The organism is Lelliottia jeotgali (genome assembly GCF_977070485.1).
In genome coordinates this window covers 384,651-440,438 of the sequence record NZ_CDRVFO010000003.1, presented here as the reverse complement: position 1 = coordinate 440,438, position 55,788 = coordinate 384,651, and the positions used below count along the sequence as shown (strand labels likewise).

Below are 55,788 nucleotides of genomic sequence, written 5' to 3'. Positions count from 1 at the left end.
GGCCGGCAGTGTCGTGATCCTTCAGGTACTTCTGCACCTTCTCGATCATCACGCCGTCGTGGGCGCGCGCCGGGTCCAGCCAGAACACTGCCGGGGTGTTGCTCAGGCGGGCGCGATTGACGGCCAGCTTGACCCAGTCCTGGATCGGGGCGTCTTTGGTCTGGCACATGCGGAAGATGTCACCGGCTTCGACGCTCTGCTCCAGAACGACCTTGCCCTTGCCATCGACCACGCGCACGACACCGTCGGCCTTGACCTGGAAAGTCTTGTCGTGGGAGCCGTACTCTTCGGCCTTCTGTGCCATCAGGCCTACGTTCGGTACGCTGCCCATGGTGGTCGGGTCGAACGCGCCGTTGGCCTTGCAGTCTTCAATGGTGGCTTGGTAGATGCCGGCGTAGCAGCGGTCCGGGATGATCGCCTTGGCATCCTGCAGCTCGCCAGCGGTGTTCCACATCTTGCCCGAGTCACGGATCATGGCCGGCATCGAGGCGTCGACGATCACGTCGCTCGGCACGTGCAGGTTGGTGATGCCTTTGTCGGAGTTGACCATGGCCAGGGCCGGGCGCTCGGCGTACAGGGCCTGGATGTCGGCTTCGATCTCGGCCTGCTTGTCGGCTGGCAGATCCTTGATGCGGGCATACAGGTCACCGATGCCGTTGTTGGCATTGAAGCCCACTTCGGCCAGCGCGGCAGCGTGCTTGGCCAGCACTTCGCCGTAGAAGGCTTCGACGATGACGCCGAACATGATCGGGTCCGAAACCTTCATCATGGTGGCTTTCAGGTGCACCGACAGCAGCACGCCCGAGGCCTTGGCATCGGCGATCTGCTCGGCGATGAAGGCTTTCAGTGCCTTGCGGCTCATGGTTGCGCAGTCGATGATTTCGGCGGCTTTGACGGCGGTCTTTTCTTTCAGCACGGTGGTGCTGCCGTCTTTGGCGACCAGCTCGATGCGCAGGCTGTCGTCAGCCTCGATCAGTGCGGCCTTTTCGCTGCCGTAGAAGTCGCCTTGGGTCATGTGGGCAACGTGCGACTTGGAGTCGGCGGCCCAGGCACCCATCTTGTGCGGGTGCTTGCGCGCGTAGTTCTTGACCGACAGCGGTGCGCGGCGGTCGGAGTTGCCTTCGCGCAGTACCGGGTTCACGGCGCTGCCCTTGATGCGGTCGTAACGCGCGCGGGATTCTTTTTCTTCCGCGGTGGCCGGTTCGTCGGCGTAGTCCGGGATGTTGAAGCCCTTGCCTTGCAGTTCCTTGATCGCGGCCTTGAGCTGCGGTACCGAGGCGCTGATGTTCGGCAGCTTGATGATGTTGGCTTCAGGTGTGGTAGCCAGCTGGCCCAGTTCCGCCAGGTGATCGCCTACCTGCTTCTCGGTGCCCAGTTGCTCCGGGAATGCCGCGAGGATGCGGCCAGCCAGGGAAATGTCGCGAGTTTCGACGGCGATGTCAGCCGAAGCGGTGAAAGCTTCGACGATCGGCAGCAGCGAGTAGGTGGCGAGGGCGGGGGCTTCGTCGGTGAAGGTATAGATGATCTTGGAACGGGTGGGCATGCGGGTTAACTCTCTATGTGCTGAGCGTACTCGAGTCTCGAGGTGCGCAGGGTAGGCGCTTCGCCCTGGCGACGCCATGAGCGGAAAGTCGAGAGGCTGCGAGCGGTGATGGTGGATGCATCAGTCGAGCGTCAAGTGCTGAACTGCGGTAACAGCTCAGGCTTTTTGGCCAGTTACTGGCCGAGGGCGAGCCGCATTTTCCTGGGATTCGCCCCGATGACCCTTCGGTCGCGGCGCAGTATATCAAACCAATCGGGCTATTCAGCAAGGCGAAGTGACATCGGCGCCATTTATAAGACCAAAGACGTAGCGGCAATGTGGTGTGATGTCGCAGCGCTTGCAGGTCGGCAGATGTGGTTTAGGCTCAGTGGGATCGCATGATGTCCAATCACACCCGAAAGCGGAGTAGTGCAAGCATGGGATACCAGAAAATCAAGGTTCCGACCGACGGCGCCAAGATCACCGTCAATGCAGACCATTCGCTCAATGTGCCCGACAACCCCATCATTCCCTATATCGAAGGCGACGGCATTGGTGTCGATGTCTCACCGGTAATGATCAAAGTGGTGGATGCTGCCGTGCAGAAAGCGTACGGCGGCAAGCGCAAGATCGCCTGGATGGAGGTGTATGCAGGGGAGAAGGCCACCCAGGTTTATGACCAGGACACTTGGTTGCCCCAGGAGACCCTGGATGCGGTGCGCGACTACGTCGTATCGATCAAGGGGCCGCTTACCACCCCGGTCGGCGGGGGCATCCGTTCATTGAACGTGGCACTGCGCCAGCAACTTGACCTCTATGTGTGTCTGCGGCCAGTGCTGTGGTTCGAGGGCGTGCCCAGCCCGGTCAAGAAGCCCGGCGATGTCGACATGGTGATTTTCCGCGAGAATTCCGAGGACATCTACGCCGGCATCGAATGGAAAGCCGGCTCGCCCGAGGCGAACAAGGTTATCAAGTTCCTCAAAGAGGAAATGGGCGTCACCAAGATCCGTTTCGACCAGGACTGCGGCATCGGCGTCAAGCCGGTTTCCCGAGAGGGAACCAAGCGCCTGGTACGCAAGGCCCTGCAATACGTGGTGGACAACGACCGTGAGTCGCTGACCCTGGTGCACAAGGGCAACATCATGAAGTTCACCGAAGGTGCCTTCAAGGACTGGGGTTACGAGGTGGCCAAGGATGAGTTTGGCGCCGAGCTGCTCGATGGTGGCCCATGGATGAAGTTCAAGAACCCTAAGACCGGCCGCGAGGTGATCGTCAAGGACGCCATTGCCGACGCCATGCTTCAGCAGATCCTGCTGCGCCCGGCTGAGTATGATGTGATTGCCACCCTCAACCTCAACGGCGACTACCTGTCCGATGCGCTGGCGGCGGAAGTGGGTGGGATCGGTATCGCGCCAGGCGCCAACCTGTCCGACACCGTGGCCATGTTCGAGGCCACCCACGGCACTGCGCCCAAGTATGCCGGCCAGGATAAGGTCAACCCGGGCTCGGTGATCCTCTCGGCAGAGATGATGCTGCGCCACATGGGCTGGACCGAAGCGGCCGACCTGATCATCAAAGGCACCAATGGCGCGATCGGGGCCAAAACGGTTACCTACGACTTCGAGCGGCTGATGGAAGGCGCGAAGCTGGTGGGTAGCTCAGGCTTCGGGGACGAAATGATCAAGCATATGTGAAACAATTGAAAACCGGCCGCCCCCTGTTAAGTGGGGTGGCCGGTTTTTTCGTATGCCGACGCAAAGCAGGGATCAGGCTTCAGCGGTCGATGATTGCGAGGCCCCCGTTGAGGTGCTGGCAATAGCGTTGGCGATTTCGGTCGCATGCAGGCCCTTGGGGCCCTGAACGATCTCGAAAGTCACGGCTTGTCCGGCCTTGAGGGTTTTGTAACCGTCCATCTTGATCGCCGAATAATGGGCGAACAGGTCGTCGGTTTTGCCGTCTTCATTGATGAATCCGTAGCCCTTGGCATTGTTGAACCACTTGACTTTACCGCTTGCCATCCCTATGTCCCTCTGCAAAGGACTCCATCACTGGAGTATCATCCACTTCATCCGCATACGAACCTTGCGAAAAATCTGGTTGACTGCGCGGATCTTTATCGACCACGGTGGGTTCTTATTGGTTGTAACACCGTTTTGCCGATAGTCAAGGTCGCCCCGTCTTTGCGCGGGCTGCGGCTTGAGCGGTCAACTCACAACCTTAACCTGTCGATCATGATGAAATTCTTTCCATGCATGCACGTAGCGAGATTCGACTAACATTCAATCAGGATCGCCCGCAATCGAATGAGGACGACGGCTCAGGGCTTGCGGTACAGGAAGCCAAGCCGATCCTGCAGGCGCCACCGATGTACAAGGTGGTTTTGTTCAACGATGACTACACGCCGATGGATTTCGTCGTCGAAGTGCTCGAAACGTTCTTCAGTCTGAACCGCGAGCTGGCGACCAAGATCATGCTGACCGTCCATACCGAAGGGCGGGCAGTGTGCGGATTGTTTACCCGGGACATCGCCGAAACAAAGGCCATGCAGGTCAACCAATACGCCAGGGAAAGCCAGCATCCGCTACTCTGTGAAATCGAGAAGGACGGTTAATCGCCGACCACTTGGGTATGAGGTGAAGCTATGTTAAACCGCGAGCTCGAAGTCACCCTCAATCTTGCCTTCAAGGAGGCTCGTTCGAAGCGTCATGAGTTCATGACCGTCGAGCATCTGCTGCTGGCACTCCTTGACAATGAGGCTGCTGCGACCGTTCTGCGCGCCTGTGGCGCCAATCTCGACAAACTCAAGCACGACCTGCAAGAGTTCATCGATTCCACCACTCCCCTGATTCCCGTCAACGACGAGGATCGCGAAACCCAGCCGACCCTGGGCTTCCAGCGTGTGCTGCAGCGTGCCGTGTTCCACGTGCAAAGCTCCGGCAAGCGCGAAGTCACCGGTGCCAATGTGCTGGTGGCGATCTTCAGCGAACAGGAAAGCCAGGCCGTGTTCCTGCTCAAGCAGCAGAGCGTGGCCCGTATCGACGTGGTCAACTACATTGCCCACGGCATTTCCAAGGTGCCGGGCCACGGCTCACACAGCGACAGCGACCAGGAAATGCAGGACGAGGAGGGCGGCGAGACGTCGTCCTCGAGCAACCCGCTGGATGCTTACGCCAGCAACCTGAATGAACTGGCCCGCGCTGGGCGGATCGACCCGCTGGTAGGTCGCGAGCAGGAAGTCGAGCGCGTGGCGCAGATCCTTGCCCGTCGACGCAAGAACAACCCGCTGCTGGTCGGTGAGGCAGGGGTGGGCAAGACTGCCATCGCCGAAGGCCTGGCCAAGCGCATCGTCGATGGTCAGGTGCCCGACCTGCTGTCGCAGAGCGTGGTGTATTCGCTCGACCTTGGCGCACTGCTGGCGGGTACCAAGTACCGCGGCGACTTCGAGAAGCGTTTCAAGGCGTTGCTCGGTGAGTTGCGCAAACGCCCACAGGCCATCCTGTTCATTGACGAAATCCACACCATCATTGGTGCCGGTGCTGCGTCGGGCGGCGTGATGGACGCGTCCAACCTGCTCAAGCCGCTGCTGTCTTCCGGCGAGATCCGCTGCATTGGTTCGACGACCTTCCAAGAGTTTCGCGGCATCTTCGAGAAGGACCGTGCCTTGGCACGGCGCTTCCAGAAGGTGGATGTCAGCGAGCCGTCCGTCGAGGACACTGTGGGCATTCTGCGCGGCCTCAAAGGGCGCTTTGAAAGCCATCACAACATCGAGTACAGCGACGAAGCCCTGCGCGCCGCCGCTGAGCTGGCATCACGCTACATCAACGACCGCCACATGCCGGACAAGGCGATCGACGTGATCGACGAGGCTGGTGCTTATCAGCGCCTGCAGCCTGAGGCGAATCGGGTCAAGCGTATCGATGTGCCGCAAGTCGAGGACATCGTGGCCAAGATCGCGCGGATTCCGCCGAAGCACGTCACCAGCTCCGACAAGGAGCTGCTGCGTAACCTGGAGCGTGACCTGAAACTGACCGTATTCGGTCAGGATCAGGCGATCGATTCGCTGGCCACCGCAATCAAGCTGTCCCGTGCAGGCCTCAAGGCACCCGACAAGCCGGTCGGTTCGTTCCTGTTCGCCGGCCCTACCGGGGTGGGCAAGACCGAAGCGGCGCGCCAGTTGGCCAAGGCGCTGGGCGTTGAGCTGGTGCGCTTCGACATGTCCGAGTACATGGAGCGGCACACTGTGTCGCGCCTGATCGGTGCTCCTCCAGGGTATGTCGGGTTCGACCAGGGTGGTCTGCTGACCGAGGCGATCACCAAGCAGCCGCATTGCGTATTGCTGCTCGATGAGATCGAGAAGGCTCACCCGGAAGTCTTCAACCTGCTGCTGCAGGTGATGGACCACGGTACCCTTACCGACAACAACGGGCGCAAAGCGGACTTCCGCAACGTGATCCTGATCATGACCACCAACGCCGGTGCTGAAACTGCGGCACGCGCTTCCATCGGGTTCACCCATCAGGACCATGCGTCCGATGCGATGGAGGTCATTCGCAAGAGCTTCACGCCAGAGTTCCGCAACCGTCTGGACACCATCATCCAGTTCGGCCGCCTGAGTCACGAGACGATCAAGAGCATCGTCGACAAGTTCCTCATCGAACTTCAGGCGCAGCTGGAAGACAAGCGTGTGCTGCTTGAAGTCAGCGATGCCGCCCGCGGCTGGCTGGCGGCCTCTGGCTACGACGTGCAGATGGGGGCGCGGCCAATGGCGCGGCTTATCCAGGACAAGATCAAGCGGCCGCTGGCCGAGGAGATCCTGTTTGGCGAGTTGGCCGAGCATGGCGGTGTGGTGCACATCGACCTGCGCGATGGCGAGTTGGTGTTCGACTTCGAGACCACGGCAGAAGTGGCGTGATGCAAGGGGCCGCTTTGCGGCCCCAAGCAATTTTGAAGGCACAAAAAAGCCCGGCACATGGCCGGGCTTTTTCATGGCTGGAGCTTAGCGCGCACGGTAGGTGATGCGGCCCTTGCTCAGGTCATAAGGCGTCAGCTCGACGCGGACCTTGTCGCCAGTGAGAATACGGATGTAGTTCTTGCGCATCTTTCCGGAGATGTGCGCGGTTACGACGTGCCCGTTTTCCAACTCCACGCGGAACATGGTGTTGGGCAGGGTGTCGACGACAGTACCTTCCATTTCGAAGCTGTCTTCTTTCGACATGCAGTTGAGCCCTCGGTGTCCAGTGTTGGCCCGACGCATAACCGCACCGGGCAAAAAAGTGGCGTGGATTATGCCGGAAAATAGTGTGTCAAGCCAATGCTTTCAGTTGAGAGTGACCCAACGCTGGTTGATCAGCAGTTCGATGGGACGATACTGGGTCTTGTAGTTCATCTTCTTGCAGTTCTTGATCCAGTAGCCGAGGTATACGGCTTCGAGGTCCTGGCGCAGGGCTTCGGTAATTTGCCAGAGGATGGCAAAGCGCCCCAGGCTGCGCCGTTCTTCGTCGGGCTCGTAGAACGTGTACACCGCCGACAGCCCGTTGGGCAGCAGGTCGCACACCGCCACCGCCAGCAACCGCCCGGCCAGGCGAAATTCGTAGAACCAGCAGAACGGCAAGTCGCGCACCAGAAAGGTGGAAAACTGATCGCGGCTTGGCGGGTACATGTCGCCATCGGCATGGCGGGTTTCGATGTAACGCCGGTACAGGTCGAAATATTCTTCCTTGAAGGCCGGCCGTGCAGCCGTTACGGTGAGGTCAGCATTGCGCTTGAGAATGCGCCGCTGCTGGCGGTTGGGAATGAAGCGCGCGGCCGGGATGCGGGCCGGTACGCAGGCATTGCAATTCTGGCAATGTGGGCGGTACAGGTGGTCGCCACTGCGCCGAAAGCCCATCTCCGAGAGGTCGGCATACACATGCACGTCCATCGGCTGGCTGGGGTCGAGGAACAGGGTGGTCGCCTGCTCGTCCGGCAGATAGCTGCAGGAGTGGGGCTGAGTGGCATAGAACTTCAACCGCGCCAACTCTGTCATGATTGACCCCTTCGGTGAGACTTTGCTTTAAGTGTAAGCCAGCTCTTGGAACTCGCCTAGCTGCGCCAGCTGGCACTGTTTGGCTGGTCGAGGTGGTGGGCCAGGTAGTCAGCGAAACTGGCGCGGCTGATGGCGCGGGCGCCCAGGCTGTGCAGATGGTCGGTCGGCATCTGGCAGTCGATCAGCACAAAGCCCGCCTCTTGCAGATGCTTGACCAGGGTCACGAAGCCGACCTTGGAAGCATTGTCGGCGCGGCTGAACATCGACTCGCCGAAAAACAACCGCCCCATGGCCAGGCCGTACAGGCCGCCCACCAGTTCGCCGTTGTGGCGCACCTCCACCGAGTGGGCGATACCGCGCCGGTGCAGCTCGCAGTAGGCGTTGCGCATGGTGTCGGTGATCCAGGTGCCGTCCGCGTAGTCGCGCGGTGCCGCGCAGGCGTCGATCACAGCTGGGAAGTCGGTGTCGAAGCTGACCTGATAGCGCCCCTGGCGTAACAGCTTGGCCAGCGAGCGCGAGACATGCAGCTCGTTCGGGAAAAGAACGGTGCGAGGGTCGGGCGACCACCAGAGGATGGGTTGGCCGTCCTGGTACCACGGGAAGCAGCCATGGCGATAGGCCTGCACCAGGCGCTCGGGGCTCAGGTCGCCACCAGCGGCGAGCAGGCCGTTAGGGTCTTGCAGGGCCTTTTCCAGGGGGGGGAAGGTCAGCGAGTCGCGAGTCAGCCAGGTGAGCATGGTCTATCGTGCGGTGGGGGAGGGGAGGGGCAGCATGGCAAGGAGGGCGCTTTGGGTCAATGCTGGCCCATGTGGGACCAGGCCTGCCTGCGTGTGCGTTCAGTCAGGCGATGTGGTCGGCAATTTCCTACACATTCGTGAGGCTGCAGGCACCATCTGGCACATTTGCTGTCACACCTGTGCAAAAACACAGCATAAGCCTTTGTCACAAAAGAAAATGCATGCTCAAATTGCAGCTATACGAAAGTCGCCCCCACCCAAACGCCATAGGGCGTGCCGCCATGGCGGCCGGCGGGCAGTAATGTTAAAAGTAGTGGTTCATTGGCCTGTCATCGGCCAATCACTACTGGACGCGCAGCACGCGCAGGAATAGACGCGTTTTGAAGAAATCCACCGCAACTCCAGCTCCTCTGCCTGTGCCCCTGTGGCGGCAGCAGCTGCATTACCGCCTCAAGGAAGGTGCGTTGATCGCTGTCGGCGCCCTGTGCCTGTACTTGTGGATGGCGCTGCTGACCTACGATACCTCCGACCCAGGCTTCAGCCACACCAGCAACGTCGACCAGGTGCAGAACGCTGCCGGGCGTGCCGGTGCGTACTTCGCCGACATCATGTTCATGGTGCTGGGCTACTTCGCCTACATCTTCCCGTTACTGCTGGCCATCAAAACCTGGCAGATATTCCGCGAGCGCCATCAACCCTGGCAGTGGAGCGGCTGGTTGTTCTCCTGGCGCCTCATCGGCCTGGTGTTCCTGGTGCTGTCGGGTGCCGCACTGGCGCATATCCATTTCCACCCACCGGCGAGCCTGCCGTTCTCCGCCGGTGGAGCCTTGGGCGAAAGCCTCGGCGACCTGGCGCGCAACCTGCTCAACGTGCAGGGCAGCACGCTGATGTTCATCGCCCTGTTCCTGTTCGGCCTGACCGTGTTCACCGACCTGTCGTGGTTCAAGGTGATGGACATGACCGGCAAGATCACCCTCGACCTGTTCGAGCTCGTGCAAGGCGCGGCCAATCGCTGGTGGGAGGCGCGCAACGAGCGCAAACGCCTGGAGGCGCAGCTGCGCGAGGTGGACGAACCAAGGTTCGATTCGGCGCCGGCGGCTACCGAGAAACGCGAGCCGGCCAAGGCGCAGCTGCGCGAGCGCATCGGTGAGCGCGATGAGCCGCCCGCGCGCGCTGTCGTAGCCCAGCGCGAACCTGTTGTACCACGCGAGACCGTGGTTCCACGTGAACCCTCGATTGCCCCTGTGATCATGCCGCCGGCAGCGCCGGCCAAGGCAGTGGAGCCGAGCAAGCGGGTGATGAAGGAAAAGCAGGCGCCACTGTTCGTCGACAGCGCCGTGGAAGGCACCTTGCCGTCCATCTCCATCCTCGACCCGGCCGAGCAGAAGAAGATCGAGTACTCGCCAGAATCCCTGGCCGGCGTCGGTCAGTTGCTGGAAATCAAACTCAAGGAATTCGGCGTCGAAGTCTCGGTGGACTCCATCCACCCGGGCCCGGTCATTACCCGCTACGAAATCCAGCCTGCGGCCGGGGTCAAGGTCAGCCGCATTGCCAACCTGGCCAAGGACCTTGCGCGGTCGCTGGCCGTGACCAGTGTGCGGGTGGTCGAGGTCATCCCCGGCAAGACCACCGTGGGTATCGAGATCCCCAACGAAAACCGGCAAATGGTGCGCTTCTCCGAGGTGCTGTCGACGCCGCAGTACGACGAGCAGAAGTCGCCCGTCACCCTGGCCCTGGGCCATGACATCGGCGGCAAGCCGGTGATCACCGACCTGGCCAAGATGCCTCACCTGCTGGTAGCCGGTACCACCGGCTCCGGTAAGTCGGTAGGTGTGAACGCGATGATCCTGTCGATCCTGTTCAAGTCCGGCCCTGAAGACGCGCGCCTGATCATGATCGATCCAAAGATGCTCGAGCTGTCGATCTACGAAGGCATCCCGCACCTGCTGTGCCCGGTGGTCACCGACATGAAGGACGCCGCCAACGCGCTGCGCTGGAGCGTGGCCGAGATGGAACGGCGCTACAAACTGATGGCGGCCATGGGCGTGCGTAACCTGGCCGGTTTCAACCGCAAGATCAAGGATGCCCAAGAGGCTGGCGAGATCATCCACGATCCGCTGTTCCGCCGCGAGAGCATGGACGACGAGCCGCCGGCCCTGAAGACCCTGCCGACCATCGTGGTGGTGGTCGACGAATTCGCCGACATGATGATGATCGTCGGCAAGAAGGTCGAAGAGCTGATCGCCCGTATTGCCCAGAAGGCTCGGGCCGCCGGTATTCACCTGATCCTCGCCACCCAGCGCCCATCGGTGGACGTGATCACCGGCCTGATCAAGGCCAACATTCCGACCCGTATGGCGTTCCAGGTGTCGAGCAAGATCGACTCGCGCACCATCATCGACCAGGGTGGCGCCGAGCAGCTGCTAGGCCACGGCGACATGCTCTACATGCCGCCAGGTACCAGCCTGCCGATCCGGGTACACGGCGCATTCGTCTCCGACGATGAAGTGCACCGCGTGGTGGAAGCCTGGAAGCTGCGTGGCGCTCCAGACTACAACGACGACATCCTCAACGGCGTCGAGGAGGCTGGCAGCGGCTTCGAAGGCGGTGGTGGCGGTGGCGGCGACGAGGATTCGGAAAGCGACGCTCTGTATGATGAGGCGGTGCAATTCGTCCTCGAAAGCCGTCGGGCGTCGATTTCGGCCGTGCAGCGCAAGCTCAAGATCGGCTACAACCGCGCCGCGCGCATGATCGAGGCGATGGAGATGGCCGGCGTGGTCACCCCCATGAACAGCAACGGCTCGCGGGAAGTGATTGCCCCGGGCGGCCCGCGCGACTGATGAACACCTTGCCGGGCGCCGACGGTGGCGCCCGGCATTCTTAAATGCTCAATGAGGATTAACATGCGCGCGATTCGCATGCTGTTGGTTTCTGCCCTGACCCTGGGTTCGTTATCGGCCACACTGTCGGCTCACGCTGGTGAGCAGGACGTGCAGCGCCTGACCCAGTTGCTGGAAAAGTCGCAGACCATCGAGGCCAATTTCTCCCAGCTGACCCTGGATGCCGGCGGCACCAGCCTGCAGGAGACAACCGGCAAGATGACGGTCAAGCGCCCGGGGCTGTTCTACTGGCACACCGATGCTCCCCAGGAGCAGGTGGTGGTGTCCGACGGCAAGAACGTCACCCTGTGGGACCCTGACCTGGAGCAGGCCACCATCAAGAAGCTCGATGTGCGCCTGAACCAGACCCCGGCGCTGCTGCTGTCCGGTGATGTGTCGAAGATCAGCCAGAGCTTCGACATCACCTCCAAGGAGCAGGGCGAAGTGATGGACTTCACCCTCAAGCCAACGACCAAGGACACCCTTTTCGATTCGCTGCGCGTGTCGTTCCGCCGTGGCCTGATCAACGACATGCAGCTGATCGACAGCGTCGGCCAGCGCACCAACATCCTGTTCAATGGCGTCAAGGCCAACCAGGCGGTGCCGGACAGCACGTTCAAGTTCGACATCCCGAAAGGCGCGGACGTCATCAAGGAGTAAGCAGAGCGCACCATGGACCTGTTTCGAAGCGAACCCGTTGCCCAGCCCCTGGCTGCCCGGCTACGCCCGTCCAACCTGGACGAGTATGTCGGCCAGGAGCATCTGCTGGCGCGCGGCAAACCGCTGCGTGAGGCGCTGGAGCAGGGTGCGCTGCACTCAATGATCTTCTGGGGGCCGCCAGGCGTGGGCAAGACCACGCTCGCCCGGCTGCTGGCACAGTTTTGCGATGCGCACTTCGAGACGGTTTCTGCGGTACTGGCGGGGGTCAAGGAAATCCGCCAGGCTGTCGAGGTGGCCAAGCAGCAGGCCGGCCAGTATGGCCGCCGGACCATCCTGTTCGTCGATGAGGTGCACCGCTTCAACAAGTCCCAGCAGGATGCCTTCCTGCCCTTTGTCGAAGACGGCACGCTGATCTTCATCGGCGCCACCACCGAGAACCCGTCCTTCGAACTGAACAATGCCTTGCTCTCGCGGGCCCGGGTGTATGTGCTCAAGAGCCTGGACGAGCCTGCCTTGCGCAAGCTGGTCGACCGCGCACTCAACGAAGAGCGCGGCCTGGGCAAGCGCAACCTGAGCGTGGGCGACGACGCCTTCAAGATGCTCATGGCCGCCGCCGATGGCGATGGCCGGCGCATGCTCAACTTCCTCGAAAACGCCTCGGACCTGGCCGAAGATGGCGGCGAGATTGGCGTAGACCTGCTGCAGAGCCTGCTCGGTGACAGCCGCCGGCGCTTTGACAAAGGCGGCGAGGCCTTCTACGACCAGATTTCCGCCCTGCACAAATCGGTGCGCGGCTCCAACCCGGACGCCGCGCTGTACTGGTTCGCGCGCATGCTCGATGGCGGCTGCGACCCGCTATACATCGCCCGTCGCGTGGTGCGCATGGCCAGCGAGGACATCGGCAACGCCGACCCCCGGGCCCTGAGCCTGTGCCTGGCGGCCTGGGACGTGCAGGAGCGTCTGGGCAGCCCTGAGGGCGAGCTGGCGGTGGCTCAGGCCATTACCTATATCGCCTGCGCGCCGAAGAGCAACGCCGTGTACATGGGCTTCAAGACTGCCCTGCGCGAGGCCGCCGAGCACGGCTCGCTGGAGGTGCCGCTGCACCTGCGCAATGCCCCGACCAAGCTGATGAAGCAGCTCGGCTACGGCGAGGAGTACCGCTATGCCCACGACGAGCCCGATGCCTATGCCGCGGGTGAAGATTACTTCCCCGATCAGCTCGAGCCACGCCAGTATTATCAGCCCGTGCCCCGAGGGCTTGAGCTGAAGATCGGCGAGAAACTGCGTCACTTGGCCGACCTTGATCGCAGTAGCCCGCGTCAACGGAGAAAGCCGTGAGCGCTCTGTTCCATGGGCTGTTCCTGCGCTTTGGCCTTATCGTCGGCTTCATCGGTGGGTTGACGACATTTTTTTCTTTTTCGCTCGATACCGTGCGCCTGATGGAAAGTGGGCAAGCGCCCCTGGCCGTGGGCTATACCGGTATTAGCGTGATGGGCGGGCTACTGGCCACCTCGGCCGGCCCGTTCCTGACCTGACTCTGAACCAACCTATACACATAACGAGAGAACGACATGCTCGATTCCAAACTGTTACGCGGCCAACTTCAGGAAGTGGCGGACCGCCTCGCCTCCCGTGGCTTCAGCCTGGATGTCGCGCGCATCGAATCGCTGGAAGAGCGCCGCAAGGCGGTGCAGACCCGCACCGAGCAGCTGCAGGCCGAGCGTAACGCCCGCTCCAAATCGATTGGCCAGGCCAAGGCCAAGGGCGAGGACATCGCGCCGCTGATGGCTGATGTCGAGCGCATGGCCAATGAGCTGGCCGCTGGCAAGGTCGAGCTGGACGGCATCCAGGCCGAACTGGATGGCATTGTCCTGACCATCCCCAACCTGCCAGACGCCAGCGTGCCGGTCGGTGCCAGTGAGGACGACAACGTCGAAGTGCGCCGTTGGGGCACCCCGAGGGCATTCGATTTTGCAATCAAGGACCACGTCGCCCTGGGCGAGATCAGCGGTGGCCTGGACTTCGAAGCAGCTGCCAAGCTGTCGGGCGCCCGCTTTGCCGTGCTGCGCGGCCCGATTGCCCGCCTGCACCGTGCCCTGGCGCAGTTCATGATCAACCTGCACACCGGTGAGCATGGCTACGAAGAACACTACACCCCGTACCTGGTCCAGGCTCCGGCCTTGCAGGGCACCGGCCAGTTGCCGAAATTCGAGGAAGACCTGTTCAAGATCACCCGCGAAGGCGAAGCCGACTTCTACCTGATCCCGACCGCTGAAGTGTCGCTGACCAACCTGGTGGCCGGCGAGATCATCGACGCCAAGCAGCTACCGCTCAAGCTGGTCGCCCACACCCCGTGCTTCCGCAGTGAAGCTGGCGCTTCGGGCCGTGACACGCGCGGCATGATCCGCCAGCACCAGTTCGACAAGGTCGAGATGGTGCAGGTGGTCGAGCCGTCCAAGTCCATGGAAGCCCTGGAAGGCCTCACCGCCAACGCCGAGCGCGTCTTGCAGCTGCTGGAACTGCCCTACCGCGTACTGGCCCTGTGCACCGGTGACATGGGCTTCGGCGCCGTGAAGACCTACGACCTGGAAGTGTGGGTGCCGAGCCAGGACAAGTACCGCGAGATCAGCTCCTGCTCCAACTGTGGTGACTTCCAGGCGCGCCGCATGCAGGCCCGCTGGCGCAACCCGGAAACCGGCAAGCCGGAGCTGGTGCATACCCTCAATGGCTCGGGCCTGGCTGTAGGCCGTACCCTGGTCGCTGTGCTGGAAAACTACCAGCAGGCTGATGGCTCCATTCGTGTGCCGGAAGTGCTCAAGCCCTACATGGGCGGTGTCGAGGTCATCCGCTAAATGGATTACCTGCCGCTGTTCCACAAGCTGCAGGGCGGCCGCGTGCTGGTCGTCGGCGGCGGCGAGATCGCCTTGCGCAAGGCGCGCCTGCTGGCCGATGCTGGCGCCGCGCTGCGGGTGGTGGCGCCCGAGGTCGACGGCCAACTGGCTGCGCTGGCCCGTGAAGGTGGCGGTGAGGTCCTGGTGCGTGGCTATCAGGCGGCCGACCTGGTCGGCTGCCGCCTGGTGATCGCAGCCACCGACGACCCTGGGCTCAATGCCCAGGTGTCGGCGGATGCGCAGGCGCTTTGCGTGCCGGTCAACGTGGTGGATGCACCGGCCCTGTGTACGGTGATCTTCCCGGCCATTGTCGACCGCTCGCCCCTGGTGGTTGCGGTATCCAGCGGCGGTGACGCCCCGGTGCTGGCGCGCCTGATTCGCGCCAAGCTGGAAACCTGGATCCCGTCCACCTACGGCGAACTGGCCGCCTTGGCGGCGCGCTTTCGGCATAAGGTCAAGTCGCTGTACCCGGATGTCAATCAGCGTCGCGGCTTCTGGGAAACGGTGTTCCAGGGCCCGATCGCCGAGCGTCAGCTGGCCGGGCAGGGTGCCGAGGCCGAGCGGCTGTTGCAGGCCATGGTCGACGGTGCGCCGGTGCAGCAGGGTGGTGAGGTGTATCTGGTGGGGGCTGGGCCGGGTGATCCTGACTTGCTCACCTTCCGCGCCTTGCGCCTGATGCAGCAGGCCGATGTGGTGTTGTATGACCGCCTGGTGGCACCGGCAATCATTGAAATGTGCCGCCGCGATGCCGAACGTATTTACGTCGGTAAACGCCGCGCCGAGCATGCCGTGCCGCAGGACCAGATCAACCGTCTGCTGGTCGACCTGGCCCGCGAGGGTAAGCGCGTGTTGCGCCTGAAGGGAGGCGACCCGTTCATTTTCGGTCGTGGTGGCGAAGAGATCGAAGAACTCGCCGAGCATGGCATCCCGTTCCAGGTGGTGCCCGGTATTACCGCGGCCAGTGGTTGCTCTGCCTATGGTGGCATTCCGCTGACCCACCGCGATTATGCCCAGTCGGTGCGTTTCGTGACCGGCCACCTCAAGGACGGTACCAGCAACCTGCCTTGGAATGACCTGGTGGCGCCGAACCAGACCTTGGTGTTCTACATGGGCCTGGTAGGGTTGCCGACCATTTGCGCCGAGCTGATTCGCCATGGGCGTGCATCGAGCACGCCTGCGGCGTTGGTGCAGCAGGGGACTACGCGCAATCAGCGGGTGTTCACTGGCACCTTGGCCGACCTGCCAGCATTGGTGGCCCAGCATGAAGTGCACGCGCCAACCCTGGTGATTGTCGGGGAAGTGGTGCAGTTGCGCGAAAAGCTGGCCTGGTTTGAAGGTTCGCAGCAAGACCAGTAATAGCGGGGGCTGCAACGCAGCCCCAACTTTCTCAGCCCCAGATCCCTTTGCCTGGCAACCGCTCCCGATCATGCGGCAGGTTGAAGTCCTGCAGCGGCCCCTTGGGCACGATCCCGTTCGGGTTGATGGTCTTGTGGCTCATGTAATAGTGCTTCTGGATGTGCTCCATGTTCACCGTCGGCGCCACACCCGGCCACTGGTACAGCTCACGCAGCCAGTTTGATAGGTTCGGGTAGTCGCTCAGGCGGCGCAGGTTGCACTTGAAGTGGCCGTGATACACCGCATCGAAGCGCACCAGCGTGGTAAACAGGCGCACATCGGCCTCGGTCAGGTACTCGCCTGCAAGGTAACGTTGGCGGTCCAGCAGCGCTTCCAGGTAGTCCAGCTCATTGAAAACCTCGTCGAACGCAGCCTCGTAGGCTTCTTGCGTAGTGGCGAAGCCTGCACGGTAAACACCATTGTTCACGGCTGGGTAGATACGTGCATTGAGCGCTTCGATGGTCGGGCGCAGCGGCTGCGGATAAAGGTCGAGGGTATTGCCTGTCAGTTCGTTGAAGGCACTGTTGAAGATACGGATGATCTCCGCCGACTCGTTATTGACGATGCGCTTTTCCTTTTTGTCCCACAGCACGGGTACGGTCACGCGGCCGGTGTAGTGCGGGTCATCCTGGGTATAGCGCTGGTGCATGAAGTCGAGGGCGTCGAGGTGATCGCCCGTGGAGCCCTGTTGCTGGTCGAAGGTCCAGCCGTTTTCCTGCATCAGCCAGCTGACCACCGACACATCGATCAGCGGCTCCAGGCCTTTGAGCGCACGCACGATCAGGGTGCGGTGAGCCCATGGGCAGGCCAGCGACACATACAGGTGGTAGCGACCGGCTTCAGGGGCGGGCAACTGATTGCGGCGTTGGGCGTTCTCGCGCTTGAAGGCGCCATCCTTGCCGTTTTCGTACCACTGGTCGTGCCAGCGGCCGTCGATCAAAAGGCCCATGGTGAGCTCCTCGGAACAAAGTTGTTTGTCGTTGGAGCCCAGTCTAGGGCAAAGCGTTCGAATAAATAGCGCAAAGACTGCGCAAAAATGATCTAGTTATTCGATTGGTTTCGAGCGCCCCAGTAGCCGCGTGCGGTCGCGAAGGCCTGCTCGCGGTTCTGCCCCAAGCCGCGCAACGCCAGTGCCATGGTCGCCACCACGGCCATTTCCCCATAGCTGTCCTCAGCCTCGCCACGCCATACCACCAGCAGTTGTTCTGGCTGCAGGCTTGCAGGTTTTACATGGCGCCGCTCACTCAGCGCCGGCCACTCTTCGTCCCAGTTTTCACCTGCGCTGGTGCCGTACAGGTGGCTGATGACATCCGGGTTGACTTCGATTTCGCCGCCATCGCCCTTGATGACCACCGCATGGTCACCCAGCAGCCGGCTGGCCTCGCGGTGTACGGCCTGGTAACCGGGGTGGAAGATGCTCTGCAGGCCGCAGCGGGCGCTCAGCGGGTTGAGCACGCGGGCCAGCGAATGGATGGGGGAGCGCAGGCCAAGTATGTTGCGCAGGTCGATCATGCGCTGCAGTTGCGGGGCCCAATCGTGCAGCGGGAAAAACGCCAGGCGTTGCTGATCCAGTGCTTGCTCGACAGCAGACCAATCGCGGCAAAGCGCAATGTCCAGCAGGGCCAACAATTGCTCGGTGTACATGCGCCCGGCGGTGTGGGCGCCACCACCGTGCATCAGGATGCGCACGCCGTTGGCGGCCAGGCATTTGGCGGCCAGCAGGAACCAGGGCAGGTGGCGCTTCTTGCCGGCATAGCTGGGCCAGTCCAGGTCGACAGCGATGCGTGGTGCCTGCAGTTGGGCGCGCAGGGCCTCGGTAAAGCCGGCCAGCTCCTCGGCGCTCTCTTCCTTGTGCCGCAGCAGCATGAGGAAGGCACCGAGCTGGGTGTCTTCAACCTTGCCTTCAAGCAGCAGGGCCATGGCGGCTCGGGCTTCCTCACGGGTGAGGCTGCGGGCACCGCGTTTGCCTTTGCCAAGGATGCGCACGAATTCGGCGAACGGGTGTTCGGCCGGGGTTTGAAGGGTGAGCGGGCGAGCGTCTGTCATATGCAATTGGTCGGCTTGGGCAGGCCCGCCAGCTTGGCGGCAAGTTTGGCGGGGGTGCCGTTGAACAGGCGGTTGAGGTGCGGGCTGTTACCCTTTTCAGGGCCCAGCTTCAGCGCTGTGTACTTGATCAGCGGGCGCGTGGCCGGAGACAGCTGGAATTCCTCATAGAACTGGCGTAGCAGTTCGAGCACTTCCCAGTGGTCGGCGGTCAGGGCAATGCTTTCGCGCGCGGCCAGTGCCTCGGCGACGGCGTGGGACCAGTCTTGCAGGTCGACCAGAAAGCCGTCCTTGTCCAGGGCGATTGCCTGGTTGTCTACGGTCAGGGTGTTCATAGCCAGCTGTTGACCTTGTCATAGTGCAGCGACAACGCGACGAACGCTGGGTAGTCCACGGCCTTGGCCAGCCCGCTGCTGACGCCGCGCGCCTGCAGGTCTTCGTCGAGGGCGAACAGGCGTTGTTCCAGCGCTGCCGCCTGCAGCAGGCGCTGTGGTTCGCTGCCGTCACGCAGGGCATAAACCGCATCGCCGCACAGCAGCAAGGCATCTTCGCCGCCGAGCAGGCGCAGGCAACTGCCCAGGCGATCATCGCCGAAGGGCGAGTGGGATATCACATGCAAAGTCGGCATCAGAGCGTCACCACTTGGTCGAAACGGGCAATCAGTGCCTTCAGGGCCGTGTCGTCCAGCACCTCAACGGGCAGGTCCAGGGTGTCGACAGCAAGCCCGCGAAGGGCCAGGCTGTGCTGGCAGGCGAACAGCTCCTCTACACCGAACATCGGCAGTGCCTGCAGGTTGGCGGCCAGATTCTTTTGTTGCACAGCCGCCGGTTGCTGATCAGGGGCAAGCTGGAACACGCCGTCATCGAGGAACAGCATGCCCAGTGGCAGATCGAAAGCGCCGCCGGCCAATGCGATGTCCAGCGCTTCGCGGGCAGATGGGCCGCTCCAGGGTGCCTGGCGGCTGATGATCAACAGGGATTTGGCCATTTCAATCGCCTCCAAAGCAGACCAGGCGGTCGGCCAGCTGTGCTGCTTCATGCAACTGGCCCAGGCCGGACAGCTCCCACGGTTTGGGCAGGTTCACCGCCGGGCGCTGGTAGCGGCTGGCTTCGGCCTCGTCGAGCACGCCGCGGCGCAAGGCAGCGGCGATACACACCACGGCGTCCAGCTGGTGCTGCTCGACAAAAGCGCGCCACTGGGCGGCGATGTCCTGTTCGTCCTGGGGCGCGACCACGTTGGCCGAGGCGCTGTGAACACCGTCCTGATAGAAGAACAACCGGGCAATCTCATGCCCGCCGGCCAGCACCGCCTCGGCGTAGCGCAAGGCGCGCCGCGAGGAGGGCGCATGGGCCGGGGAAAAAACCGCGATAGCGAATTTCATGGGCAACTCGTGTAAAGGAATACGGCCATGATAAAGCAAAAAGCCCGCGCGGGTGGGCGCGGGCTGGTTGGCCGGGGCGGGGCTATCAGGCGTGTTCCTTGCTCTCTGGCAGGAACCAGTTCAGCACCAGGGCGCAGATGCCACCGGTGGCAACGCCCGACTCCAGTACGTTACGAATGGCCGCCGGCATGTGCGCCAGGAACTCCGGCACCTGGGCCACGCCCAAGCCCAACGCCAACGACACGGCGATGATCAGCAGTGCACGGCGGTCCAGACGCGTGCTGGCCAGAATGTTGATGCCCGAAGCGGCCACGGCACCGAACATGACCATGGCCGCGCCGCCCAGCACAGGCTCAGGCACAGCCTGAATCACGCCGGCAACACTCGGGAACAAGCCCAGTACCACCAGCATCACGGCAATCCAGATACCGATGTGGCGGCTGGCGATGCCGGTCAGCTGAATGACCCCGTTGTTCTGCGCGAAGATCGAGCTGGGGAAGGTGTTGAACAGGCCTGCCAGCAGCGAGTTGGCGCCGTTGACCAGCACGCCGCCCTTGATGCGCTGCATCCACACCGGGCCTTCGACCGGTTGGCGCGAGACCTTGCTGGTGGCTGTAACGTCGCCGATGGCTTCGAGCGAGGTCACCAGGTAGATCACCAGCATCGGGATGAACAGCGCCCACGAGAAACCGAGGCCAAAGTGCAGCGGCGTCGGTACCTGGAACAGTGCCGCTTCATGCATGCCGGTGAAGTCCAGCCGGCCGAGGTAACCTGCCAAGGCGTAACCCACCGCCAGGGCGATGACGATGGCGCAGCTGCGCATCCACACCACCGGAATGCGGTTCAGGACTACGATGATTGCCAGCACCACGCCCGACAGCAGCAGGTTTTCGCCATTGGCGAAGGTGCCATTGGCCATGGCGCCAAAGCCGCCGCCCATGCTGATCAAACCGACCTTGATCAGGGTCAGGCCGATCATCAGCACCACAATGCCCGTCACCAATGGCGTGATCAGACGCTTGACGAAGGGCAGGATGCGCGACACGCCCATCTCGACGAACGAGCCTGCGATCACCACGCCGAAGATCGCTGCCATCACGCTTTCGACAGGCGTGCCCTGCTTGACCATCAGCGCACCGCCGGCAATCAGTGGGCCGACAAAGTTGAAGCTGGTGCCCTGCACGATCAGCAAGCCCGCGCCAAACGGCCCAAACCGCTTGCACTGCACGAAGGTGGCGATACCCGAGATAACCAGCGACATCGACACGATCAGGTTGGTATCACGCGCCGAAACACCCAGCGCCTGGCAGATCAGCAGGCCCGGGGTCACGATCGGCACGATGATCGCCAGCAGGTGCTGCAGCGCCGCCAGCAGGCCGATAAGCAGCCGTGGCTTGTCCTCGAGGCCAAGCACCAGTTCGTTGGCAGGCGCATCCGCGCCCGGGCTGTGTTCGTGTGAGCTCATCGGTGAAGCTGCCCCGGAAGAAAAAAGGAGCGCATTCTACGGGGTGAAGGGGGATTGCGGTAGTGGCGCGCACGATGGCAGCAAGATCGGCGAGCATTCGGGTAATAACCTGACTTTTAGGTCAGCTGGCACCGAAAGGGCGGGCTACAGCATCCAGGCCTGCACATACCCACAAAAAAGCCCGCCGAAGCGGGCTTTTTCAACGGGCTCAAGCAACCGGTATCAGTCGTCACGACCCATGATGCCGAACAGTTGCAGCAAGCTGACAAACAGGTTGTAGATCGATACATACAGGCTGATGGTCGCCATGATGTAGTTACGCTCACCGCCGTGGATGATCGCGCTGGTCTGGAACAGAATGCAGACCGACGAGAACAGCACGAAGCCAGCGCTGATCGCTAGTTGCAGGCCGCTGATCTGGAAGAAGAAGCTGGCCACTACGGCGCCCAGCAGGACGAAGAAGCCGGCGGTGATGAAACCGCTGAGGAAGCTCATGTCCTTGCGAGAAATCAGCACATAGGCCGACAGGCCACCGAACACCAGGGCCGTCATGGCGAAGGCCGAGCTGACCACCTCAGCGCCACCGGCCATGCCCAGGTAACGGTTGAGGATTGGGCCGAGGATGAAGCCCATGAAGCCGGTGAGAGCGAAGGTGGAAACCAGGCCCCAGACCGAATCACGCAGTTTGTTGGTGAGGAAGAACAGGCCGTAGAAGCCGATCAGCACCACGAAGATGTTCGGGTAGCCGACACGCATCTGCTGGGCAACGAAAGCCATAACACCGCTGAAGGCGAGGGTGAGTGCCAGCAGGCTGTAGGTGTTGCGCAGGACCTTGCTGACCTCGCGCTGCTCGACCTGTTGGCCGCTGTGTACGGCATAATCCTGTTCGCGCATGGCGACACTCCTTGGTAAACCTGTGGTTTTGGAACGTTCAGATGCTAGGAGTCTATCAGAGCTCCTGCAACCGGCGACATAGAGAGTTTGACAGCGTGTTTCATTACGGTATTATGGCGGCCGCAAAACAAGCTGGAAGCGTGGCCGAGTGGTTTAAGGCAACGGTCTTGAAAACCGTCGATGGGCAACTATCCTAGAGTTCGAATCTCTACGCTTCCGCCATATTCTCAGCAAAAGCCCCGATTATTCGGGGCTTTTGCGTTTCTGGGGTTGGGGATGCCGATAGGCGTGGGCCTTTAAGTTAAAGGCGGGAAATGCTTTGTCTACTCGTCTCGCGTCGTGCCTCTTTCTCAGTGCATCATCCCCAACTCGGCATCATCCATCAGCGCCTTGGCCAACGCACTCAAGTAATGCGCTGCCCAGACCATCATCGGTTTCTCATCCATCACACCGATGACCGTCAATTCCCGCACATAGCCCATCAGTTCCGAAGCTTGCTCCCGGGCATCCTGGCAGGGAATGCCGGCTTCGATGCGAAACAGTGGATGGGTCTGGTTTTCACCTTGAAAGAAGGTGGTTTTGCCCACAGTGGTTTTTACGTTCGGCTCATCGCTAGTCATTGGTCTCTCCCAAGCCTTCAGGGCCTGGGCGGGCACCTTCGCGGGTAAGCTGCGCCCTTTGTCGCGACACCGGCCTCACTCAATGCCGCGCACCCGTGGCAGCCGGCTTGCCGGCGATAGAGCCAGCCCAGGCAACACAGGGTTATCGATTTAGTGCAGCGTTCGCGGCTCAGCCGGCATCTGGACCTGAATCAATGCCGCCTCGAGCAGCACACGCAGCGACTCGAGTTCATGTGTTGACGCCATCATCAGGGCCGACGCAGGCGACCGCGGCTGAACCAGCATTGCCTGATGCGTAACGGCTAGCGCGCAGTTAGCGAAGTCTGCGGCCTGGATGAGAGTGTCTTCGAGAGAGTGAAGGGCGTGGGGTGGATCAGGAACCATCTTCAACATCGCTTATTACCTCTATGGATGCCGTCACCTCGCCGCTGTCAAACAGAAGGGTGGTAGCTGTACGTGGGTTGACAGACCGGCGGAATAAGCAAAGTTCCGGCGCACGCAAGCGTGCCCCACGCACAGCCACCATAGAAGGAAAGCCATGTGCTTAAACCGTTACGGCCTGTCAAAGCCGTGTCGCTGATGTGCAGCAACAGGCCGAGACTAGAGCGCCAGCAGGGCGACCGCAACGGAAAACAGGCGGCTGAAGTATGTTTGGGAAATGGACTACAAGAAAGGGAAAAAATCTGATTTCCGGACACAAACGGAAACCAGGCGGACCCAGAACTGACCTTTACTCAGGGCCGCCAAAAGTAAAGCGCTGCCTCATGCCGTGTTCGCGATGCTGTTTCGTACAGCTACAGCGTCCGTAGCATCTCCCAGAACGATGCCCCTACGCCCGTGATGCTTTCACCGGCAATCAACCCAGCTGCCGCTGTGATCGCAAAGCGCTCCGTGACGCTCGGCCACCGGCAGTTGACCAGCCATGTGAGCACTGCGCCAAAACCCATCATCATCGCGATCGACGCCGGCAATATGAATGCCAGCCCCAGTGCGGCGGTACTCGGCAGCCAGCGGGCCGCCCGTTGTGGTAGCAGGCTGTCCAGCGTGCCCAACAGCACGCCTACAACGCTGCCGACCAAAATCGCCCAGCGAATCTCCGACGACAGCGCTCCCAGCCCAACTGTCAGCGTCTGGGCCACCGCTTTCCAGGTCGCGACAGCCGGGGCAGGCCACTGCTCGGTAAGCAGCATGGCCTGCGGATCCGGTATCAGCATCAGGTAAACCAGCACGCCGACCACGCTGCCGATGAAAATACCGATGCATTGGGCAACGAGTTGCTTGTGCGGGGTCGCGCCGATCGCCAAGCCAACCTTGAAGTCGTTCATCAGGTCAGTGGATTGTCCGGCCGCGCCCCCCGCCGTGTTGGCGCTCATCAGGTTGATGGCCACCTGGCCGGGGGCGATCAAGCCGAAGCCGAGCTGCGACAGTTTGCCAATGGCGCCAATCGGTGCGATGCCGGTGGCCCCCGCGACGCGCGCGGCGACGACGGCAAGGCAAATCGCCAAAGGAATGCTCAACAACGCCATCCACCAGTCGATCCCGAACAGCAGCGCCTGCAGGGCGACGACCAGAGCGACGGATAGCAGCAGGCCGGATGCAGGCCCTGGCGACAAGCGTATTCTGGCGCGCGGTGCCCGATGTGCAGGCGCGTTTGCAGGCAACCGCCGTGACACTCGGAACAGACGAACTGCCAATGAAGTCAGGGTCGCACAGACCATCAGGCTTACGCCCGGCCACAACAGCCACTCCACCAGCGCCGCGAACTGGGGGCCGCTGGCGTTCGGGGCGATCACTACCAATGCGTGATCGATCAGCCACGGCGCTAGCCCGCCCCAGGCCAGCGCGGCGCCAAACAGCAACGTCAGGCCCACGCGAATGCCGATGATGCCGCCAAAACCGATGAGCAACAGCGAAGGATCGACAGTAAAGGTCAGGCGCTCGAGCGCAGGCGTGGGTGCCCAGCGTGGTATCGCCCAGACGAAGCCGTCAATCCACTTCACCAGCCCTGACAGCAGCGCGGCACCGCAGAGAACCTTGATGCGAGACATGGCTTCGCGCCCATGATGGTAAATCTGCTGCAGCGTTTCCAGGGTCGCCATGCCTTCGGGGAACATCAGGTCATGGTCGTTGAGCAAGGCGGGGCGCAGATACCAGGCGATCCAGATGCCCAGGAAGCTTACCGAGAAAACCCAGGCCATCATCGGCAGCGGGTCCAGTTGGTGGCCGGTGAGCAGCGTATAGGCCGGGATCGGCGCCACCAGCCCGCCGGAAATGATGGAAGCGGCGGCCGACGCCACAGTCTGGTTGATGTTGCTTTCGTGCAACGTCCAAACGGGCCGCTCCTTCTTGCGGCCCGCGATACCCTGCCACAGGGCGAAGCCGACCAGCAAAGCGATGATCGACATGTTGAATGACCAGCCGATCCTGAGCCCGGCATAGACATTCGAAGGCGTGAGCAAAATGCCCAGCACCGCGCCGGTGAGCACAGCCCGCAGGCTCAGCTCACGTTCGATGCGAACCCTTGGTAGGGCGGCGGCTGGAGCATGTCCCATTGCAAATCCCTTTCTAGATGGCGCGAGCGCTGTCTGCACAACTGAGCCCGCAAAGCCATGAAGGTTCAGTAGCAGCCAGTGTGACCCGGCCGGGAAAGAGATTTGAAAAATATTGACCCGGTTTGGCTATCTGCCAGTTATTGCGGTGCGCCGATGGGTAGCGCTTTTGAAATGGACGGTGCAATGGGCGATGAGACAAGCCACTGCAAATCGTGAGCAAAAGAAAGCCCGCCGGGAGGGGCGGGCAAAGGAGCGTCTATCACGTAGGGATAGCTTTAGTCTCTGCCTGGTGCCGTGAAAATTGAGTGAAAGAAAAGTCAGTGCGATGTGACGTGCGTCATTCTCATAACGGCTGCTACACCTGTCATCGCTCTTGGCGCTGCTGTAGCGCAATGCCGAAACCCCTCTGGCATGAAGGTTTCAGATCTGCGTGGGCTCATTCGAGCCGGGGAAAACCGATTTTCTGAAAACAACCAGAAACCTGAACTAAAAAGCCCGGGGCTTTCACAAGCCCCGGGCCCTTTCTTCAGCAGCAAACCACTATCAGTGGAACTGCTCTTCCTCGGTCGAACCGGTCAGTGCCGTCACCGAGGATGCGCCACCCTGAATCACGGTGGTCATGTCGTCGAAGTAGCCGGTGCCCACTTCCTGCTGGTGCGCCACGAAGGTGTAGCCTTTGCTGGCGTCGGCGAATTCCTGCTCCTGCAGCTTCACGTAGGCGGTCATGTCGTTGCGGGCGTAGTCGTGCGCCAGGTTGAACATGCCGTGCCACATGTTGTGGATACCAGCCAGGGTGATGAACTGGTGTTTGTAGCCCATGGCCGACAGCTCGCGCTGGAATTTGGCGATGGTGGCGTCGTCCAGGTTCTTCTTCCAGTTGAAGGAAGGCGAGCAGTTGTACGACAGCAGTTGGTCCGGGTATTCCTTCTTGATCGCTTCGGCGAAGCGGCGTGCTTCGTCCAGGTCTGGCTTGGCGGTTTCGCACCAGATCAGGTCGGCGTATGGCGCGTAGGCAAGGCCGCGGGCGATGGCCTGATCGAGGCCGGCGCGGACCTTGTAGAAGCCTTCACGGGTACGCTCACCGATCACGAACGGCTGGTCGTACGGGTCGCAGTCGCTGGTCAGCAGGTCGGCGGCGTTGGCGTCGGTGCGGGCCAGGATGATGGTCGGTACGCCCGATACGTCAGCGGCCAGGCGCGCTGCAACCAGCTTCTGCACGGCTTCCTGGGTAGGTACCAGGACCTTGCCGCCCATGTGGCCACACTTTTTCACCGAGGCCAGCTGGTCTTCGAAGTGCACGCCGGCGGCGCCCGCTTCGATCATGTTCTTCATCAGTTCGTAGGCGTTCAACACGCCGCCGAAACCGGCCTCAGCGTCTGCCACGATTGGCGCGAAGTAGTCGATGTAGCCTTCGTCGCCCGGGTTCTTGCCGGCTTTCCACTGGATCTGGTCGGCGCGGCGGAACGAGTTGTTGATGCGCTTGACCACAGTCGGTACGGAGTCGACCGGGTACAGCGACTGGTCAGGGTACATGGACTCGGCCGAGTTGTTGTCGGCGGCCACCTGCCAGCCAGACAGGTAGATGGCCTGGATGCCGGCCTTGACCTGCTGCACTGCCTGGCCGCCGGTCAGGGCGCCCATGCAGTTGACGAAATCTTTTTCTGGGCGGAAGGACGGGTGGGCACCCTCGGTGACCAGCTTCCACAGTTTTTCTGCACCCAGGCGGGCCAGGGTGTGCTCCGGCTGCAGGGAGCCACGCAGGCGAACGACATCGGCGGCGGTGTAGGTACGGGTCACGCCTTTCCAGCGCGGGTTTTCGGCCCAGTCTTTCTCGAGGGCTGCAATTTGCTGTTCGCGTGTCAGTGCCATGGAAATAAACCTCGTCGCATCGATCTTGGGGTAATTGTGCTGATGCTCACGAAGCGAATCAGGGGTGTGGCGGCTGTCCTGTTCGGGGGAGTGCGGCGGCAAACGCGAAGGCTCGAAGGGGGAAGGAGTTGCAGCCTGGGCGAGGACATGCGCCAGCAGGTCGGCTCGTGGATGCCTTGCTGCGGTGCTACGCGATTGCCAGAACTGCGGTGATGCGCTTCCGTCCCTCGGGACAACTTCTTCGTTGCAGTCGCAATCCCGTCGAACCGCCTTGTGGGCCGTATAGACCCGAGGTGCCTCCAGGGGTGGGAGGAGGGCGCCTCGAAGGCCCTTGCCAGGGCCCCTGATTAGCGGGAGCGAGGCCATCATGCCCTTGGGAAAAAGAGCCTGTCAAATGTTTTGTAGTGCTTTTTTGGGCTTACTACATCTTTGGTCTAATGCGACTTGTTGGTCAGTTTCAAGGCCTTTGGTCGAGGCCTTGATTTGCCTGGGATCAGTCGAGAAGGTCGACTTTGACACGTAAAGTCATGTTTTCACCCCGTTGGGTGCTGTATGTGCGGCTTGACGCGCTGAGATCGGCCTGGCTCTGCTGGTTGAACCCAGCAAGGGTAATCCACTCGCCGAGCTTGCCGGTGACCGTCGTGTCGGTACTTTGTACTTTCACTACATCAGCACGTTCATGGCTCATTCGGTCATTATTGGTGCTTATTTGTAGGCGAACGGTTTCGCCGATGAGGCTTGGGGTCACGTAGAAACCCTGGGTCACATTACGGTATTCGGTGTTGCTCTGGATGCGCCCATAGCCGTCGGTGCTGGTACTGGTGACCGGGATGCTCTGGCCGACCTGGATCAGCGCCTGTTGGCCTTCGCTGGCCTGGACCTGTTGCAGGCCACCATCCCGGTTGCTGGTGCCGTAATGGATGATGCGCGCGTTGCCACGGTTGTCCTGATAGTTGCTGTCGTTGTTGTCGACGCTGATCATCAGGCGCTTGGGCGCGGTGTCCAGCTGTTGCAGCAGGGCGCGCAGGTCGTCTACGCGTTCGGGGCTGGCAGTGACGATCAACTTGTTCTCGAAGGCGCTGACGCTACCGTCCTTGCCAATGAACGACTGGGCGGCGGGCAGCAGTTCGGCGCTGCTGCGGTGCTGCAGCGGCAGCACTTCGGTGGCGGCTTGGGCGGCCAGGCTGGCGGCCAGCAGCAGGGAAGTTAAAAGGGGGCGTAGCGCCATGTCCATGATCTCCGCAGGTGGAATCAACATGATGGCAAAATTGCGCGACTCGTGCCGGTTGTCCATCACAAGGTGTCTTTTATCCTGGATTTATTCTATAAGATATAAACTATAGTCATCTGGATAATTCAGGATATTGCCATGAGCCTTGCCCGCCCGATCTTCCGCCGCGAACAGTTGGCTCAAGCCTTGGTAAGGGACCTGGCTGGCGAATCGTTCGTCGACTACAGCTCGGGTATGTTTCTCGCTGCGCCAAGGCGCACGGGCAAGAGCACGTTCCTGAACAACGACTTCATTCCAGCCTGCCTGGAGCGAGGCTGGCTGCCGGTGTATGTCGACCTGTGGTCTGACCGTGATGCCGACCCCGCCGAGTTGATCAGCGGTGCCATCGGCAGCGCTCTGGCGCGTTTTGAAAGCACCTTGGCCAAAACCGCGAAGAAGGCGGGTATCGATAAGATCAACCTGCTGCGTACGCTCAGCTGGGATTTCACTCGGCCGCAGCTGCCCGCCGGTACCACGCTGGCCCAGGCGCTTGCGGTGCTGCATCAGGTGTGTGGGCAAATGGTGGTGCTGGTAGTGGATGAGGCGCAGCATGCCCTTAACAGCGAGGGTGGGCTGAACGCCATGTTCGCGCTCAAGGCGGCGCGCGACCACCTCAACCGGGGTGACCGCCCCGATGGTCTGCGCCTGGTGTTTACCGGGTCCAGCCGGGACAAGCTGGCCAATCTGGTGCTCAAGAGCAAGCAGCCATTCTATGGCGCCAGCATCACTGCGTTTCCGCTGTTGGGGCGGGACTTCGTCGACTTCGTGACCGGTGTCTGGAATGGCCGTCTGGCGGCCAGCAACCAGTTCAAGGCCGAGGATCTGGAGTATGCCTTTGAGCGTGTTGGCCGGCGCCCGGAGATGCTAGGCAAGCTGCTCACCGAGGTGAGTATCGGGCTGGGCGAGGCAGGCAACCTTGGCGAGCTGCTGCGCACCGGTGCGCTGAACCATCAGGCCGGGGTGTGGAGCGACTACGAAAGTGCCTGGAACGAGCTGTCTGCCTTGCAGCAGGCGGTACTGGCGGTGATGGCCGAGCGCACGCTGGCCCGGCAGCCGTTCTCGCCCTTCACCGAACAGACCTTCATCGACGTCAATCGCAAGCTGGAACAGGCTGCTGCCGAAGCCAACGCCACGACACCTAATGTGCAAAAAGCCCTGGATGCCTTGCGGGAAAAGGAGCTGGTGTGGAAGGCCAATCGCGGCGAGTACGCGCTGGAGGATGTGGCCATGGCCGAGTGGCTGGCGCGCGGCTAGGGCTGGGCTGCTCGCGGTGGTCACTGCCAGACAAATTCCGTAACATCCCGCCCTTCGTTTGTTTTCAGTACCGGCCGCCTGGCCCTGCATCACAGGACACCCATGAAACCCGCCCGACTTCGCGCCGACCTGCTCGCCGGCCTGACCACTTCATTCGCTCTGGTCCCCGAGTGCATCGCCTTCGCCCTGGTGGCGCACCTCAACCCGCTGATGGGCCTGTACGGCGCCTTCATCATCTGTACCCTCACCGCGCTGTTCGGCGGCCGCCCGGGCATGATCTCCGGTGCTGCCGGCTCGATGGCGGTGGTGATCGTCGCCCTGGTGGTGCAGCACGGTGCGCAGTATTTGCTGGCCACCGTGCTGTTGGGCGGTGTGGTGATGATCCTGTTCGGCCTGCTGCGCCTGGGCAAGCTGGTGCGCCTGGTGCCTTACCCGGTGATGCTTGGCTTCGTCAACGGCCTGGCGATCGTCATCGCCATGGCCCAGCTGGAGCATTTCAAGACGGGTGAGCAGTGGCTCAGCGGCACGCCCCTTTGGCTGATGATCGGCCTGGTGGCACTGACCATGCTGGTGGTATACGTGCTGCCAAGGCTGACCCGCGCCGTGCCGCCAGCGCTGGTGGCGATCCTCGGCGTTGGCCTTTTGGTGTACCTGCTCGACCTGCCAACCCGCACCCTCGGCGACATGGCGCACATCGCTGGTGGGCTGCCGACGCTGGCCCTGCCGGGCGTGCCCTGGAACCTGGAAACGCTGAAGATCATCGCCCCTTACGCGGTGCTGATGGCCATGGTCGGCTTGCTGGAGACCTTGCTGACCCTGAACCTCACCGACGAGATCACCGAGAGCCGCGGCTACCCGGATCGCGAGTGCGTGGCCTTGGGTGCGGCCAACATGGTTTCAGGCTTGTGCGGTGGCATGGGCGGCTGCGCGATGATCGGCCAGACGGTGATCAACCTCAGCTCCAATGGCCGCGGCCGGCTGTCCGGCGTGGTGGCGGGGGTGATGATCCTGCTGTTCGTGTTGTTCCTGTCGCCGCTGATCGAGCGTATCCCGTTGGCGGCGCTGGTCGGGGTGATGTTCGTGGTCGCCCAGCAGACGTTCGCGTGGGCGTCCTTGCGCGTGCTGCACAAAGTGCCGGTGAGCGATGTGCTGGCGATCATTGCCGTGACGGTGGTCACGGTGTTCACCGACCTGGCCACGGCCGTACTGTTCGGCATCGTCATCGCGGCGGTGAATTTTGCCTGGCAGCATGCTCGGGAGCTGTACGCCGACAGCCATGAGGACGCCGAGGGGGTCAAGCATTACCAGGTGCATGGCACGCTGTTCTTCGCCTCGGTCACGCCGTTTCTAAACCAGTTCGACCCGGCGGGTGACCCGGCCAAGGTTACCTTGGACTGCCAACACGTGAGCTTCGTCGATTATTCGGCAATTGCTGCATTGAAGACCTTGCGCGAGCGGTATGCCAAGGCGGGCAAGCAGCTGCGGGTGGTGCATCTGTCCGAGCGCTGCAAGAAACTGTTGAAGCGGGCAGGCGAGCAGCACTGAGTTTTTGCGGGGGCTGTGCTGGCCCTATCGCCGGCATAGCCCTCGCGGCTTCACTCCCCGCGATTCTTCTTCACAATCCCGTCAGCAATGCTCGCCGGCGCCTCGGCATAACGGGTGAACTCCATCGTGTAGCTGGCCCGCCCTTGGGTCATCGAACGCATCGAGGTGGCGTAGCCGAACATTTCTCCCAGCGGCACCTCGGCACGGATCACCTTGCCGGCAGGGGTCTCGTCGCCATCCTGGATCATGCCGCGGCGCCGGCTCAGGTCGCCCATGATGTCGCCCTGGTATTCCTCGGGCGTGACCACCTCGACCTTCATTACCGGCTCCAGCAACACCGCTCCGCCTTTTTGCGACAGCTGCTTGGTGGCCATGGAAGCGGCGATCTTGTAGGCCATCTCGTTGGAGTCGACGTCGTGATAGGAGCCGTCGAACACCGCAGCCTTGAGGCTGATCAGCGGGTAGCCGGCAAGCACGCCGTTTTTCATCTGCTCCTCGATGCCTTTCTGGATCGCCGGGATGTACTCGCGGGGTACTACACCGCCAACGATCTCGTTGATGAACTCCAGGCCTTCCTTGCCTTCATCGCCCGGCGCAAAGCGGATCCAGCAGTGCCCATACTGGCCGCGCCCGCCGGACTGGCGAACGAAGCGGCCCTCGATCTCGCAGGTGTTGCGGATCTTCTCGCGGTAGGCCACTTGGGGCTTGCCGATATTGGCCTCGACGTTGAACTCACGCCGCATGCGGTCGACGATGATGTCCAGGTGCAGTTCGCCCATGCCTGAAATGATGGTCTGGCCGGTCTCCTCATCGGTGCGCACGCGGAACGAGGGGTCTTCCTGGGCAAGCTTGCCCAGGGCGATGCCCATTTTCTCCTGGTCGGCTTTGGTTTTGGGTTCTACGGCTACGGAGATCACCGGGTCCGGGAAGTCCATGCGCTCGAGGATGATCGGTTTGTCCATGTCGCACAGCGTGTCGCCGGTCGTCACGTCCTTCATGCCGATGAGGGCGGCGATGTCGCCGGCGCATACATCCTTGATTTCTGCACGTTGGTTGGCATGCATCTGCACCATTCGGCCGATGCGTTCCTTCTTGCCTTTGACCGAATTGAGCACTGCGTTGCCGGAACTGAGCACGCCGGAGTACACCCGGGCAAACGTGAGCGTGCCGACGAACGGGTCGGTGGCGATCTTGAACGCCAGGGCCGAAAACGGTTCGTTGTCGTCGGCGTGGCGCTCCAGATGTTTGTCTTCGTCGTCCGGGTCGGTGCCCTTGATTGCCGGGATCTCCGAGGGCGCTGGCAGGTAGTCGATCACCGCATCGAGCATCAGCGGCACGCCTTTGTTCTTGAACGAAGAGCCGAGTATGGTCGGCACGATTTCGTTGGCAATGGTGCGCTGGCGCAGGGCGGCCTTGATCTCGTCGATGCTTAGCTCCTCGCCATCGAGAAACTTGGTGGTCAACTCATCATTGGCCTCGGCTGCCGCTTCGACCATGTGCGCGCGCCATTCGTCGGCCAGTGCCTTGAGTTCGTCCGGGATTTCTTCTTCGCGATAGGTGGTGCCATGGTCGGCGTCGTTCCAGTAGATCGCCTTCATCTTCACCAGGTCGATCTGGCCGATGAAGTTCTCTTCGCTGCCGATGGCCAGCTGGATCGGTACCGGGTGGTGCCCCAGGCGCTTGTCGATCTGTTTGACCACGCGCAAGAAGTCCGCGCCTTGGCGGTCCATCTTGTTGATATAGGCCAGGCGCGGGACGTGATACTTGTTGGCCTGGCGCCACACCGTCTCGGACTGCGGCTCTACACCGTCGGCACCGCTGAACACCACCACGGCGCCATCGAGCACGCGCAGCGAACGTTCCACCTCGATGGTGAAGTCGACGTGGCCTGGGGTATCGATGATGTTGAAACGGTACTTGTCGGCGAACTGCTTGGTCGAGCCCTGCCAGAAGGCCGTGGTCGCCGCCGAGGTGATGGTGATGCCGCGTTCCTGTTCCTGCGCCATCCAGTCCATGGTCGCGGCGCCATCGTGCACCTCGCCCATCTTGTGGTTGACCCCGGTGTAGAACAGGATGCGCTCGGTGGTCGTGGTCTTGCCGGCATCCACGTGGGCGACGATACCAATGTTGCGGTACAGCTCGATGGGCGTTGTGCGGGCCATGACGGACTACCTGCGGATGAGCGGATTCTCCCAAGGTAGCAGAGCGGGAGAATCCTGCTTTACCGCCGGGCCGTCAGTCGGCCTGGGCTTGCAGCAACCACTGGCCGTCCACTTCGCGGGCAACGCCGCTGGCGGGCAGCAGGGCCAGCAGGCGCTCGTGCATAGCCGCTTCGGTGAAGGTCTTGAGGGTAGCCAGGTCCAGGGCACCGACCGGGTTCAGGTCAGCCTTGGTGTACGACAGCCAGGCTTTTTTCAGTACCTGCGCGACGTCGCTGCCGGCGGTGCTGGCGAAACGGCGGTGCCACTGGCCACCCTCGAACATAAAGCTGTGGGCGTGCGTATAGGTGCTTTCGTCGCCACCTTCGGTGCAGCGGTGGCAGCGGCACGGGCCTTCGCCAAAAGCGTTGCGCAGGTAGCTGTTGAAGTCCACGACGGGCTTGAGGGTCAGGCGTTTGTCGACCTCGAACAGGTCGGCGATCAGGGGTTCTTCGGCGCTCACTCGGTGTCCTCGTGTGGTGTGGCGTGCATCGGCGGGCACCCTAACAGATCAAGGCGGGGGAGGCCATTAGAGACAACAGCGCACAGCTGCCGTACTCTACGCGCCCGCAAGTCTGCATCCAACACCGAGGTAACCCCGCTTGAGCACCCAGTTCCCGTACACCGCCACCGTCACCATCAGCGCCGAAGACCGTGGGGGCGATATCGAGGCCTCGGAAAACCCCAGCATGCGTGTTGGTCTGGAAGCCGTGACAGAAACCCTGAAGAAGGTGCATTTCGTCGGCACGCTGGCGGCCCCGGAAAAACCGGCCACGCATATCTGCGTGACGCTGGAGAACGGCCTGACCTACTACGGCCCGATCGTCAACGGCCACGCCGAACTCGAAGGCGGCTGGATCGCTTTCGAGTCCGACATGCTCACCCCGGAAGAACTGGGCCTGTAAGCCTCAGTTCAACTCGGCCAGGCACTGCTCGAAGATATTCAACCCTTCTTCGAGCACCTCGGCTTCGATGGTCAGTGGCGCCAGCAGGCGAATGATGTGTCGCGCCTTGCCGCTGGGCATCAGCAACAGGCCTTTGGCCCTCGCTGCGTCCATGACCTTGGCCAGCTGAGCGGGGGCAGGGCTGCCGTCGGCATTGACGAACTCGATCCCGCGCATCGCACCCACGCCTGTCAGGCGCCCGATGAACGGGAAGCGTTGCTGCCAGCGTTCAACCCGGCTGACGATGGCCTGCTCCTGGCGCTCGCCCCATGTGGCGACGTTCTCATCGGTCATCTGCGCCAGGCTCGCCAGCGCCGCCGCACAGGCAATCGGATTGCCCGAATAGGTCCCGCCGAGGCCGCCCTTGGGTAGCGCCGCCATCAACGCCTGGCGCCCGACCACCGCCCCCAGCGGCATGCCGCCGGCAATACTCTTGGCCAACAGCAGCAGGTCTGGCTCGATGCCCAGCCGCGGGAAGGCGAAGCGCTGGCCGGTGCGGCCGAAACCTGACTGGATCTCGTCGATGATGATCAGGATCCCGCGCTCGTCGCAGAAACGGCGCAGCGCCTGGGCAAAGGCCGGGTCCAGGGCGAGGAAGCCACCTTCACCTTGCACGGGCTCCAGGATGAACGCCGCCACGTCCTCTACTGCCAGCTCGACGCTGAACAGACGATCCATGGCCTTGAGCGCCTGCTCGCAGGTGACGCCGGTGTCGGCGCTGGGGTAGGGCAGGTGGTACACCGGCCCCGGCAGTTCACCGACGCGTTGTTTGTAGGGGGCGACCTTGCCGTTGAGGTTCAGGGTTGCCAGGGTGCGGCCATGAAAGCCGCCATCGAAGGCGATGATGGCGCGCTTGCCGGTTGCGCCACGGGCGACTTTGAGGGCGTTTTCCGCCGCTTCTGCGCCGCTGTTGGTAAGCATGCCGGCCAGCGGGTAGCTGACCGGCACGAACGCGCGCAGGCGCTCCATGAGCTCCAGGTAAGGGCCGTGAGGCGCCGCGTTGAAAGCATAGTGGGTCAGGCGCGTGGCCTGGGCCTGGATTGCCGCGACCACGGCCGGGTTGCAGTGGCCCAGGTTGAGCACGCCGATGCCGCCGACGAAGTCGATGTAACGTTTGCCGTCGGTATCCCAGACTTCGGCATTACGGCCATGGGAAAGTGTAATCGGATGAACGATGGCAATGGATTGGCTGATACTTTCCAGATTCATGGGCACGCAGACCTTGTTCGAGTTTCTTAATATCGAAGCGCGCCGAAGTGTTGTTCCGCAAACGAATTATTCGATTGCGTTCATTCCCTGGATTCGCGAACTTGGTCAATCTCCCTCTGCCACGCGTTCACCAATCCACTGCACGAAGGCCCTGATCTTCGGCACCTCTGCCGCATGTTCGGCATGGGCGATGAAGTGCCGCCCATTGCTCGCCACCGGGTGGTCCCAGGCCACTACCAGCTTGCCTTCGCTCAGCTCCTCGGCCACCAGATAGCGCGGGATCAGGGCGATGCCGCAACCGGCGATGGCCGCACGTATGCACAGGTAGAACGTGTCGAAGCGCGGCCCGTGGTAGCTGTTCTGGCTGTGCAGGCCCAGCCCCAGAAACCATTCGTGCCAGGCCTCCGGGCGTGATGCGCATTGCAGCAAGCGGTGCTCGGTGAGGGCTTGGGCACTGTCGAAGCGGTGCCTGGCCTGTAGCTGCGGGGCGCACACTGGCACCACCTCTTCGCTGAACAGTTCGATGCAGGTCGCCCCTGGCCAAGTGCCCTGGCCGAAAAAGAAGGCGATGTCGGCCTTGGCCTGCACCAGGTCGAACGGCTCCAGTTCGTTGCGGATGTCCAGGTGGATGCGCGGGTAGCGGTCACCGAAGCCCTTGAGCCTGGGCACCAGCCAGCGCGCACCGAAGGTGGGCTGGGTGGCGATGCGCAGCACTTCGGTTTCGTCGCCATAGCTGAGGATGTAGCGGCTGGAAATGTCGATCTGGTTAAGGATCTTGTTCACTTCGGTCAGGTACAGGGCGCCCGCCGGAGTCAGGTGCAGGCGCCGGCGAATGCGCTGGAACAGCGAGTGCGCCAGCATTTCTTCAAGTTGCGCGACCTGCTTGCTGACGGCGCTCTGGGTCAGGTGCAGTTCCTGTGCCGCCCGGGTGAAGCTCAGGTGGCGGGCGGCCGCTTCGAAGCACTGCAGGGCGGTAGTCGAGGGCATCAGGCGTTTGGACATGGCAGGCGCGTACCGAGCAAAAAAGGAAGGAGTTCATTCCATATTGGAATCATGTGCTTCGAAAAGGTCGTTTGTTGACCTCGCCCTATAGATTAATACTGACCTGGATCAACGATTACAACCGGTACTGCGAAGAGGAGGCAAGTGCACCGCCGGCGACTTCAAAACAAGAAAAAAGAGCATCACGACTTACAAGAATTCTGCTCCAACTTTTTCAGCCGTCCCTGCGGCGGCCGACCCATTCGAGGGTTCTCCATGGCTTCGCTAGAAAACAAGAAACAGCGTTCCCTGCAGCACGGCCTGACCTCCCGTCAGGTGTCGATGATTTCCATTGCCGGCATCATTGGCGCCGGCCTGTTCATCGGTTCCTCCAACGCCATTGCCACCGCTGGCCCGGCCATTCTCATCTCCTACGCCATGACCGGCCTGCTGGTGTTGCTGGTGATGCGCATGCTCGGCGAAATGGCTATCGCCAACCCCAACAGCGGCTCCTTCTCCACTTACGCCTCCGAGGCAATCGGCCCCTGGGCAGGGTTCACCATCGGCTGGCTGTACTGGTGGTTCTGGGTGCTGATCATCCCGGTCGAAGCCATCGCCGGGGCTGACATCCTGCATGCCTACTTCCCGGCGGTACCGTCCTGGCTGTTCGCCTTCCTGATCATGTTTGTGCTGTCGGGCACCAACCTGGTCAGCGTGAAGAACTTCGGTGCGTTCGAGTACTGGTTTGCCCTGGTCAAGGTGATCGCGATCATTGCCTTCATCGTGGTCTGCAGCCTGGCTGTGTTCGGCTTCTGGCCGCTGGCCGAAGTCTCAGGGGTGAGCCGGCTTTGGGACAGCGGCGGGTTCATGCCCAATGGCTTCGGTACGGTGCTCGGTGGCGTGCTGATCACCATCTTCTCGTTCTTTGGCGCCGAGATCGTCACCATTGCCGCTGACGAGACCGCCAACCCGAAAGACAAGATTCGCCGTGCCACCAACCTGGTGGTGTACCGCATCGCGATCTTCTACCTGGCCTCGATCTTCCTGGTGGTGTCGCTGGTGGCCTGGAACGATCCGCAACTCAAGGCCGTGGGCTCGTTCCAGCGGGTACTTGAGGTGCTGAATGTGCCCGGGGCGAAACTGCTGGTCGACCTGGTGGTGCTGGTGGCGGTCACCAGTTGCATGAACTCCGGCCTCTATACCGCTTCGCGGATGCTGTATTCCCTCGGCGCCCGTGGCCAGGCACTGAGCATGACAAAGCGTATCTCCGGTGCCGGCGTGCCGACGGTGGCGGTTATCCTCTCGACCCTGGCAGGCTTTGCCGGCTGCTTCGTCAACTACGTATTCCCCGGCAAAGTGTTCGGCTTCCTGTTGTCGACCACTGGCGCGATTGCCTTGCTGGTGTACCTGGTGATTGCCGTCTCGCAGTTGCGCATGCGGGCCCGCGCCGATCGAGAGGGGCGGCCGCTGGAGCTGAAGATGTGGCTGTTCCCCTGGCTGACCTGGCTGGTGATCGGCACCATCGTGATGGTGCTGGGCTACATGCTGTTCAGTGATGCCTACCGTTACGAGACGCTGATGACGGCCGGGGTGACCCTGTTCATCCTGCTGGTTTCGCTGACCCAGCGGCGTGCCAGGGCGGTGGCGCAACCTGCCTGATCCTTGCGGGGCGCTTTGCGCCCCTGCATTTTCATTGGCCCCTGCCAAACGCGGCGCTAACATCGCAGCTTGCATCCCTTCCCATTCCAACAAGCACAGGAAGCGTATGAACGAACAAGCTCTCTCCCTGCAGGCACTGGCCGCACCCGACGGCATTTGCTACGGCTGCGGCGTTGCCCACCCCAGCGGTCTGCATGTGCAGAGCCATTGGGACGCCGACGGTATCCATCTGCTGTGCCGCCACACGCCCGACACCACCTTCACCGGCTGGCCGGGGCTGGTCTACGGCGGCCTGCTGGCGATGCTGGTCGATTGCCACTCCAACTGGACTGCCATGGCTTACCACTACCGGGCCGAAGGGCGAACCCCTGGCAGCCTGCCGCGTATCGATTGTGTCACCGGCAGCCTGGGCCTGAACTACCTCAAGCCGACACCCATGGGTGTCGAGCTGCTGCTCAAGGCGCGTGTGGAAGGCGAAGTCGGGCGCAAGACACGGGTAATCTGCGAGGTCTGGGCGGGGGATGTGCTGACCGTCTGCGCCGATTCGGTGTTCGTCCGTGTGGATACCGACAAGCTCAAGCTCAAGGCCCATGCCCAGGTGAGCTGACAACGGCAGGTGATGGTCAGCCGCCCATGATGTTACTAAAGTGACAGGTCCATTCCCCTGGCACAGGTTGACCATGACCGATCTCAGCGCATTTCCCGTTACCCGCAAATGGCCTGCGCAACACCCCGAGCGCCTGCAACTGTACTCGCTGCCTACGCCCAATGGCGTCAAGGTATCGATCATGCTGGAGGAGATCGGCATGGCGTACGAGCCGCACAAGGTCAGCTTCGAAACCGACGATCAGCTGAGCCCTGAATTCATCTCGCTCAGCGCCAACAACAAGATCCCGGCGATCCTCGACCCCGATGGCCCTGGCGGCCAGCCTTTGCCGTTGTTCGAGTCGGGCGCGATCCTGCAGTACCTGGCGGAAAAGAGCGGGCAACTGCTCAGCCATGACCCGGCGACCCGCTACCAGACGCTGCAGTGGCTGATGTTCCAGATGGGCGGCATCGGGCCGATGTTCGGCCAGGTCGGGTTCTTCCACTTCTTCGCTGGCAAGGAATACGAAGACAAGCGCCCACGCGACCGCTACGTCAATGAATCCAAGCGCCTCCTCGGCGTGCTGGACCGGCACCTGCAAGGGCGGCAGTGGATGGTCGATGAGTACAGCATCGCCGATATCGCCATCTTCCCTTGGGTGCGTAACCTGGTGGAACGCTATAACGCAGGTGAGCTGGTCGGCTTCGATGAGTTCAATAACGTGCAGCGCGTGCTGGCCAGCTTCCTTGAGCGCCCAGCTGTTCAGCGGGGGCTGAAAATCCCGGGCTGAGGCAGCAATGGGGCGTGACCTCGGCCACTGAATTACCTAGGCTTCAGGCGACAGGCCAATGCAGGAGAGCCCCATGACCCGCTGTAAGCGCGAGCTGCCCGGCCACCGTTGGTTATGCACCTGGGCGGTGTGTGATGCCCATTGAGTTGATACCTGCCACCGATGCCCACCGCACCTTCGCCCGTGACCTCACGCGTCGGGCCATGCTGGCGTACTACCGGGAGTTCGATCTGTTGTGGATCGAAGAAGCGTTCGATCAGGCCTGGGATTGGCGGGAGCAGTGGCTGGTCGTAGACGGGGACCGCGTGCTGGGCTTCTGCAGCCTCAGCAAGGACCGCCAGGCATTGTTCATTCGCGAGCTGCACCTGCTGCCTGAGCATCGCGGGCAAGGGGTTGGCAGTTGGGTACTGCAAGCGCTGGTCGCCAAGGCGGCGCAACAGAGGCTGCCGTTGCTGCGCTTGATGGTGTTCAAGAGCAACCCGGCGCGGCGGCTGTACCGGCGCCAGGGGTTTGTCGAAATGGGCGAGGATGAGTGTTTTGTGCGTATGCAGAAGGTGATCGGCTGATCTTTGCAAATCAAGCTTGCGGCCCTAGGTGCTGGCTCAATACTGGCTTGCGACCCCAGCGTGCGATGGGCATAGTGACCGAGCAGTCTGCAAGAGCCCACAGGGTTGTGAGCAGTATCCGACGATGGCTAGGGAAGCAGGAGAAACATCAGTATGAATGGGCTCGGTCCGCGTCTTAGGGAAGAGCGTGAACGGCTGGGGATGACCCAGCGGGTGTTTGGTGATATCGGCGGCGTCGAACCCAATGCCCAGGGCAAATATGAGAGTGGCGAACGCACACCGAGGGTCGATTACCTGGCTGCCCTGGCGGCTAGAGGAGTCGACGCGCTCTATGTGCTCAGCGGTGTGCGCACCCCGGCGCCGCTGGAAAGCCTGACGGCGGATGAAACCGGTTTAGTGGCTGCGTTCAGGCGCCTGGCGGCCGACGACAAAGCGGCGTTTGCGCATTTGCTGGAGCGCCTGATGGGCGATGGAGGCCGAAGTGATGCGATGCGGTCACAGTGGCGTGAGCGTAGGACATTTCCTAAGGAAGTTTTGCGCTAGGCCCGTCTTGAAAAATTTTGTTAAGGTGGCGGGATCCAATCGCCCTGTTGACGAGGTGTCTGCTTGATTAGGGTCCTAGTGGTCGATGACCACGATCTGGTGCGAACCGGTATTACACGCATGCTGGCCGACATCGACGGCTTGCAGGTAGTGGGGGAGGCGGACTCGGGCGAGTCGGCGCTCAAGCTGGTCCGGGAGCTCAAGCCGGATGTCGTGCTGATGGACGTCAAGATGCCTGGCATTGGTGGCCTTGAGGCTACCCGCAAATTGTTGCGCAGCCACCCTGACACCAAGGTGGTGGCCGTGACCGTGTGTGAAGAAGACCCGTTCCCCACGCGCCTGATGCAAGCCGGGGCGGCCGGCTACCTGACCAAAGGCGCGGGGCTGGACGAGATGGTCCAGGCCATCCGTCTGGCGTTTGCCGGGCAGCGTTACATCAGCCCGCAGATTGCCCAGCAACTGGCGCTCAAGTCGTTCCAGCCGCAAGGTTCGCCGTTCGACGCCCTGTCGGAGCGGGAAATCCAGATCGCCCTGATGATCGTCGGTTGCCAGAGGGTTCAGCTCATCTCGGACAAGTTGTGCCTGTCGCCCAAGACCGTCAATACTTACCGGTATCGGATCTTTGAAAAACTCTCGGTCACCAGCGACGTCGAACTGACCTTGCTGGCCGTTCGCCACGGTATGGTCGACGCAAGCCTCTGAACCTCATGTCCCAAGTTTTTGATGCCAGCGCGTTCCTGGCGACCTGTAGCGCTCGCCCGGGCGTCTACCGGATGTTCGATAGCGAGACTCGGCTGCTCTATGTGGGCAAGGCCAAGAACCTCAAGAAGCGTTTGGCCAGCTATTTCCGCAAGACTGGCCTGGCGCCTAAAACCGCTGCGCTGGTGGGGCGCATCACCCAGGTCGAAACCACCATCACCGCCAATGAGACCGAGGCGCTGCTGCTCGAGCAGAACCTCATCAAGCAGTGGCGGCCGCCGTACAACATTCTGCTGCGCGACGATAAATCCTACCCGTACGTGTTTCTGTCCGACGGCCAATTCCCACGGCTGGGGATTCACCGTGGCGCGAAAAAAGCCAAGGGGCGCTACTTTGGGCCATACCCCAGCGCCGGAGCCATCCGCGAAAGCCTCAGCTTGCTGCAAAAAGCCTTCTCGGTGCGCCAATGCGAGGACAGCTACTACGCCAATCGTACCCGCCCATGCCTGCAGTACCAGATCAAGCGCTGCAAGGGGCCGTGTGTGGGGCTGGTCGACGCAGAGGAATATGCCGAGGACGTGCGCCATTCGGTGATGTTCCTCGAGGGCCGCAGCCAGCAACTGGGCAATGAGCTCAATGCCGAGATGGAAAAGGCCGCGATGGCCCTGAACTTCGAGAAGGCAGCCGAACTGCGCGACCAGATCGCCTTGCTGCGCCGGGTTCAGGACCAGCAATACATGGAAGGCGGGTCCGGTGATGTGGATGTGGTCGCCGCTTTCGTCAACCCCGGTGGCGCCTGCGTGCACCTGATCAGCGTGCGCGGTGGGCGGGTGCTGGGCAGCAAGAACTTCTTCCCGCAGGTAGGTATTGAAGAAGAGGTGGCCGAAGTGATGGCCGCCTTCCTGTCCCAGTACTACCTGGGCAATGCCGAGCGCGAATTGCCGGGCGAGTTGATCGTCAACGTAGTGCACGAGGACTTCGCTGCCATCAGCGAGGCGCTGCAAACCCTGCGCGGCCGCGAGCTGACCATCAGCCACCGCGTGCGCGGCACCCGCGCCCGTTGGCAGCAACTGGCGGTGACCAACGCCGAACAGGCGCTCAATGCCCGCCTGGCCAACCGCCAGCACATGGCTGCGCGTTTCGAGGCCCTGGCCGAGGTGCTGGGCCTGGACGAAGTGCCCCAGCGCCTGGAGTGCTACGACATCAGCCACTCCAGCGGCGAGGCCACGGTAGCCAGTTGCGTGGTATTCGGCCCTGAAGGCCCGCTCAAGTCCGATTACCGTCGCTTCAACATCGAAGGCGTGACCGCTGGCGACGACTACGCGGCCATGCACCAGGCCCTGACGCGCCGCTACGGGCGTATCAAGGACGGCGAGGGCAAATTGCCTGACGTGCTGCTGGTGGACGGCGGCAAGGGCCAGTTGAACATGGCTCGCGAAGTGATGCAGGAGCTGGCCTTCACCGACCTGACCCTGCTCGGTGTGGCCAAGGGCGTGACCCGCAAGGCCGGTTTCGAGACCCTTTACCTGAATGACGTGGCTCACGAGTTCACCCTCAAGGGTGACAACCCGGCGCTGCACCTGATCCAGCAGATTCGCGACGAAGCCCACCGTTTTGCCATCACCGGCCACCGCGCCCGCCGCGGCAAGGCCCGCCGAGTGTCCAGTCTGGAAGACGTTGCCGGGGTAGGGCCCAAGCGCCGTCGCGACCTGCTGAAACATTTCGGCGGCCTGCAGGAGCTCAACCGCGCCAGTATCGATGAAATCGCCAAAGCCCCCGGCATCAGTAAAAAGCTTGCCGAGTCGATTTATGCCAGCCTGCATAGCGAGTAGAATGCCGGGCTCAACCCGCAGCCAGTCGTACCGATGAATATTCCAAATCTGCTCACCGTTCTACGCGTCCTGCTCATTCCGATCTTCATCTTGCTGTTCTATATGCCCTATCACTGGAGCTATATGGCCGCCAGCACGGTGTTTGCCATCGCCGCCGCCACCGATTGGCTGGACGGCTATCTGGCCCGTCGCCTGCAGCAGAGCACGCCGTTCGGCGCGTTCCTCGACCCTGTGGCCGACAAGCTGATGGTCGCCGTAGCCCTGGTGCTGCTGGTGCAGGTGCACGCCAACTTCTGGCTGACCCTGCCGGCCGCCGTGATCATCGGCCGCGAAATCGTCGTTTCGGCCCTGCGCGAGTGGATGGCTGAGCTGGGGGCGCGGGCGCATGTGGCGGTGTCCAACCTCGGCAAGTGGAAAACCGCAGCGCAAATGCTGGCGCTGGTCATCCTGCTGGCCAACCCGCCGCTGGTGACCTTCTGGGTGATCTTGGGCTACGGGTTGCTGCTGGTTGCCGCTGCGCTGACGCTATGGTCCATGGCCCATTACCTGCTGGCCGCCTGGCCGCACCTGCGTGAAGGTTCGGAACAAAAATAAAACTTTTTTGAATCAAGGGGTTGACGCCGTTTTAGATATCGCTAGAATGGCACCCATCACGACGCGGGAATAGCTCAGTTGGTAGAGCACGACCTTGCCAAGGTCGGGGTCGCGAGTTCGAGTCTCGTTTCCCGCTCCAAATTCGATCCCCAGTGCGTCGCTGGGATCACAAAAAAGAGGCCTAAGGGCCTCTTTTTTTTTGTGCCTGCGATTTGGCAGGTTACCTGCGTGCCGGCGACAGCGCCCGCCCAGGCGAAGAAGGCTTAACGGCCTAGCGCACGGTGCGCGGCTCGGTCGGCATCTGCATGCGGATTCCACGACACTTGGACACCCAGCCCACGATCATTTGGACGCTCATTCCACGCTCACTCGGACAGGCAGTCGGAGCGCAGCGACGCAGGTTTGAATTGTTAGTCTGAAGCCGCTGCCGCCGTCAATTTCGTTGCGCGCCTGCGCATCGATTCGCCCTTCAGTTCGATCCGATAAGCGTTTTGCACCAGCCGGTCGAGGATCGCATCGCCCAAGGTCGGATCGCCGATCAACGCATGCCATTTGTCCACCGGCATCTGGCTGGTGACCAGCGTCGAGCGGTTGCCGTAGCGGTCGTCCAGCAGTTCGAGCATGTCGCGACGTTGCGCTGCGGTAAACGGTGCCAAGCCCCAGTCGTCCAGGATCAGCAGGTCAGTCTTGGCGTATCCGGCCATCAATTTGGCGAAGCGACCGTCGCTGCGGGCAAGGCCCTGGCCCCAAGGCGACGCAATCCGGTGTGTACCCATGCTCATTCAGGCATCGGTCGCTGATCGGTCGGCACTGGCGCTGCCGGTGGAAACAGCCGTCGATTCAAAGGTAGCGTTTTCGCCACTTGAACACTGTGGTTGAAGTGATCTCTAACTGCTCACAGATGGCCTTGCCGTGGTTACTGCTGCTGATGGTCACTATTGCATGCTTGGGGTGGTTAGGTTGGCAAGAGTGGTCATCCAGGCAAGCCAAAGAACCCCCTACGTCCGATCCAATCCAACTCGACAGCTTGAACCTGTTCGATCCTGGCAGTGCCGAACTCAAGCCGGGTTCAACCAAGCTGCTGGTCAATGCACTGGTTGGAATCAAGGCCCAGCCTGGCTGGTTGATCGTTATCTCCGGGCATGCGGATGCGCGGGGCGATGCAGCCAAGAATCTCGATCTTTCTCGTGCCCGCGCCTCCGCTGTTCGCGACTGGATGCAGCGTATGGGCGATATCCCGGACAGTTGCTTTGCTGTCCAAGGTGTCGCGGCCAGTCAACCGGTCAGCAGCAACGACACCGTGAATGGTCGCGCAGAAAATCGTCGGGTGGACATTCGATTGGTACCTCAGGGAGATGCATGTGGCGAGCTGGAGGTCGTAGGGCATTCGCTTCGGTGAAGAGAGGCAGCGTGATGGCATACCTGCAAACCAATGCGATGCTGAACTGCGCTAACCAGGTAGACTGCGCTGGTAAGCCGCCCAAAGACAGCGTCAAGTTGCTTCACGTTGGCAACGAGAATGCTTGTACTGCGCCCAAGTGCCCCGTGAGTACGTCGCATGCTACCGTGCCAGTGCTTATATGGCTCCGTCAAAGGCGCCATGCGCTCGTTGCCTGATTGAAAGCGAATATGATCGGGTATTTCGGAATTAGCCAACGCCCCCGTCGTGAACATCCTGCTTCCAGAAACTTGCCGGTCTCATACAGATTGCCTCCTTGGCAGTGCGGCGCTACGGGCTCGCTCCGTGTTGAGATTGCTCAGCCGAAGAAATCACCCGGTTATGAAGAATGGAATTACCGTGGCAACCGCCATACCGGCTTGAACCAAGAGCGTTACCGAGAGCCATTTTGGCTCCCGCCGGATAAACCAGTAAATCGCGTTCAATATCATTGAAATCAGGTTGGTGAGCCCCAGGACGGCGAACGCAAGGACGCCCGAGATCTTGACAGGGGAAGTGGTTGGCGATTGCAGCACGTAGAGCGCTAGGATCGGGCCCAGGATCACTGTTGTGATCGAAAGGCCAGCGACGGTTCGGGTAAATCGTAAAGCTTCGTCGGGCGTCATGCCGTGGGATGTCCTTCTATGACCGGGCTTGGGGCATCACTGCCAACTGATCTATTCTGCGACGTTCACATAAGGGTCCAAAAGGACGTCCATGATTCCGGTCGATATGCCGGTCATGTTGCTCGGCTACATAATCTACATTTTTTCCGAGGTTTTTCTCTGGCTTTTCATCGCTGGCCTGATCGCCTTGCTAATTCCGCGAAGCCGTCGTTACATTGTGGCGCGGCGCTGGAGGTTCGGCTTGTTGCTGATGTTGCTGGCAGCCGGCAGTGTGCCATACATCGAGTCCACCAACAGGTTCTGGCGGGATTGGCGTGCGCACAATCCCACCCTCGAACACAAGGAAGTGCTCGGTGACCTGGTGCTTCCAGCTGGTACGCGGGTCCACCTGCAAGACTTGGAGCCTTTCAACGACCTGTCCGGGGATCCCGTGCCCTATGGCATGCAGAGCCTGGATCAGGCTGACTTCGACCGCACGCCAGGCCACATTATGGGCATGCCCGTGCGTCGCCTGGAACTCGCGCAGGGCCATGGTTTCGCGACGGTCGAGACCGTGTCGGCCCATCACCTGGCAGGATGGAAATGTGAGCCTGGTGAGATCGAGTTCGATTTTCCGTTCGGTGCTCATTTCAAGTTTTCCGAATGGAAGATGAGTCGATGCACGCTGGCGCCAGGTACAGACCTGGGCGGCATCGTCTGGCCTGGGCCGGTGAGGGTATTCTCCAACAGTACCGGTTGGGAGGCCAGGTCCGAGGAGCGCCCGGTAAAGGTACTGGGGATCGAAATGCGCTCACTGACCATGATCTGGACCGGCCACTTCAAGCGTGAAGCAATGCCTCGAGCCTGCCCTGGCGATCGAGACTCGCCAAGTCATCAAAGCCGCCGACATGCACGCTGCCAACAAATATCTGTGGGACGGTTCGGCGGTGGGCTCGCTGTATCATCTCCGCTAGGTGCTGGGGTGACTCTTCAACGTTAATTTCGTAAGGAGTGACGCCTTTGCTCTGCAGCAGTCGCTTGGCGTTCACGCAGTAAGGGCAGCGCTGGGTGGTGTAGATAGTCACTTTGCTCATGGCCGTTACCCTCCTAGCGTGCCGATGGCGGGAAGTCGATATCGGTAGTGGCGATGTTGTTCAGGTAGTTGGTCAGGGTTAACAACGTGACCTGGGCCACCACCTCCACGATCTTGCCATCGGTAAGACCAGCCTCGCGGGCGGCAGCGATTTGATCGTCGTTCAATTGGCCGCGGCTTTCGGTGATTTGATGCGCCAGCGCAGCGACAGCGTTGAGTGTGCCGCTACGAGCTTGGCTTATGGCCTCGTCGCTCAAACCCGCCTTGGCACCAAAGAAGGCGTGTGCGGCCAGGCAATAGTCGCAACCGTTGATCTGGGAAGTGGCGAGCGCAACGACCTCACGCTCGGCGGCGCTCAGTGAGCTTTTACCCAAGGCTTGGGCGAGGCCCAGATAGCCATTGAGTGCGGCCGGTGAGTTAGCCAAGGTCTTGAAGGCGTTGGGAATGAAGCCGAGACCTTTTTGAATGCCTTCGAGGGCAGCGCGCGAGCCAACAGGGGCTTGGTCCAGCGAGAGAGCAGGGATACGAGTCATGGTAATTCTCCAGTAGGTTGATTAGGCAGCTTGTCGACCAAGCTTGGAATCAATACTAGGGAAGTGGACTGTCCTTTCGGATCCAGATCGTCGAATCTATGCAACAGATCGTCTAAACTTGGGCGCGCTATGGACCGACTATCAACACTGCTCAATCATTTCAACCTGCATGCGTCCACCTTCCACCAGGGTGGGTTTTGTGGAGCGACTCATTTTCATGGGCAGCAAAGTTTCGGCCACGCACATCTGCTGCGTTCGGGGCGCGTGGCCTTCAGGGACAAACGCGGTCAGTTCATCGAACTGACCGAGCCCAGTCTGATTCTGGCGGCGCGTCCGCAGGAGCATCAGTTGCAGGCGATCGAAGCAGATGAAGCGCAATTGGTGTGCGCCACCTTGCAATTCGATGGCGGAGCCAACAATCCACTGACCTTGGCGTTGCCGGAATTCATCATCAAACCCTTGCACGAACTGCAGGGTCTCAATGGCACCCTCGACTGGCTGTTCGAAGAAGCCTTCGGCGACGAGTGTGGGCGAGATGTAATCCTCAATCGTCTGTTCGAGCTCATGGTGATTCAGCTATTTCGCCATCTCATCGCCAGCCGCAGTATTGCCTCGGGGATGATGGCCGGGTTGGCCAGTGCTCAGCTGTCCCGGGCGTTGGTGGTTATCCACAACGAGCCACAGCGCAAATGGTCCGTGGCAGAGCTGGCTGATCGCTCAGGCATGTCGCGCGCGAGCTTTGCTGCGCATTTTCGCGAGACCGTGGGAGTCACGCCTGCAGATTACCTGGCGAACTGGCGAATCAGCCTGACGCAGAAACGCCTGCGGGAAGGCCGTCCGATCGCATTGATTGCCGATGAGGTCGGCTACGAAAGTCCATCTGCACTGGCCCGCACCTTTCGCCGCAAGGTGGGCGCAAGCCCGAGGGAATGGTTGCAGCAGAACATGCAGGATACCTAGCCGAACGCTATCCCGATTGCGCGGGGGCTATGCTCTGTCTGGTAACACTTGCAGGTGCTCTCGCAGAAAATCGATGAACGCCATTGCCCGGGCCGAATGTCGCCGCTCACGACTGAACACCGCGCTGACTGGCAGCGCGGTGGCCTGGTAATTGTCGAGCACACTTTGCACGCTGCCTCGTTCAACGTCTGCTTCGAAAAGCCATTGTGGAGAGAGGGAAATGCCTAAGCCGCAGAGCACCATTTCACGGATGGCCTCGCTGCTGTTGCTGGTGACGTTGCCTGTGATGGCGATATCGAACTCGTCCGTCCCGCGCGTAAAACGCCAGCGATCGTAGTGCTCAAGCAAGGTGAAGCCGATGCAGTTATGGGCAGCCAATTCACCCGGCTCGAGTGGCAGGCCGTGGCATTGCAGGTATGTAGGCGAGGCGTATACCCCTCGCTTGGTGGTGCCCAAGGACACCGCCACCAGGCCCTCGCTCTTCACCACCCCTATCCGGATCGCCAGGTCGATGTTTTCCACGAGCAGGTCTTCGTTATGATCGTTCAGCCGCAGGTCGATTCGCACTTCGGGATAGCGCTGCAGAAAAGTCCCGATCAGCGGCGCTATGCACAACCGCCCGTAGCTGACCGGTGCGGCGATGCGCAGGGGGCCTGAGATCTGCTCCTGACCGCTGGCAAAGCTGCGTGTGGCGCTTTCGAGTTGCCGGAGAATTTCCTGGCAGTGACTGTAGAAGCGTTGCCCTTGGTCGGTCAGAGCCAAGTGTCGGGTGCTGCGGGCGAATACTGGCCCTCCCAAGTAGTGCTCCAGGGCGCGGACCTGCTTGCTGACGGCCGGCTGCCCCATGTTCAGCTCCCGAGCCACTGCCGAAAAAGACCCACGCTCCACGACCCGGGCGAAGATGCGCATGCTGTCGAACAGATCCATTGCCACTAGGCCTCACTAGGGAATAAGTAATATGCAAATTTAGCTTCTTATCGGAATGAGCGAGGCGGAGCAACCTGTATGCACCCACTCAACCAGAGGTTCCCGTCATGAATCAGACCATGCTTGCCGCTATCGCCGAGTCCGCCCAGGCCCCACTGGTCGTACGTCACATCGCTCGCCCAGTTCCCGGTGAGGGGCAGGTTCTCGTCAGGGTTCATGCCGCCGGGGTCAACCCGCTCGATACCAAGATCGCCACCGGTGCTGGCGCGCACGCCCGCCAAGCACTGCCAGCGGTGCTCGGCCTGGATCTGGCCGGCACGGTCGTCGAGCTGGGCGAAGCGGTGGAAGGCTTCACGCCCGGTCAGGAGGTATTCGGCATGGCCGGAGGGATCGGCGGGGCCCAAGGCACCATGGCCGAGTACATCGCCGTAGATGCCCGGCTGATAGCGCCAAAGCCGCACGCACTCGGCATGCGTGAGGCTGCCGCTCTGCCGTTGGTATTCATCACCGCCTGGGAAGGTTTGGTAGATCGCGCCAGTGTTCGTAGTGGTCAGCGGGTGCTGATTCATGGCGGCGCAGGTGGCGTCGGCCAAGTAGCGGTGCAGTTGGCCAAGGCTCGCGGTGCTGAAGTCTACGCCACCGGTTCCGCAGACAGTCTCGACTTCATTCGCTCGCTAGGGGCCACGGCGATTGATTATCAGGCGCAGAATGTAGAGGCGTATGTCGAACAATATACGGCGGGGGAAGGTTTCGACATCGTGTATGACACCGTCGGTGGTAGCACATTGGATGCGTCATTCAAGGCAGTAAAGCCTTATACCGGGCACGTACTAAGCTGCCTCGGTTGGGGCCAGCACAGTCTCGCGCCTTTATCCTTTAAAAGTGCCACCTACTCGGGCGTATTCACCCTGACACCGCTGCTAACCGGCAAGGGGCGTGAACACCACGGCAGTATCCTGCGCGAGGCAGCTGTTCTGGCCAATGCCGGGCAACTGGCGATCCGGGTGGACCAGCAACACTTTGCACTGGATGAGGTCAACGATGCATTCCGACAGGTCGCGCAAGGCCGCGGCAGGGGCAAGACGGTTATCCAGTTGGTAAGTGAATAGGCTCCTGAGCTTAGCGTGTCCACGAATCTAGGGGCGATTCACATCATCACCCATGCTTACCTAGATGTGGAATCCCAGCGCTTTGATGCAGTACGAACGTCGGCCGATGACCAGCAGCTTCTCAACGCCCGCTGCGGCCAGTTCGTCGAGACGGGCCCGCTACAGGGCTAAATCCACTTAGCCCGCCCTGAGTGCGATTGGAAGCCCCCGTGGAACTGAAACTCTACAAGTGGGCCGTTGGACATCCCCAGAACCGCGAAAGGCATTTGGAGACGGGCCCTGAGTTCCCTGGCGACGACGGCATCCTGCTTCGGGTGGAGCTGAAAGCGGCGCACTGCGGCAGTAGCCAATGGCTGGACTGGTGGAGACTGTGAGACTCGGAAAACTGGATCATCGGTTGGTACTGATAAAAGTTGCACAGAATCCCGTACAACAATGTACCGATGGCGGCGAAATGCTGTACAAGATCAGCTCGCTGTACACCTGACGGGGTTCACTTGCCCACTCCAGCGTCCGCGTCTAGTCAATTAGCCTCGGACACCGGCTCGGAGCCGTTGGGCCGTGTCCGCTGAAACGACCAAGACAAAAGCGTTGATGCTGATGAAGCGGGTGTCGGCAAAACTGTCGCTGGGCCGATAGGACGACACCCAGCTGCGGAACACCACGCTCGCCGGATGCCCGTGGAAGAACGTCTGCAAGCGGCCAGGTTCCGGCATGCCAGTGCGGGTTACGCCGCCGACCCTCGCGCCTATACAAAAAAATGACTGTTAGGTGTCACTTATGCCTTTTTGCAGGGACTTTGTGGCATAAACGCCACCATTGGTTTCATCTTACCTGTACAAATAGATATATTTGTACAACTTTACGTTGCATACTGTGGTCGATATCAGAGTGCTATCTCGTCTTGCCGGAACGGTAAGGGAAACCCAGCCGGTGCTCGAATGCGATAAGGCATCGTCCCCACCCCAGGCCCAACACGCCCCTAGGTACGAAAGATGAACCCGAATGATATTTCCCTCGTATCGAACCGCCCCGTTGGCTGCCGAAACTGCAGGGACGGCCGGAAACTGGATTTTGAGTTCAGTATGGCTTTCCAACCCATAGTCAACGTAAGTAGCCAAAGCATATTCGCCTATGAGTCGCTTGTTCGCGGAACGGATGGAAGTGGTGCCCAGGGAATTCTGGAGAGAGTCTCCGAAGAAAACCGCTATGCCTTTGACCAGGCATGCCGGGTCAAAGCGGTCGAATTGGCTGCGAAACTCGAAGTGCCCTGTTACCTGAGCATCAACTTCCTGCCTAACGCAGTCTACCAGGCGGCAACCTGCATTCGCGCCACACTGGATGCGGCTCGGCGATTCGAATTCCCGACCAACCGCATCATCTTCGAGATAACCGAGAACGAGCAGGTCGTAGAAAAGCAGCACCTCAAGGAAATCATGCTCGAATACAAGCGGCAGGGCTTTAAAACAGCCATCGACGACTTCGGTGCGGGTTACTCAGGGCTCGGGCTGCTGGCGGAGTTCCAGCCCGACATCATAAAGCTCGATATGCAGCTCATCAGGAACATTCACAACGACAAAGCCAGGACGGCCATTACCGAAGGAATTCTCAGTTTCTGCAGGGCACTTGAGATATCGGTGATCGCCGAAGGCGTGGAAACGCGGGACGAATATGCAAGGCTGCGGAGCCTGGGAGTCGAGTTGTTCCAAGGCTACCTATTTGCGCGTCCTCATTTCGAGGCGCTGCCCGAGGTGAGCTGGCCGCCCGAGTCGGATGCTATGGAGCAGCAGGCATGACCGAGGTCTGCGATTTCGAATCAGCCGCACGCGAAGCGTTGGCGTTCCTCAAGCAGACCATTGGCTTCGATCAATGGTTCGTCACCAGGCTCAATGAGGGCGAATGCATTGTCATGGAATCACTGGAAAACCAATCCTTGCAGGCGGGCCACATGCTGGATTGGTGCGACACGCTTTTTGCGAAAATGGTGGTCGGCGGCGCCCCTCGCATTGCCCCGGACCTCAGAGAACACCCCGGTTATCAGGACGCGTCATTCCTCCGAGATATTCCGACCGCAGCCTATATGGGATTTCCGCTCTATAAGTGCGACGGCGACCTGTATGGAACGATATGCGGTATAGCGGCAAGCCCGCAGAAAGAGCTGGCACCCGAGCAAGTGCAATTGTTCGAGCTGATAAGCCGGCTTCTAAATGCCCTGCTGCAGATGGAGATTCGAGCTGAGAACCAGACCCGTCGCGCGGAACGATTCGCCGCCCAGGCCTTGCAGGACTCGATGACTGGATTATTCAACAGGGCCGGATGGGATCAATTGATGGCGAAGGAGGAACATCGATGCCGACGCCATGGCAAGTCTTGCGTCGTCATCGTGATCGACCTCGACGAACTCAAGCAGATAAATGACAGGGAAGGACACCTTGCCGGAGACTCGCTCATTCGCCGAACGGCGGAAGCGCTCTCGGAAGCGGCTCGAAGCGAAGATGTTGTTGCCCGGCTGGGCGGCGATGAATTCGGAATAATCGGCGTGAATTGCGACTTGGTGCACGGCCAGGTGCTGCTGGAACGTGTGCTAGATCGTTTGGCAGAACGCGGCATCGCCGCTTCGGTTGGAATGTCGTCGCGCCCCGCGAAGGGTGGCATCAATGGAGCCTTCATCGAAGCGGATTTGAGGATGTACGAGCAGAAGCGCCTTAAATCATCGAAGAACATTAAGGTTTGACCCTCTTAGCATATGAATAGCGGCGTCCGGGGAGGCAGGCGGACTGGCGATCCATTTGCCCTGGCGTACCTCGTCCTCCATTAAGATTCCTGGCAAGTCGCCACGCATTCGGCACTGTACCGCAGTACGGCCTGCGCAATTCAACCCGGGGGAGAAGAGTTTGCGCTGGCGTGAACTGCACAGCATTGATCATGCCCAGCTTGAGGGGCAACTTCCCGCCCTCCCTTTCGCCACCCACACGCGGAACACCAGCACATACCGCCTGCTTGAACATTGGAGATGGCCGACGGCGCTGGCCACAACGTAATTCTCAAGGGTAAGTCAGATGTTCAAATTCCTTCGCCAAAGCAAAGCCTCGGACGTTGTTAGCGCAATCGAGCAGACACAAGCGGTCGTCGAGTTTGATCTCGAGGGTACGGTTCTGCGTGCCAATTCGATATTCCTCGGCATGACGGGATACTCCCTCAACGAGGTGCGCGGTCGCCCTCATCGCATGTTCATTCAACCCGATGAAGCTGATGGCCGTGCGTATCTCTCATTTTGGCAGGACCTTCGGGCGGGCAAGTCTCAAACGGGTACGTTCAAGAGACTCAACAAGCAAGGCGCCGCGCTCTGGATTCGCGCCACCTATACGCCTGTTTTTCGAAGGAACAGGGTGGTGCGTATCATCAAGTTCGCGATGGACATCACTGCGGAAATGATTGAACAGGCACGCGTCGAATCGCAGATGTCTGCCATCGACCGCGCTCATGCGACCATAGAGTTCAGCCCCGACGGCACCATCCTTGACGCCAACGACAAGTTACTCAAGTTGATGGGCTATTCGATCGCTGAAATCCTCGGAAAGAAACATCAGATCTTTGTGCCGATAGGGCAGCGCGAGTCCAAGGCCTATGGGCAGTTTTGGCAAAAACTGCGCGCTGGAAAATATGAGACGGCTGAATTCGAACGTTTAGCCAAGGGCGGTCGTTCAGTTTGGATCCATGCCACCTATAACCCGATCCTGAGCCCGGAAGGCGAGGTCACCCGAGTGGTGAAATTCGCCAGCGACATCACTGAGGAGGTCTTGCGCAACAGGGAATTCAAGCTGCTTTCACTCGTGGCGAACGAAACCGACAACTCGATCGTCATCACCGACAAGAACGGCCTTATCCAGTACGTGAATCGCGGCTTCACGAAACTCACCGGATACGACTCGAACGAGGTCCGCGGCAAGAAACCGGGCCCTTTATTGCAGGGACCTGCTACCAACCCGGAAACGGTTGAACGAATCGCGGACGCCATACGCAATCGCCGGCCGATCTACAACGAGATCCTGAACTACAAGAAGTCGGGCGAGCATTACTGGATATCTCTCGCAATCAACCCAGTCTTCGACGATCAGGGTGAATTGGCGCAATTCATTTCTATCCAAGCCAACATCACACAGACCAAAGAACGCTCATTGGAGTCCGAAAAGCGCTTCGCCGCCATCAGCGTCAGTAACGCAGTGGCGGAATGGGAGATCGATGGAAGACTTATTTTGGCAAACGATTACCTGGTCCGTCACCTAGGGCACGAGAGCGCCCACGGACTGCTTGCCTGCCAGCACAACCTGGCCAAGCTATTGGGCGAGAAAAGGTTTTCGCAGTTATTGGCGGGGCAGCAGCTTCTTTGTGCCCTCGACATACCCGACAAAGCGGGCAGGCCCATTCGGCTCGATTGCGCCCTTTGTCCCATCACTGACTCCGTTGGTCACATCAAGAGAGTCGTCACTTATGGGATCGATGTACAGGCCAAACTCGAGGCCTCGCAGGTTACCAATCGCGAAATGAAACGCGTGCAGGAATCGAGCGTTCAAATCACGAAAATCATTGACAGCATCAACACCATCACGGAAAAGACCAACCTGCTCGCCCTGAACGCCGCCATCGAAGCCGCGCGAGCTGGCGAGTCCGGTCGCGGCTTTGCCGTCGTAGCCGATGAAGTCCGCAAGCTTGCTCAGCAGTCAGCGACTTCCGCCAAGGAAATCACCCAGCTTGTCCAGGAAAGCGCCGCGCGGATCGATCGCCTCAACGCATCGCTGAGCCAGTTGCTGACAACTTCCTGATACACCTCGAATGCGGCGATGGCAAACATCGATCCATCAGTGAAGGTACCGAGACCAAAGTGCTCGCGCCATCGTTCCTCAAGGACGGCCTTGGCGAACGTCATAACGGGCAAATCGGGGCCCGCAGGAATATCACGATCAGCCTTCAGGTTTGCGCTGTACCAGTGGGAGCCGCGCTTGCCGGCGATGGGTCGCGAAGCGGCCCCGGCAAACAGGCGTTCGCCAGGGTGTCCAAAGCCGGACAGTCGCGAAGGACCGACAACTATCCAGACACCGGGGTCGTCTATGTGAGACCGGCGAACCCTGTGATAATGGGCGCAATTACAAGGGCCATGTCATGCTGATCATCTCCAATAACGTGCATCTACCGGATGCCGAAATCGAACTGACTTACATCCGCGCGCAGGGCGCGGGTGGGCAGAACGTCAACAAGGTGTCCAGCGCCGTGCACCTGCGCTTCGACATCCCGGCCTCATCGTTGCCCGAGTTCTACAAAGAGCGGCTGCTGGCGTTGCGCGACAGTCGCATCACCGGCGAGGGTGTTTTGATCATCAAGGGCCAGCAGTACCGCACCCAGGAGCAGAACCGTGCTGACGCACTGGCGCGTCTTGCCGAGTTGATCATCGCTGCCGGCAAGACCGAGAAGAAACGCCGCCCCACCAAGCCGACCCTCGGTTCGAAGACCCGCCGCCTGGAA

54 protein-coding genes, 2 tRNA genes and 1 pseudogene (2 of these 57 running past the window's edge) are annotated in these 55,788 nt (G+C 61.1%); 30 read left to right on the top strand and 27 right to left on the bottom strand.

Annotation, left to right across the window (positions count from 1 at the left end; translation table 11 throughout):
• On the bottom strand, nucleotides 1–1,543 hold the 5' portion of the coding sequence (locus ACW4TB_RS07100; RefSeq protein ID WP_012315254.1) for an NADP-dependent isocitrate dehydrogenase. It extends 683 nt beyond the left edge of the window; the window shows 1,543 of its 2,226 coding nt (coding positions 1–1,543); it begins with the start codon at nucleotides 1,541–1,543; the stop codon falls past the left edge of the window.
• Nucleotides 1,544–1,959: 416 nt separating this feature from the next.
• Here ACW4TB_RS07100 and icd point away from each other — a divergent pair, with 416 nt between their 5' ends.
• Nucleotides 1,960–3,216, top strand: a complete 1,257-nt coding sequence (icd, locus tag ACW4TB_RS07095) for an NADP-dependent isocitrate dehydrogenase (RefSeq protein ID WP_012315253.1) — start codon at nucleotides 1,960–1,962, stop codon at nucleotides 3,214–3,216.
• Nucleotides 3,217–3,288: 72 nt separating this feature from the next.
• Here the strand turns inward: icd and cspD are convergent, their stop codons facing one another.
• Complete coding sequence (gene cspD, locus ACW4TB_RS07090; protein WP_012315252.1) at nucleotides 3,289–3,540, bottom strand: cold shock domain-containing protein CspD; 252 nt, start codon at nucleotides 3,538–3,540, stop codon at nucleotides 3,289–3,291.
• A 230-nt stretch (nucleotides 3,541–3,770) separates the two neighbouring features.
• On the opposite strand from cspD, the gene clpS reads away from it, so the two are divergent.
• Both clpS and clpA read left to right on the top strand, forming a co-directional pair.
• Nucleotides 3,771–4,133, top strand: coding sequence for an ATP-dependent Clp protease adapter ClpS (clpS, locus tag ACW4TB_RS07085; protein WP_012315251.1), 363 nt, complete (start codon nucleotides 3,771–3,773; stop codon nucleotides 4,131–4,133).
• Nucleotides 4,134–4,163: 30 nt separating this feature from the next.
• Nucleotides 4,164–6,434, top strand: coding sequence for an ATP-dependent Clp protease ATP-binding subunit ClpA (gene clpA / locus ACW4TB_RS07080; protein WP_039601928.1), 2,271 nt, complete (start codon nucleotides 4,164–4,166; stop codon nucleotides 6,432–6,434).
• 84 nt (nucleotides 6,435–6,518) lie between these two features.
• Here the strand turns inward: clpA and infA are convergent, their stop codons facing one another.
• The 3 genes from infA to aat all read right to left on the bottom strand — a co-directional run bounded on the left by infA (nucleotide 6,519) and on the right by aat (nucleotide 8,284).
• Nucleotides 6,519–6,737: a translation initiation factor IF-1 gene (gene infA, locus ACW4TB_RS07075; RefSeq protein ID WP_002553999.1), complete on the bottom strand. Its 219-nt coding sequence runs from the start codon at nucleotides 6,735–6,737 to the stop codon at nucleotides 6,519–6,521.
• 102 nt (nucleotides 6,738–6,839) lie between these two features.
• The gene (locus ACW4TB_RS07070; RefSeq protein WP_008097741.1) at nucleotides 6,840–7,547 is read right to left on the bottom strand and encodes an arginyltransferase; all 708 of its coding nucleotides are present in this window, start codon (nucleotides 7,545–7,547) and stop codon (nucleotides 6,840–6,842) included.
• Between the two features lie 56 nt (nucleotides 7,548–7,603).
• On the bottom strand, nucleotides 7,604–8,284 hold the full coding sequence (gene aat / locus ACW4TB_RS07065; RefSeq protein WP_012315249.1) for a leucyl/phenylalanyl-tRNA--protein transferase: 681 nt from the start codon (nucleotides 8,282–8,284) through the stop codon (nucleotides 7,604–7,606).
• 326 nt (nucleotides 8,285–8,610) lie between these two features.
• On the opposite strand from aat, the gene ACW4TB_RS07060 reads away from it, so the two are divergent.
• From ACW4TB_RS07060 to cysG, 6 genes are all read left to right on the top strand, one after another.
• Nucleotides 8,611–11,124 carry a DNA translocase FtsK 4TM domain-containing protein gene (locus tag ACW4TB_RS07060; RefSeq protein ID WP_438826679.1) on the top strand — a complete coding sequence of 838 codons (2,514 nt, stop codon included), beginning with the start codon at nucleotides 8,611–8,613 and terminating at the stop codon, nucleotides 11,122–11,124.
• A gap of 63 nt (nucleotides 11,125–11,187) precedes the next feature.
• Nucleotides 11,188–11,823: an outer membrane lipoprotein chaperone LolA gene (gene lolA / locus ACW4TB_RS07055; protein WP_012315247.1), complete on the top strand. Its 636-nt coding sequence runs from the start codon at nucleotides 11,188–11,190 to the stop codon at nucleotides 11,821–11,823.
• A gap of 12 nt (nucleotides 11,824–11,835) precedes the next feature.
• Nucleotides 11,836–13,161, top strand: a complete 1,326-nt coding sequence (locus ACW4TB_RS07050) for a replication-associated recombination protein A (RefSeq protein WP_115274336.1) — start codon at nucleotides 11,836–11,838, stop codon at nucleotides 13,159–13,161.
• Nucleotides 13,158–13,358 (top strand): CrcB family protein, encoded by a 201-nt coding sequence (locus ACW4TB_RS07045; RefSeq protein ID WP_455842919.1) that lies wholly within the window; start codon nucleotides 13,158–13,160, stop codon nucleotides 13,356–13,358. The genes ACW4TB_RS07050 and ACW4TB_RS07045 overlap by 4 nt, the downstream gene beginning before the upstream one ends.
• Before the next feature lie 36 nt (nucleotides 13,359–13,394).
• The gene (serS, locus tag ACW4TB_RS07040; RefSeq protein ID WP_012315244.1) at nucleotides 13,395–14,675 is read left to right on the top strand and encodes a serine--tRNA ligase; all 1,281 of its coding nucleotides are present in this window, start codon (nucleotides 13,395–13,397) and stop codon (nucleotides 14,673–14,675) included.
• Entirely contained in the window at nucleotides 14,676–16,070 is a 1,395-nt protein-coding gene (gene cysG, locus ACW4TB_RS07035; RefSeq protein ID WP_012315243.1) for a siroheme synthase CysG, read from the top strand.
• 31 nt (nucleotides 16,071–16,101) lie between these two features.
• Here the strand turns inward: cysG and ACW4TB_RS07030 are convergent, their stop codons facing one another.
• From ACW4TB_RS07030 to ACW4TB_RS06995, 8 genes are all read right to left on the bottom strand, one after another.
• Nucleotides 16,102–17,058, bottom strand: a complete 957-nt coding sequence (locus tag ACW4TB_RS07030; protein ID WP_279928755.1) for a glutathione S-transferase family protein — start codon at nucleotides 17,056–17,058, stop codon at nucleotides 16,102–16,104.
• A gap of 92 nt (nucleotides 17,059–17,150) precedes the next feature.
• Nucleotides 17,151–18,155 carry a glycosyl transferase family protein gene (locus ACW4TB_RS07025; protein ID WP_279928757.1) on the bottom strand — a complete coding sequence of 335 codons (1,005 nt, stop codon included), beginning with the start codon at nucleotides 18,153–18,155 and terminating at the stop codon, nucleotides 17,151–17,153.
• Nucleotides 18,152–18,487 carry a TusE/DsrC/DsvC family sulfur relay protein gene (locus tag ACW4TB_RS07020; RefSeq protein ID WP_279928759.1) on the bottom strand — a complete coding sequence of 112 codons (336 nt, stop codon included), beginning with the start codon at nucleotides 18,485–18,487 and terminating at the stop codon, nucleotides 18,152–18,154. The genes ACW4TB_RS07025 and ACW4TB_RS07020 overlap by 4 nt, the downstream gene beginning before the upstream one ends.
• A complete protein-coding gene (gene tusB, locus ACW4TB_RS07015; protein WP_012315239.1) occupies nucleotides 18,484–18,780 on the bottom strand; it encodes a sulfurtransferase complex subunit TusB in 297 nt (98 codons plus the stop codon). Before tusB ends, ACW4TB_RS07020 begins: the two co-directional genes overlap by 4 nt.
• Nucleotides 18,780–19,139: a sulfurtransferase complex subunit TusC gene (tusC, locus tag ACW4TB_RS07010; protein ID WP_279928763.1), complete on the bottom strand. Its 360-nt coding sequence runs from the start codon at nucleotides 19,137–19,139 to the stop codon at nucleotides 18,780–18,782. The genes tusB and tusC overlap by 1 nt, the downstream gene beginning before the upstream one ends.
• Nucleotide 19,140: 1 nt before the next feature.
• Nucleotides 19,141–19,533, bottom strand: a complete 393-nt coding sequence (tusD, locus tag ACW4TB_RS07005; protein ID WP_012315237.1) for a sulfurtransferase complex subunit TusD — start codon at nucleotides 19,531–19,533, stop codon at nucleotides 19,141–19,143.
• A gap of 85 nt (nucleotides 19,534–19,618) precedes the next feature.
• Nucleotides 19,619–20,998 (bottom strand): nucleobase:cation symporter-2 family protein, encoded by a 1,380-nt coding sequence (locus tag ACW4TB_RS07000; protein WP_039604128.1) that lies wholly within the window; start codon nucleotides 20,996–20,998, stop codon nucleotides 19,619–19,621.
• Nucleotides 20,999–21,220: 222 nt separating this feature from the next.
• Nucleotides 21,221–21,892, bottom strand: a complete 672-nt coding sequence (locus ACW4TB_RS06995) for a Bax inhibitor-1/YccA family protein (protein ID WP_012315235.1) — start codon at nucleotides 21,890–21,892, stop codon at nucleotides 21,221–21,223.
• A gap of 134 nt (nucleotides 21,893–22,026) precedes the next feature.
• Here ACW4TB_RS06995 and ACW4TB_RS06990 point away from each other — a divergent pair.
• Nucleotides 22,027–22,114, top strand: a tRNA-Ser gene (locus ACW4TB_RS06990).
• A gap of 128 nt (nucleotides 22,115–22,242) precedes the next feature.
• Here ACW4TB_RS06990 and ACW4TB_RS06985 read toward each other — a convergent pair.
• From ACW4TB_RS06985 to ACW4TB_RS06970, 4 genes are all read right to left on the bottom strand, one after another.
• Entirely contained in the window at nucleotides 22,243–22,512 is a 270-nt protein-coding gene (locus tag ACW4TB_RS06985) for a DUF3077 domain-containing protein (protein WP_012315234.1), read from the bottom strand.
• Between the two features lie 794 nt (nucleotides 22,513–23,306).
• Nucleotides 23,307–25,064 (bottom strand): OPT family oligopeptide transporter, encoded by a 1,758-nt coding sequence (locus tag ACW4TB_RS06980; protein ID WP_279928771.1) that lies wholly within the window; start codon nucleotides 25,062–25,064, stop codon nucleotides 23,307–23,309.
• Between the two features lie 543 nt (nucleotides 25,065–25,607).
• Nucleotides 25,608–26,933, bottom strand: coding sequence for an isocitrate lyase (gene aceA, locus ACW4TB_RS06975; protein WP_012315229.1), 1,326 nt, complete (start codon nucleotides 26,931–26,933; stop codon nucleotides 25,608–25,610).
• A 493-nt stretch (nucleotides 26,934–27,426) separates the two neighbouring features.
• Complete coding sequence (locus ACW4TB_RS06970; protein WP_455842918.1) at nucleotides 27,427–28,227, bottom strand: secretin N-terminal domain-containing protein; 801 nt, start codon at nucleotides 28,225–28,227, stop codon at nucleotides 27,427–27,429.
• A 75-nt stretch (nucleotides 28,228–28,302) separates the two neighbouring features.
• Here ACW4TB_RS06970 and ACW4TB_RS06965 point away from each other — a divergent pair, with 75 nt between their 5' ends.
• Nucleotides 28,303–29,457, top strand: a complete 1,155-nt coding sequence (locus tag ACW4TB_RS06965; RefSeq protein ID WP_012315227.1) for an ATP-binding protein — start codon at nucleotides 28,303–28,305, stop codon at nucleotides 29,455–29,457.
• A gap of 102 nt (nucleotides 29,458–29,559) precedes the next feature.
• Entirely contained in the window at nucleotides 29,560–31,002 is a 1,443-nt protein-coding gene (locus ACW4TB_RS06960) for a SulP family inorganic anion transporter (protein WP_279928774.1), read from the top strand.
• Nucleotides 31,003–31,052: 50 nt separating this feature from the next.
• Here the strand turns inward: ACW4TB_RS06960 and fusA are convergent, their stop codons facing one another.
• Both fusA and ACW4TB_RS06950 read right to left on the bottom strand, forming a co-directional pair.
• A complete protein-coding gene (gene fusA / locus ACW4TB_RS06955) occupies nucleotides 31,053–33,164 on the bottom strand; it encodes an elongation factor G (RefSeq protein WP_012315225.1) in 2,112 nt (703 codons plus the stop codon).
• Nucleotides 33,165–33,237: 73 nt separating this feature from the next.
• Nucleotides 33,238–33,663 carry a hypothetical protein gene (locus ACW4TB_RS06950; protein WP_254466118.1) on the bottom strand — a complete coding sequence of 142 codons (426 nt, stop codon included), beginning with the start codon at nucleotides 33,661–33,663 and terminating at the stop codon, nucleotides 33,238–33,240.
• Between the two features lie 139 nt (nucleotides 33,664–33,802).
• Between ACW4TB_RS06950 and ACW4TB_RS06945 the strand changes: the two genes are divergently transcribed.
• Nucleotides 33,803–34,105 (top strand): hypothetical protein, encoded by a 303-nt coding sequence (locus ACW4TB_RS06945; RefSeq protein WP_012315223.1) that lies wholly within the window; start codon nucleotides 33,803–33,805, stop codon nucleotides 34,103–34,105.
• Between the two features lie 3 nt (nucleotides 34,106–34,108).
• Here the strand turns inward: ACW4TB_RS06945 and ACW4TB_RS06940 are convergent, their stop codons facing one another.
• Nucleotides 34,109–35,353 carry a 2-aminoadipate transaminase gene (locus ACW4TB_RS06940; protein WP_125923939.1) on the bottom strand — a complete coding sequence of 415 codons (1,245 nt, stop codon included), beginning with the start codon at nucleotides 35,351–35,353 and terminating at the stop codon, nucleotides 34,109–34,111.
• A gap of 105 nt (nucleotides 35,354–35,458) precedes the next feature.
• Nucleotides 35,459–36,355 (bottom strand): LysR substrate-binding domain-containing protein, encoded by an 897-nt coding sequence (locus tag ACW4TB_RS06935; protein WP_012315221.1) that lies wholly within the window; start codon nucleotides 36,353–36,355, stop codon nucleotides 35,459–35,461.
• A 255-nt stretch (nucleotides 36,356–36,610) separates the two neighbouring features.
• On the opposite strand from ACW4TB_RS06935, the gene ACW4TB_RS06930 reads away from it, so the two are divergent.
• The 9 genes from ACW4TB_RS06930 (at nucleotide 36,611) to ACW4TB_RS06890 (ending at nucleotide 43,742) form a co-directional block, all read left to right on the top strand.
• A complete protein-coding gene (locus tag ACW4TB_RS06930; RefSeq protein WP_012315220.1) occupies nucleotides 36,611–37,993 on the top strand; it encodes an amino acid permease in 1,383 nt (460 codons plus the stop codon).
• A 106-nt stretch (nucleotides 37,994–38,099) separates the two neighbouring features.
• Nucleotides 38,100–38,600: a PaaI family thioesterase gene (locus ACW4TB_RS06925; RefSeq protein WP_012315219.1), complete on the top strand. Its 501-nt coding sequence runs from the start codon at nucleotides 38,100–38,102 to the stop codon at nucleotides 38,598–38,600.
• A gap of 73 nt (nucleotides 38,601–38,673) precedes the next feature.
• Nucleotides 38,674–39,369, top strand: coding sequence for a glutathione S-transferase N-terminal domain-containing protein (locus ACW4TB_RS06920; RefSeq protein WP_279928783.1), 696 nt, complete (start codon nucleotides 38,674–38,676; stop codon nucleotides 39,367–39,369).
• A 134-nt stretch (nucleotides 39,370–39,503) separates the two neighbouring features.
• The gene (locus tag ACW4TB_RS06915; protein ID WP_012315217.1) at nucleotides 39,504–39,935 is read left to right on the top strand and encodes a GNAT family N-acetyltransferase; all 432 of its coding nucleotides are present in this window, start codon (nucleotides 39,504–39,506) and stop codon (nucleotides 39,933–39,935) included.
• A 153-nt stretch (nucleotides 39,936–40,088) separates the two neighbouring features.
• Nucleotides 40,089–40,478, top strand: a complete 390-nt coding sequence (locus ACW4TB_RS06910; protein ID WP_279928785.1) for a helix-turn-helix domain-containing protein — start codon at nucleotides 40,089–40,091, stop codon at nucleotides 40,476–40,478.
• 63 nt (nucleotides 40,479–40,541) lie between these two features.
• Nucleotides 40,542–41,180 carry a response regulator transcription factor GacA gene (gene gacA / locus ACW4TB_RS06905; protein WP_279928787.1) on the top strand — a complete coding sequence of 213 codons (639 nt, stop codon included), beginning with the start codon at nucleotides 40,542–40,544 and terminating at the stop codon, nucleotides 41,178–41,180.
• A gap of 5 nt (nucleotides 41,181–41,185) precedes the next feature.
• On the top strand, nucleotides 41,186–43,009 hold the full coding sequence (gene uvrC / locus ACW4TB_RS06900) for an excinuclease ABC subunit UvrC (RefSeq protein ID WP_279928789.1): 1,824 nt from the start codon (nucleotides 41,186–41,188) through the stop codon (nucleotides 43,007–43,009).
• Nucleotides 43,010–43,042: 33 nt separating this feature from the next.
• Nucleotides 43,043–43,603, top strand: coding sequence for a CDP-diacylglycerol--glycerol-3-phosphate 3-phosphatidyltransferase (pgsA, locus tag ACW4TB_RS06895; protein WP_012315213.1), 561 nt, complete (start codon nucleotides 43,043–43,045; stop codon nucleotides 43,601–43,603).
• A 63-nt stretch (nucleotides 43,604–43,666) separates the two neighbouring features.
• Nucleotides 43,667–43,742, top strand: a tRNA-Gly gene (locus ACW4TB_RS06890).
• A 271-nt stretch (nucleotides 43,743–44,013) separates the two neighbouring features.
• Here ACW4TB_RS06890 and ACW4TB_RS06885 read toward each other — a convergent pair.
• Nucleotides 44,014–44,343, bottom strand: a pseudogene (locus ACW4TB_RS06885) (ATP-binding protein); the annotation flags it as partial.
• 131 nt (nucleotides 44,344–44,474) lie between these two features.
• On the opposite strand from ACW4TB_RS06885, the gene ACW4TB_RS06880 reads away from it, so the two are divergent.
• Nucleotides 44,475–45,002, top strand: coding sequence for an OmpA family protein (locus ACW4TB_RS06880; protein WP_455842928.1), 528 nt, complete (start codon nucleotides 44,475–44,477; stop codon nucleotides 45,000–45,002).
• 371 nt (nucleotides 45,003–45,373) lie between these two features.
• Here the strand turns inward: ACW4TB_RS06880 and ACW4TB_RS06875 are convergent, their stop codons facing one another.
• From ACW4TB_RS06875 to ACW4TB_RS06860, 4 genes are all read right to left on the bottom strand, one after another.
• Nucleotides 45,374–45,667 carry a hypothetical protein gene (locus ACW4TB_RS06875; RefSeq protein WP_052293021.1) on the bottom strand — a complete coding sequence of 98 codons (294 nt, stop codon included), beginning with the start codon at nucleotides 45,665–45,667 and terminating at the stop codon, nucleotides 45,374–45,376.
• A 190-nt stretch (nucleotides 45,668–45,857) separates the two neighbouring features.
• Nucleotides 45,858–46,295, bottom strand: coding sequence for a hypothetical protein (locus ACW4TB_RS06870; protein ID WP_190273311.1), 438 nt, complete (start codon nucleotides 46,293–46,295; stop codon nucleotides 45,858–45,860).
• A 190-nt stretch (nucleotides 46,296–46,485) separates the two neighbouring features.
• The gene (gene grxC / locus ACW4TB_RS06865) at nucleotides 46,486–46,740 is read right to left on the bottom strand and encodes a glutaredoxin 3 (protein WP_012315084.1); all 255 of its coding nucleotides are present in this window, start codon (nucleotides 46,738–46,740) and stop codon (nucleotides 46,486–46,488) included.
• A 13-nt stretch (nucleotides 46,741–46,753) separates the two neighbouring features.
• The gene (locus ACW4TB_RS06860) at nucleotides 46,754–47,272 is read right to left on the bottom strand and encodes a carboxymuconolactone decarboxylase family protein (protein ID WP_012315083.1); all 519 of its coding nucleotides are present in this window, start codon (nucleotides 47,270–47,272) and stop codon (nucleotides 46,754–46,756) included.
• Nucleotides 47,273–47,302: 30 nt separating this feature from the next.
• On the opposite strand from ACW4TB_RS06860, the gene ACW4TB_RS06855 reads away from it, so the two are divergent.
• Complete coding sequence (locus ACW4TB_RS06855) at nucleotides 47,303–48,232, top strand: cupin domain-containing protein (RefSeq protein ID WP_455842917.1); 930 nt, start codon at nucleotides 47,303–47,305, stop codon at nucleotides 48,230–48,232.
• Between the two features lie 27 nt (nucleotides 48,233–48,259).
• Here ACW4TB_RS06855 and ACW4TB_RS06850 read toward each other — a convergent pair whose 3' ends face one another.
• A complete protein-coding gene (locus ACW4TB_RS06850) occupies nucleotides 48,260–49,159 on the bottom strand; it encodes a LysR family transcriptional regulator (protein WP_012315081.1) in 900 nt (299 codons plus the stop codon).
• Between the two features lie 107 nt (nucleotides 49,160–49,266).
• Here ACW4TB_RS06850 and ACW4TB_RS06845 point away from each other — a divergent pair, with 107 nt between their 5' ends.
• From ACW4TB_RS06845 to arfB, 6 genes are all read left to right on the top strand, one after another.
• Entirely contained in the window at nucleotides 49,267–50,268 is a 1,002-nt protein-coding gene (locus tag ACW4TB_RS06845; protein WP_012315080.1) for a zinc-dependent alcohol dehydrogenase family protein, read from the top strand.
• A 209-nt stretch (nucleotides 50,269–50,477) separates the two neighbouring features.
• Nucleotides 50,478–50,642, top strand: coding sequence for a hypothetical protein (locus ACW4TB_RS06840; protein WP_012315079.1), 165 nt, complete (start codon nucleotides 50,478–50,480; stop codon nucleotides 50,640–50,642).
• A 621-nt stretch (nucleotides 50,643–51,263) separates the two neighbouring features.
• Nucleotides 51,264–52,064, top strand: a complete 801-nt coding sequence (locus ACW4TB_RS06835) for an EAL domain-containing protein (protein ID WP_279928831.1) — start codon at nucleotides 51,264–51,266, stop codon at nucleotides 52,062–52,064.
• Nucleotides 52,061–53,002 carry a sensor domain-containing diguanylate cyclase gene (locus ACW4TB_RS06830; RefSeq protein WP_012315077.1) on the top strand — a complete coding sequence of 314 codons (942 nt, stop codon included), beginning with the start codon at nucleotides 52,061–52,063 and terminating at the stop codon, nucleotides 53,000–53,002. Before ACW4TB_RS06835 ends, ACW4TB_RS06830 begins: the two co-directional genes overlap by 4 nt.
• A gap of 325 nt (nucleotides 53,003–53,327) precedes the next feature.
• A complete protein-coding gene (locus ACW4TB_RS06825; RefSeq protein ID WP_279928834.1) occupies nucleotides 53,328–55,091 on the top strand; it encodes a PAS domain S-box protein in 1,764 nt (587 codons plus the stop codon).
• 337 nt (nucleotides 55,092–55,428) lie between these two features.
• Nucleotides 55,429–55,788, top strand: partial view of an alternative ribosome rescue aminoacyl-tRNA hydrolase ArfB gene (gene arfB, locus ACW4TB_RS06820; RefSeq protein WP_012315075.1) — the 5' portion only. The gene runs 54 nt beyond the window's last position; only the first 360 of its 414 coding nucleotides appear in the window; its start codon is at nucleotides 55,429–55,431; the stop codon falls past the right edge of the window.

Bases quoted from the DNA above. Each gene is read 5' to 3' on its own strand.
- icd (WP_012315253.1), top strand. From the start codon at position 1,960: ATGGGATACCAGAAAATCAAGGTTCCGACCGACGGCGCCAAGATCACC.
- cspD (WP_012315252.1), bottom strand. From the start codon at position 3,540: ATGGCAAGCGGTAAAGTCAAGTGGTTCAACAATGCCAAGGGCTACGGA.
- clpS (WP_012315251.1), top strand. From the start codon at position 3,771: ATGCATGCACGTAGCGAGATTCGACTAACATTCAATCAGGATCGCCCG.
- clpA (WP_039601928.1), top strand. From the start codon at position 4,164: ATGTTAAACCGCGAGCTCGAAGTCACCCTCAATCTTGCCTTCAAGGAG.
- infA (WP_002553999.1), bottom strand. From the start codon at position 6,737: ATGTCGAAAGAAGACAGCTTCGAAATGGAAGGTACTGTCGTCGACACC.
- ACW4TB_RS07070 (WP_008097741.1), bottom strand. From the start codon at position 7,547: ATGACAGAGTTGGCGCGGTTGAAGTTCTATGCCACTCAGCCCCACTCC.
- aat (WP_012315249.1), bottom strand. From the start codon at position 8,284: ATGCTCACCTGGCTGACTCGCGACTCGCTGACCTTCCCCCCCCTGGAA.
- lolA (WP_012315247.1), top strand. From the start codon at position 11,188: ATGCGCGCGATTCGCATGCTGTTGGTTTCTGCCCTGACCCTGGGTTCG.
- ACW4TB_RS07050 (WP_115274336.1), top strand. From the start codon at position 11,836: ATGGACCTGTTTCGAAGCGAACCCGTTGCCCAGCCCCTGGCTGCCCGG.
- serS (WP_012315244.1), top strand. From the start codon at position 13,395: ATGCTCGATTCCAAACTGTTACGCGGCCAACTTCAGGAAGTGGCGGAC.
- cysG (WP_012315243.1), top strand. From the start codon at position 14,676: ATGGATTACCTGCCGCTGTTCCACAAGCTGCAGGGCGGCCGCGTGCTG.
- ACW4TB_RS07030 (WP_279928755.1), bottom strand. From the start codon at position 17,058: ATGGGCCTTTTGATCGACGGCCGCTGGCACGACCAGTGGTACGAAAAC.
- ACW4TB_RS07025 (WP_279928757.1), bottom strand. From the start codon at position 18,155: ATGACAGACGCTCGCCCGCTCACCCTTCAAACCCCGGCCGAACACCCG.
- ACW4TB_RS07020 (WP_279928759.1), bottom strand. From the start codon at position 18,487: ATGAACACCCTGACCGTAGACAACCAGGCAATCGCCCTGGACAAGGAC.
- tusB (WP_012315239.1), bottom strand. From the start codon at position 18,780: ATGCCGACTTTGCATGTGATATCCCACTCGCCCTTCGGCGATGATCGC.
- tusC (WP_279928763.1), bottom strand. From the start codon at position 19,139: ATGGCCAAATCCCTGTTGATCATCAGCCGCCAGGCACCCTGGAGCGGC.
- tusD (WP_012315237.1), bottom strand. From the start codon at position 19,533: ATGAAATTCGCTATCGCGGTTTTTTCCCCGGCCCATGCGCCCTCCTCG.
- ACW4TB_RS07000 (WP_039604128.1), bottom strand. From the start codon at position 20,998: ATGAGCTCACACGAACACAGCCCGGGCGCGGATGCGCCTGCCAACGAA.
- ACW4TB_RS06995 (WP_012315235.1), bottom strand. From the start codon at position 21,892: ATGCGCGAACAGGATTATGCCGTACACAGCGGCCAACAGGTCGAGCAG.
- ACW4TB_RS06985 (WP_012315234.1), bottom strand. From the start codon at position 22,512: ATGACTAGCGATGAGCCGAACGTAAAAACCACTGTGGGCAAAACCACC.
- ACW4TB_RS06980 (WP_279928771.1), bottom strand. From the start codon at position 25,064: ATGGGACATGCTCCAGCCGCCGCCCTACCAAGGGTTCGCATCGAACGT.
- aceA (WP_012315229.1), bottom strand. From the start codon at position 26,933: ATGGCACTGACACGCGAACAGCAAATTGCAGCCCTCGAGAAAGACTGG.
- ACW4TB_RS06970 (WP_455842918.1), bottom strand. From the start codon at position 28,227: ATGGACAACCGGCACGAGTCGCGCAATTTTGCCATCATGTTGATTCCA.
- ACW4TB_RS06965 (WP_012315227.1), top strand. From the start codon at position 28,303: ATGAGCCTTGCCCGCCCGATCTTCCGCCGCGAACAGTTGGCTCAAGCC.
- ACW4TB_RS06960 (WP_279928774.1), top strand. From the start codon at position 29,560: ATGAAACCCGCCCGACTTCGCGCCGACCTGCTCGCCGGCCTGACCACT.
- fusA (WP_012315225.1), bottom strand. From the start codon at position 33,164: ATGGCCCGCACAACGCCCATCGAGCTGTACCGCAACATTGGTATCGTC.
- ACW4TB_RS06940 (WP_125923939.1), bottom strand. From the start codon at position 35,353: ATGAATCTGGAAAGTATCAGCCAATCCATTGCCATCGTTCATCCGATT.
- ACW4TB_RS06935 (WP_012315221.1), bottom strand. From the start codon at position 36,355: ATGTCCAAACGCCTGATGCCCTCGACTACCGCCCTGCAGTGCTTCGAA.
- ACW4TB_RS06930 (WP_012315220.1), top strand. From the start codon at position 36,611: ATGGCTTCGCTAGAAAACAAGAAACAGCGTTCCCTGCAGCACGGCCTG.
- ACW4TB_RS06925 (WP_012315219.1), top strand. From the start codon at position 38,100: ATGAACGAACAAGCTCTCTCCCTGCAGGCACTGGCCGCACCCGACGGC.
- ACW4TB_RS06920 (WP_279928783.1), top strand. From the start codon at position 38,674: ATGACCGATCTCAGCGCATTTCCCGTTACCCGCAAATGGCCTGCGCAA.
- ACW4TB_RS06915 (WP_012315217.1), top strand. From the start codon at position 39,504: ATGCCCATTGAGTTGATACCTGCCACCGATGCCCACCGCACCTTCGCC.
- ACW4TB_RS06910 (WP_279928785.1), top strand. From the start codon at position 40,089: ATGAATGGGCTCGGTCCGCGTCTTAGGGAAGAGCGTGAACGGCTGGGG.
- uvrC (WP_279928789.1), top strand. From the start codon at position 41,186: ATGTCCCAAGTTTTTGATGCCAGCGCGTTCCTGGCGACCTGTAGCGCT.
- pgsA (WP_012315213.1), top strand. From the start codon at position 43,043: ATGAATATTCCAAATCTGCTCACCGTTCTACGCGTCCTGCTCATTCCG.
- ACW4TB_RS06875 (WP_052293021.1), bottom strand. From the start codon at position 45,667: ATGACGCCCGACGAAGCTTTACGATTTACCCGAACCGTCGCTGGCCTT.
- ACW4TB_RS06870 (WP_190273311.1), bottom strand. From the start codon at position 46,295: ATGAGCACCGAACGGAAAATCGAACTCGATCTCACCAGGCTCACATTT.
- grxC (WP_012315084.1), bottom strand. From the start codon at position 46,740: ATGAGCAAAGTGACTATCTACACCACCCAGCGCTGCCCTTACTGCGTG.
- ACW4TB_RS06860 (WP_012315083.1), bottom strand. From the start codon at position 47,272: ATGACTCGTATCCCTGCTCTCTCGCTGGACCAAGCCCCTGTTGGCTCG.
- ACW4TB_RS06850 (WP_012315081.1), bottom strand. From the start codon at position 49,159: ATGGATCTGTTCGACAGCATGCGCATCTTCGCCCGGGTCGTGGAGCGT.
- ACW4TB_RS06845 (WP_012315080.1), top strand. From the start codon at position 49,267: ATGAATCAGACCATGCTTGCCGCTATCGCCGAGTCCGCCCAGGCCCCA.
- ACW4TB_RS06835 (WP_279928831.1), top strand. From the start codon at position 51,264: ATGAACCCGAATGATATTTCCCTCGTATCGAACCGCCCCGTTGGCTGC.
- ACW4TB_RS06830 (WP_012315077.1), top strand. From the start codon at position 52,061: ATGACCGAGGTCTGCGATTTCGAATCAGCCGCACGCGAAGCGTTGGCG.
- ACW4TB_RS06825 (WP_279928834.1), top strand. From the start codon at position 53,328: ATGTTCAAATTCCTTCGCCAAAGCAAAGCCTCGGACGTTGTTAGCGCA.